The organism is Psychrobacter sp. Arc9 (assembly GCF_041431295.1).
Lineage (GTDB): Bacteria > Pseudomonadota > Gammaproteobacteria > Pseudomonadales > Moraxellaceae > Psychrobacter.
In genome coordinates, this window is the sequence record NZ_JASMRK010000013.1 from 1 (window position 1) to 57,671 (window position 57,671).

Here is a 57,671-nt window from a genome sequence, read left to right on the forward strand (position 1 = left end):
TGGATGGAAAATGACTTATCTAAATTGTTTTATGATATTCATCCAAAACATAACTCTTTTGTAGTGCAGTGACTATAATACAATTTCTGTAAACTTGCTATATAGCTCAGTAAGAGTAGAAGGAATTTCCTTTGGATCATGACTTAATATTTGACCTAACAATATTGCAGTCATAGGTGTTTTTGGCAACATATTGAAGAGTTGTAAATTAGATATATCTGATCTTACATTTTTTCCAGGCTTATAATAAGACTGAACAATAGCCATTATTTGATTGTTTTGTAAAGGACAAATCTTGTACAAATCGAAATATTTATCTAAAAACACATCAAACTCATAATCTTCTATCTCTCTTGTTGTCAAGATAAATTTAAAACTTTGGTATTTTTTTATTATTTCATATAAGCCAATGATAAATTCTTTTCTTTCATCAACCTCTAAGTAATACTCATCAAATCCATCTAAAAAAACTATTAAATTAGGATTTTCTATATCACTTTCTATTCTATCCAATACGCTCGTTATATCGTTATCTAAATTTTTTACTAAATCATTTTGATAGTCAGAGAACTCAATTATTACTGGTATACATTCAGTCTTAGATTCTTTAAAGTCTTCAATAGACTTCAAAACATGATTAGCTACCAAAGCTGACTTACCAGACCCCATCCCTCCTTCTAGAAGGATAAGGTTAGAAATATCCAAAGCTTTACTAAGTGAGTTTACCTTTCTGAGATTAGATAATTTTATTTGCTGATTGTTTATCTCTTTCCTTTTTATCCTTATATCTACGTACTCAGTTGTAGACTGGTACCCTTGAGAGTTACCAATGAGAAGTTTTTCACACTTTTCATTCAAGTCATCGAAATAAAGATTCAATAACACTCTTGAGTCTTTCCAATATTCATCATAATACTTATTTATTAGAGGAACTAATTCTGTTTTACTTATAAAATTAATAGCATTACCTTTGAACTTTGCATGGACAACTTTTTTCGCTTGATTGCTAATAGTTCCATTAGTAACTACTACTATTTTATTTATTAATATTTCTTTTAAACCATTGTTTACATATCTGGGAACAACAAAACATTCTTCTATTTGTCGCGAGATTTCTGGCAAATCTTTTTGTGTTATTTTTCCAACTTTTACTACAACCCCTGTATATTCCTCATCTCCAAAATTTCCTACAGATTCTAAAACAAAATCTGCACCAAATTCCTGATTGCCTTGCGTATAGTCTACTTTAGTGAAGGATTCCATTCTAGTAAATAACTCACGTAGAACAGGGTGAAAATCTTGCACTTCCCTTACTATATCATTTTCCAGTTTTTTAGATTTCTCTTCATAATTCATATTTTCACCTTTTAAGTGTTTGATAATTTTTAAAACTATAACTATCTATGGTCTAAAACTTACATTCTGAGGAAATACTTCATATATTATCTGACAATACTTTTCCTTCCTTATAGTCTAATCCAAATAAAACCGATACAATATTTATAACAATCTTAATTAATGAAATAAACAATGACTTATTCAATAGACTATCGCAAACAGGTACTTTCTAGCATCGCTGATGGCATGACCATACGAGAAGCTGCGCTGTTTTATGGACTTAGCACCAGCACCATTCACAGCTGGCAGCAGAACCTAACTCCTAAAACAACCAGAAATAAAGCACCAACTAAAATACCTGATGACGCATTGATTGAAGACGTAAAAACATATCCAGATGATTATAACTATGAAAGAGCTCGTCGCTTGAACTGTAGTAAGACTGGCATCTTTAATGCTTTAAAGCGTCTTGGTATCAGTCAAAAAAAAGACCTTAGAACATCCAAAAGCGTGTCCGATAAAAAGAGCGGTATTCCAGAATAAGCTTGATAGCTTTACGCAGCAAGGCTACCCCATTGTCTATATATACGCGCGCGGCTTTGAGGCTGAAACCATTCGTTCTCATGGCTATGCACCGATTGGTACACCCTGTATCGATAGCTACAACTGGCAAGCAAAAAAGCGAACCAACGTCATCGGAGCTCTCTATGAAAACATGCTTTTTGCGCTTGATTACTTTGAGCAGAACATCAATGGCACCATATTCTACGACTGGTGCAAACACACTTTAATTCCAAGTCTCAAGACTAAATGCGTGATTGTCATGGATAACGCTCGGTTTCATAAAAGCAAACGTATTCAAAAGCTACTCAACAGACATGGCCATCGTATTCTTTGGCTACCACCGTACAGCCCTGATCTAAACCCTATCGAGAAGAAGTGGGCACAGGCTAAGTTTCTACGCCAAGGGTGGATGGAGAATAATCTACCTAAACTATTTTATGATATGGGCTGTATCGATTTTATAAAGACTTAACTATACTAAGGTATAATCATATTTACCACAAAAAATAAAATATTATAGATAATAGCACACAAATATTTAGTAAAATGGTGGTGCAAAAGATAAGTTAGAGAACTAACCAGTAGGCAATAAAAAACGCCATCACAATTGTGACAGCGCTATTTGTTAGTACAGATATCTAAGTGTGAGTTACAACGCTTTCAACTGCTCCATCTGCCCCGCCATAGTCTTAATCTGACCTTCTAACTCAGCCAGTTTCGTCGTCTCAGCATCGACTACTTCGGCTGGCGCTTTACTGACAAAGCCTTCATTACCGAGCTTACGCGCGATACCGTCGGCTTGCTTTTGTAGCTTTTCATGCGCCTTGCCCAGACGTGCCAGCTCAGCCGTAGGATCGATTAGCCCTTTCATCGGTACGAGTACCCGTAGCTGACCGACCATGCTTGATGACGATAGTGGAATCTTCTGATCAGAGCCGTCACCACTATTTATAATCTCTAGGCTCTCGACTTTGGCAAGCGCTTTGAACTGGTTTTTGATACGGGATAGACGCGCATCTTCGTCGCTAGAGACGTTTTGTAGTAGCACTGGCAGACGTACCGCGTTACCCAGTTTCATCTCACCACGGATGTTACGGACGCTCGCGATGAGCTCCTGTAGCCACGCCATATCCGCCTCTGTCTGCTCACTGATTTGGCTGTCATCGGTCTGTGGATAGTCAGCGACCACGATGCTGTCAGTGTTTTTACGACCCAGTAGCGGCGCGATGGTCTGCCAGATCTGCTCAGTCAGATACGGCATGATTGGATGGGTGAAACGTAGCGCCGTCTCTAGTACGTGCAGTAGCACATAGCGGATTTGCGCTTTACGCTCGTCAGACACCGAGTCATCATTTAGGCTGGCTTTGGCAAGCTCAACGTACCAATCACAGTACTCATTCCAGATGAACTCATAGATATCTTGGCTGACCATATCGAGACGATACTGAGCAAAATGCTGATGAATGTCTTTGACGCTTGAGTTCAGACGACTCATGATCCACTTCTCTGGTAATTCCCAAACGTCAGGGTTCGCCGTTTGGTCGATAGGCTTGGCATTGCTGTCACCATCGACACAGTTCATGAGTACAAAACGGCTGGCGTTCCAGATTTTATTACAGAAGTTACGATAGCCCTCGACACGCTTTAGATCAAAGTTGATATCGCGACCCGTACTGGCTAATGAGGTAAAGGTAAAGCGCAACGCATCGGTACCATAAGCTGGGATGCCTTCTGGGAACTCTTTACGCGTTTGCTTCTCAATCTTGGCCGCATCTTTTGGATTCATCATATTGCTGGTGCGTTTTTCGACCAGCGCTTCTAGCTCAATACCGTCGATGAGATCAATCGGATCTAAGACGTTACCTTTTGATTTTGACATTTTTTGACCATTGCCATCACGTACCAGACCATGCACATAGACGGTCTTAAACGGTACTTGCGGCGTGCCATCTTCGTTTTTCACGAAGTGCATGGTCATCATGATCATGCGGGCAACCCAAAAGAAGATAATGTCAAAACCTGTCACGAGCACGCTGGTTGGATGGAAGGTGTCCATCACGCGTGGATCAGCGTTGACGTCTGCCCAGTCAAGCGTACTGAACGTCCATAGACCTGAGCTGAACCACGTATCGAGCACGTCATCATCTTGGCGCAGTTTTACATCGTCACTTAGGTTGTATTTGCTACGCACTTCGGCCTCATCACGGGCGACATAAATCTCACCTGTCGCATCGTCATACCATGCAGGGATACGATGACCCCACCACAGCTGGCGACTGATGCACCAGTCTTGTAGATCAGTCATCCACGCCATATACATGTTTTTGTACTGTGCAGGGACGAACTCAATGCTGCCGTCTTCTACGGCGTCAATCGCAGGCTTGGCCAGCTCTTTAACAGCGACATACCACTGATCGGTCAACCACGGCTCAACGATCGTACCGCCACGCTCAGCACGTGGTGCTTTTAGCGCGTAGTCCTCGATATCTTCTAGCCAGCCTTGCTCGCCTGCTTGCTCTACAAGGAATTTACGCGCGGCAAAACGCTCAAGTCCTGCATATTCGCTCGGTGTGGTCTCAAGCTCTGGCTCACGCGTCTGCAGATCAGGATAAACTTCCATCGCTGGTAGGATATTGGCGCGCTCATCAAGGATGTTAATCAATGGCAAGCTATGACGACGACCTAGCTCATAATCGTTAAAATCATGCGCTGGAGTGATTTTGACACAACCTGTACCGAAGTCTTTTTCGACATAGTCATCAGCGACGATAGGCACAACGCGACCCGTAATTGGCAAGGTAATAGTTTTGCCAACTAAGTGCGCGTAACGCTCATCACTAGGATTGACGGCAACAGCGGTATCACCAAGGAGTGTTTCAGGACGCGTGGTTGCTACTACTAAATAGTTTTTACCATCTTGAGTCTTTAAGTCTTTATCTGTGAAATGATAGCGGAAATGCCACAGGCTGCCTTTTTCGTCGTGGTTTTCGACTTCTAGGTCAGACAGCGCAGTTTGGAATTTTGGATCCCAGTTCACCAAACGCTTACCACGATAAATCAAACCATCATCAAACAGGCGTACGAACACTTCTTTTACCGCGTTAGACAGACCATCATCCATGGTAAAGCGCTCACGTGACCAGTCAACCGAGCTGCCCAAACGGCGAATTTGACTAGTGATATTGCCACCTGACTCTTCTTTCCATTCCCATACTTTATCGATGAAATCTGCACGCGTCATATCACGGCGCTTGATACCTTGCGCTTCCAGACGACGCTCAACAACCATCTGGGTGGCGATACCCGCATGATCCGTACCTGGTTGCCACAACGTATTGTCGCCATCCATACGGTGATAACGGGTGAGCGCATCCATAATAGCGTTGTTAAAACCGTGACCCATGTGTAGCGAGCCCGTGACGTTTGGCGGTGGCAGCGCAATAGAAAACGACTCGTCTTTGTCAAAAGTCGGCTGAAAATAGCCGCTTTCTTCCCAGCCTTGGTACATACCTGCTTCAACTTCCGCAGGATTATAGGCGCTCTCTAATTGGCTTAGCGCCGCTTGGATCGACTGGGTCAGATTGGTTTTCGCATTGCTATCAATGCTGGTATCGGTATTAGGATTGCTCATAATAGGGTTATCTTATTGTTGATAATGAATGTGGTCAAAATGAGATAGCGCACAACGCTATAAAAACAGGAAAAATAGTTGATAGTGTGATTTTAACGCAGATAGGCAGATTTTGTTAGATGGTAAGACAATTTATAAAGCCTGAAGGCGATTTATTACCTAAATTGTTAATCAATTAACAACAGCAATCCGAAGAATGGGAAATATAATAGAGATTACTTATGCAGCAAAATCATTAGCCTATAACCAGCGAGCCAACCGTGTCCCAAGATACCGAGCATGACCATGATTCTCAGGCTAATCTATCAAACAATGAGCGTGTGAATACGAGCACCACCTCTCCTATACCTGAAGGTAACGATACGCTAGAAAAAAGTAGCAGCCCTTCCAAAGACGATGAGGTAAATAAGGACGTAGACGACACTACAGACAGTCATGCAAACGAAATTTCAGATAGTGACGCAGACGAACCTATCAAAGCCACCGAAGATCTGGATAATGATGACCTACCAGAAGAAATCAGCGACGAAGACAAAGAAACCATCAAAAAGGTCGCCAGTGATGACAATCTAAGCCAAGCGAAAAGCTACGCCAGTATCTTAGTCGAGCAAGTTATCCACGCAAAAGAAACCTTTGAGCGTTCACTTGGCTCGCTATTTACCAGCGCCTTTACAGCTGGTCTAGAGATTGGCATCAGCTTTTTTATGATTTTATCAGCGTTTGCCCTACTTAATGACGTGATACCAAGTCGCTATGCCATGGTACTGTCGTCACTGCTGTATCCGATCGGCTTTATTATCGTGGTGATTGGTCAGTCGTTATTATTCACCGAGCAGACTTCCCTCTTGAGCTTACCTGTCTTAAATAAGATTGAGCCGCTGCACAAACTCCTGCGGCTATGGGGCATTGTCATCGCGGGTAATATCGTTGGCGGCTGTCTATTTGCAGCGTTAATGGTTGGTCTGGGGCTACATATGCATCTGTTTACAGACCATGCCATCGATGTTTATGCCGAGCATATCTTAGGTTTTGAATGGTGGGTTATCTTTGGCAGCGCAGTGTTGGCAGGCTGGATGATGGGCGTGGCTGCATGGCTAGTAACCTCTGCACGAGATACGCTTAGCCGTATCGTACTGGTGACGATTATCACTGGTAGTATTGGGTTTTTAGGTTTGCATCATAGTATTGTGGGTAATATTGAGGTATTTTCAGCGCTGCTATATGGCAATACCGTCAGTCTCTGGCGCTACTTGGTATTTTTAGTCGTGGTACTGGTGGGTAATACGGTGGGCGGTGTGGTATTCGTCGCGGTACTCAAAAACCGTACATTCTTGTTTGAAATTGAAAAAGTCAAAGAGCAAGCTGCCGAGGCAAGAGCGAAAATGGACAGACGAAGATTCTAGACTTGAGCTAAACTGGTTTGAGCTAAACTGGTTTGAGTTAAACTGATTTGAGTTAAAACGAGCACTAAACACAAAAGCCCATAACCTGCTTCATTATACAAAGCGGATTATGGGCTTAATTTATTGCACCATACATTGTTGATTTTTGCCAAGTATTGTCTCAACTGGCGCAACAGTGCGTTACTACGGTTATTTTAAACCTCTTACATTCTACGTGCTGCCAATACACTGTTTTCTATCTCGGTTCTTTTGGCTTTATTATGCTGGGTAGTAAATACTCTGACCATGATACCAGCGGTCAAGAACATGATTAGCGTATAAATGGCTGGCGTCATCGACATCTTATAGTTAGCCAATAGCGTCAGTGCCATAAACATTGAAAGCGTACTGTTTTGTAGGCCGACTTCCATAGTAATCGAGCGTCTTTGTGCAGGATTTAGACCGAACCATTTACTGGTGTAATAACCAAGCGCCATCGTCGATACGTTCAATATCAATGCCACAGGGCCAGTAGCGATTAACGCTTCAACGATAATGTCTCGTTGCACATAACTTAAGAAAAGTACCAAGAAGCTCAAAAATATCACGCCAAAACGAGACACCATTACCTGTCCCTTATCTGCCGCGTTAGGCACATAGCGTTTGATCAACATACCAATACTGACGGGTAAGATAGTCAGAGCAATTAGGCTGATCATGGTCTTGACCACTGGTAACTGAAACTCACTACCCGCACCCATGAAATATACGAGCGAAAAACTAAGGACGATAGGAATGGTAAATACGGTAATGACACTGGCAATAGCGGTCATGGTGACCGAAAGTGCGACGTCACCTTTGGCTAAATAGGTAAATAGATTCGATGTCGTGCCACCAGGACACAGTACTAGCAACATAACCCCAACGGCATACTCTGGCTCGAGAGACATGGTGGTTGCCAAAGCAAAACCTACGAGCGGTAAAAATATTAGCTGATTGGTCAAGCCTATGGCGACTGCTTTAGGGTATTTGACGACTCTCTTAAAATCATTGGTAACTAAGGACAATCCCATCCCCATCATAATCAAAAAGATACTAATGGGAATGACTTTTGCATTTATAAACGTGACTAACTCAACACCTTCCATAACTACATCCTTGTAGATAGAGCCCTTACACGGGCAGGTTTATGACAACCTCGTCATGCTCAATCAGCCAATCCTGCTGATATCTTGGGTAAAAGCCACCGACGTTGTCAGCTCTTTATATGAAACTTTTCCATACAGTCGTATTTTTTAAACCGACAATTTTTGATAAAACTGGTTACTACGAACCGAAATAATAACGGAACGGCAAAATTCAGTATATCGTTGTAAAAGTGTATGGTTTTGATTTTTCTGACTACTTGTCAGTCAATTATAGGTTTTTACACTTGATAAAAAATTAGAAATGATTTAGGCGGGGATTTTGTGATTTACAGCAGATGTGGGTTTAATATGGTCAATACTAATCACTGCCGTACCGTAGGCAATGGCTTCGACCATACTGCCTAATTGGTTGACATTGGTTACCTCAAGACGTAACCCGTAGATATGCGTGTAGCCTTTGGCTTTTGCCTCAGTCCGCATACGAACGATGGCTTCACGGCGCGCACGATCTAGCAAAGTCTCATAGGTGGTTAAATTTTTGCCAAAGACACTTAGTACACGAGCGATAATCATTTTGAAATAATCTTGAGCGATGACGACACTACCAAGCACTAGCTCGCCTTCACTGCCCGCTGCTAACTTGGGACGATATAGACGTTCGCTTGAGACAGTGATATCGCCCAATGCTTGCTCTGCTACTGTTAGCTGTGCCAAATGCTGACGCTCATGGCGTGACCCGAAGAACCAGCCAGCTGCGAATAAGAAGACAAACGGCCCATAGTTGATGAGCATTTGCGTGAGTGAATCATTCATAGCACGTTTCTCATCATAAAAAGCATCGGTGCTTTTAGCATTATAGTTTTTAGCATTGTAGCTTTTAGTATTATAGGACTAACCAAAAGGGTTGAAACGCGGTAAGTCATCAGGTGCGACTTGGGTCTGAGTACTCAAATTTTGACTAGAATGGTTGTAACCATCGCTTGGCGGGTTTTGATACTGCTGCTGTGATATCGGCGCAACTTTAACCGCCGTACCATAGACAAACAGCTCTGAGGCACCTTGGGCGATGCTAGAAGTCGAAAAACGTAGACCAACCACCGCATCAGCACCTAGTGCCTCTGCTTTGACAATCATGCGATCGATTGCTTCTTGGCGTGACTCTTCTAATAGCTCGGTATAAGCCGTCAGCTCACCGCCAACGATGTTTTTTAACCCAGCAAACAAGTCTTTACCGACGTGCTTTGAACGCACGGTACTACCGTACACCACGTCTAGGCGCTCGGTAATTTGATAGTTAGGTAAGTGTTCAAGGTTAGAGAGTTGCACAGTCATAGGATGACCTTATCGGTGACTTATAAAACGTATAGTAAATCAAAGCGCTGCGATACAGCATAGACAAGATAGAAACAGCACCGTTAGAAGCGCTGCTTCTAAGCTTTATTAATCGTTGGTATGGAACAATAAGAACAGCTCAGTTAAATTGCCTTCGATGCTATTGGCCATCTGTACCATTTTGTCTTCGTCTTTACGCATCTCAGATAGCTCTGGATCTTCATCATCGATACCGCTTAGTACGATCATTGGCAAAGTCAATACCGCGACGTCTTCTGCCGTTTCTTGATCTTCAAACCAGTCACTTGCTTCATCACCATACATGGCATCGACAAAACCGATTGACCAAGCAACGATGTCTGACTCGTCAGAGAAATCAACCGCCACTTCTTCGTTACCAGCATCTTCACCAAATGGTAATTCGATCGGCGTCTCGTTTTTTAGCTCAGCCATGATCGAATCGCGCCAGCGTTTGATGCCATCGATGACATTTTCTGGAATCTCACTTACGTGACCTTCGAACAGGGCATCCATCCAGTTAGGCAATGGACGACCGATAACCGTCGCTGTCAAAAAACCATGCGCTGCGACACTATCTAGCACGAACTGGCTTTCTTGATTGTCCAAATAGTCTAGTAATTCATCAAAACTTAGTTGGTTACTCATAATTTGGTTTTCCTTAGCAGATAGATGTCATCAATCGCAGTGGGCGATCGGTTAAATAAAAGAGGACGAGTACTTCAGTAGAGACTAAAGGCTGCTTAATTAATCAAACTCAAGCAACCTCTATCGGGTAAGTATTATCGAGATGAACTGGTTGCGATCAAGCCTAGAAAAGTAGCAAACAGAAGGCAACCAACTTGACTGGTTAAATGATTTTAGTCATTAAAATAGCCACTATCATAAAAGTAGCTACTAAAGCACTTTAGTCCACTGAAACGACTGATGCCGACAAATTAAAAATCGTCATCATCCCAATCGTCACCGTCTTCATCGAAGTTGTCTATGTCGTCTAGGTCGTCTTTTAACTCTTTAGCCAAACGCTTTTCTTCTAGCAAATTATCGATTAGCCGACGTTTTTCAAGACTACTTAAACGTGTACGTACGCTCGTCTCAGCTTCTTCAACCATCTTTGCATCATCATCGTCGACAAAATCATCATCAAAATCGTCGTCAATATCAGCGTCACTCATGACAAACTCCTATCATTTTTAGGCAAGGGTATTAAGAATACATCAATATATATATGCCTTATAAAGTCTCTATTGAATGTTGTCAATCCTTTTTCGCAATATGGTACATTTCAACTCTACGATTAAGATAGTCCAGTAGGCTATATAACAGACAATTGTAATATAAATGACCAAATACAGTCGGCATTAAATGTCTAGCTCACCCTCATCTTCAATCATTAGAACTGCGTTGCGCACATCGGCCAAACGCTGAATCAATGAGTCGTTAGCACCGTCAAATATCGCACACTCGCGCTCATAGACAGTGGTTGGGCGCATGATGTTATGTACTTGTACGTGATTACTGATTTGCTTGAGACCGGCATTTGGCAATAGTATCAATAGCTGCTCTTTTTTGCCGATACTCTGGAGCAAGTGAGTCATTGGCTCTGACTGCGCATCATCACTCACGCCCGCTTTCGCTGGCAAAGCAAAGCGCGACAGCTCAATGTGCTTGTCGTGGATAATTTTGTTGAGCATTAAATATAGCTTGGCAAGCATCACGCCTGCGAGCGCTACTTTTGCGTGGCTATTATCAGCCTTTAGTACCACACTTGCACCATTGTCTTCAAAGTGCGCTTCATTCATCGCACTCACGCCCAGTAGCAATGGTTGTCTTAGTAGCTCAGTCACGGCCTGATTGAGCAGCTGGGTGCAGAGTGCTAGATACGGAAGACGCTGCGCAGGTGCAAGGCGTTCAAGCATATTGAACTCATCATGGAATACGACTTGAACTTTGACGCTATCAACAGACCGTGTGGCAGACAGTTTAGACGTATGACTGGCAACTTGAGAAGCAACACCGTCTGTATCCGCTATTTCGCTACCTTCACCCGCACTCACTAGATTGTCAGTATCACTACCTGTTTCTTGGTTTTGCTGAGTTCTAAGGTACTCGTTCACTTCATTATGTACATTAAACTTGCGGGCATTAGTCACTTCGTCATCTGTGGTGTTTGCCGTATTATCAGTCGCTACTTGACTGTCTGCTAAATGAGACGCTGACTGACCCGTTGACTGGCGCTCAAGTTCACGGTCATAGCCGCGTTGATCGACTGGTCTATATTGGTCACGATACAGCTCTTGGATATCTCGACTCAATGCATTGATTTGCTCTTTGGTCGGACGAGCGAGGTAACCGTAAATCAACCACAGTAGTAAATGTAACAGCATGGTGCCGATAACAAACGGCCATTGCATGGCGATAATTTCGCCTTTGCTAACGTCTTTTAGAGTCAGTGCAACGCTACCGATGACTGCATCGCCATTGGTAGCGATTTGACGAATGGTGTCGCCTTGCTGCATCGGCGCATTGCCTACTGGCACCAAGATATCATCGTTGTTGTCCTTAATCAGTATCCGTGTGACGTCTTGCTCGCTGGTATAGCGGTTGGCAATAACGCTTAAGCTCACACGGTCTTTGTTTTCTAAAGACAACCTTGCTTCATCAATCAGCTGGGCGACCATCTGCTCGCCTTTTAACGCACGACTATTGCTAAGCTGTTGGTCAGTACTAATGACCAATAACAGCGTCTGCAAACAAAAACTAACCAGAAGAATAATGGCAAACAACCCTTGCCGCGGCGCTAAATACGTCATGATATGTTAAACTTTTTTGGAGAGAAGAAATTAAAAAACGAGGCTATTGCTCATTTTTTGGCTAATTTTTAAACAATTGTGATGTGCGCCAATGGTAGTGCGCACATATTGATAAAGCAGTACTGCTTATTAATGACTATCAACACCATCAATTTTGCCTTGCTATCTTTTGCGAATGCATCGTTAGTAAGAAAGCATCGTCAATCAACAGTCAGCTTATCTCATCTACTATATCACCATAATAACCCTTATAGCGTGAGCGCTTTATAAATTTATCATAATAACTTTATTGCATTTTCTATGGCTTCTTACGCCATAAAATCTGTTTTTTAGCATCATTGTTACTTTGCGCGTCATCTATAGGCGCTGCCCAGTAAAACTGTTATTATTCCTAATCTTATATGAGCATACAAGGGACAATTGAGCCATGCCAAAAAATACATCTTATTCGTTACCAAAAGACAGCAAAGCATGGCAACAAGCCGTTGATTCTATTGCGGCATTATTACCCGAAGATACCAATTTGCAAGACTTTGATGCGCTACAGTCGCTACCTGTTTTTGCGCTCATCGTAGTACTGCCGACTCAAGTATCTGCGTTAGATATTCATCAGTACGTTCAGTCGTGGGTCGATGAACAGCCAAGCTGGCATCTAGTAACGGTTGCCGAAGATACTGACGCTAGCTTCGTCAATATCACGGTATCTGATACAGAACCTACAGCGGCAGACGCACAGCGCCTACCCTTTACCCATACTCAGGTCTACCGTTATCTACTAGTACCAGTCACTGACACGCTGATGCACCCTGGCAAAAAAACCGCAGCCGCTCACATCATTGATGATCAGCTGACCACTCGCCTGCGTCGTGACCTAACTGAAGAATATAACAATACACGCAGTGCAGATAGCACAGGCAACATAAACGTCGTAGACTGTCATATCTTGTCTGTCGGTCATATGCTACGGACGCACAAACTTGCCTGCTTTGACATGGATTCGACCTTGATCGAGCAAGAAGTCATCGTAGAGCTAGCAAAAACGGCTGGGATTGGTGAAGAAGTTGAAGCCATTACTGAAGCAGCAATGCGCGGTGAGATTGATTTTGATGAATCGTTTGCTCAGCGTGTGGCCTTGCTAAAAGGCACTTCTATTGATGTGCTGGATGATATCTGTAGTCGCTTAACGTTATCGACTGGTGCACGCACGACGATCAGTGCGCTAAAAGCATTGGGTTATCATACGGTGCTAGTATCAGGCGGCTTTACTTATTTTGCCCGTTATATCGCGGAGCAGCTGGGTATCGATGAAGTGCATGCCAATGCTCTAGATATCGAGGAAGGTGAAGTGACTGGTCATGTACAGTGGCCCATTGTCAATGGTGCCAAAAAAGCTGCTATCGTTGAGCATACCGCTGAGCGCTTAGGCATTGAGATGTCACAAGTGGTCTGTGTCGGTGACGGTGCTAATGACTTACCGATGATGGCATTGGCCGATCTGGGTGTGGCCTATCATGCCAAACCAATCGTTCAAGCACGTGCTGATGCAGCTATCAACGTGACAGGGCTTGAAGGTACTTTGTACGCTCTTGGCTATCCTGCACTGGCGCCTACTGAGTAATTACAGGACGCTTTATGCCATTTCATAAGCTAGGTTAATGTTTTGTCATTAATCTGGCTTTTATGCTTTAGGGCGTGGCTTAAACAAGAAAAGTAGCGTAGATAGTACCGATATATTAACTAGCCATTTGACGATATCTGGTAAAATTTGGCCATTTTTAGTTCAGTTAAACGACTATCAAATGCATTAAAGACATGCCTTAGTACGTGATGATAATTAATAAAATCTGCTATGCAGACTGATGTTTAGCTAACGCTTATTTTAGTTATTACTCATTTTTAGATGCTACTTATTTTTAGCTAATGCTTACTTTCAAATAACACTTATTTTTAGATGATAGAGGAATGCTCATGACGGCACCACAATTTCCACGGCCAACTCAGCCGTCAGCGCCAACGCCACTAGAACAAGATACGGTACCTATACGTACTGATAGCCCTAAGCAGCTGGTAGGTATCTATGTCAAAGGTATGGCCATGGGCGCAGCTGATATCGTACCTGGCGTCTCTGGCGGCACTATTGCGCTGATTGCAGGGATTTACGAGCGCTTGATTAACGCACTTGGCAGTATCGGCCCCAATCTTTGGACGATATTTCGACAAGAAGGTGGCATCAAAGGATTCGCTGCGATTTGGCGACAAGTAGACGCGACATTTCTATTATGTTTGCTACTGGGTATTGCCACTAGCTTTGCGACCTTAGCTGGTATCATTAAGCATTTATTGGACAACCAACCTTTGCTTATTTGGTCGTTCTTTTTTGGATTGGTTGTCGCAACGGTATTTATCTTGCTTAGTGAGATTAAGCGATGGAATATAGGACGTGTCGCACTGTTTGCGACTGGGCTTATTGCCGCCGTAGTTATCAGTAGTATGCCATTGCTTACAACCACGCCCAGCTTGCCGTATCTGTTTTTTGCAGGGGCAATTGCTATTTGTGCCATGATCTTACCGGGTATATCAGGGTCGTTTATTTTGCTATTGCTAGGCGCTTACGATGCAGTATTAGAAGCAGTCGATACGATGAATCTGAGTGCCATTTTCACAGTCATTGCGGGTATGGCGACTGGGCTATTGCTATTCACGCGCGCACTTAAGTGGCTACTCTCGCATTATTACCAAGCTACTTTGGCATTGCTGACAGGCTTTATCGCAGGCTCTCTAATAAAAGTATGGCCATGGAAAGTAGATGCGCTAGGCTCGCTAAATACTGAAGCTGTCCATAATGTCATGCCATGGCAATACCCTACTGGCGCACAGTGGTCAACGACAGTAGGACTTATGCTACTCGGTGCTATCCTAGTTTCGTTATTATCGTGGTGGGGTAATCGTACCAATCGAGGCTAAGTATTTAGCAAACTGTCAATCCTGCTTTCTAGTTTGGCCTGGTTTGCTAGCTAATAAACGTCGTCCTAGACTAGAAAAACCATTTCCGTATTCCTCAAAATAAGCGCCTGACCTTACGGCGCTTAGCCTAAAACCTAGCCAACAAATATCGCAAAAACAAGCCAAAAACAAGCCAAAAACCAAACGTCAACGGTTGTCGCAAAGTCGCCTGCACCCTCTTCAGCTTTACTCAATAACCTCTCATAATAGTCTTATTGGAATTCACCTTATGAATAGCGAGATGAATGATGTTAATGACTATATTTTCTTTTATCGGTGTAGAGGCATGGAGCGGCGCGGCATGGCTGGGTTATGGACTCCTAGCCAGTTTAGTAGTGGTGCTCGCCTTGTCGTCATATCGTTGGCTACTGCTATATCTGTTTGGCGGTATGGCCTATTGGTTCACCGTTGAGTTGATTCAAAATATATTAGCCGGTCGTCCTATGTTGATGGAGCTATCATCATGGCATCGCTATATCATCGCTATGGGCATCAGTTGGTTACCGTTGGCAGCTTGGGTACTGTATCGGGCATTACGCTATGATGATGTGAGTCAGACCGTTAGCCAGCAACGTGAGCTAGAAGCCGCACGCTATATCGAACACACTCCTGTCTACGATGATAACTATCAGCCACGTTTCCGTTAAAACTGTCCTATTTATACCTCTGCTTGTCTATATCAATACCTTACTTACGTCAGTGACATCGAATGTTACAAGATACTTAACGCTCTCTACTTAACTCCTAAAGAGTTGACACCCTGTGATAGTTTATAATCCAGTTATATATTTGTCATAAAAACTGGTATAAAGTACGCTTTATTTTTATGCCTCATTTCTTTAGGAGTTCTGCTATGTTTACTGTTCCTGTATTAGATATCAAATCTGATCCATTAGATGCTTTATTGGCTGTTGTTGGCTATCGTTTGTCTATGTTAGCTGATAGCGATAACGAATACGTCAAAGCGTTGTTCGCTGATCGTCAAGTTACGATTGAGTTTGCTAGTACTGAGTCTGATATTGCCCGTTCTTTTAGCTTTGACAATGGACAATTCAGTCAACAAAGCGGCCATGCAAAAGAAGCCGATTTGACCATCACTTTCAAAGACTCTATGACTGGCGTTAGACTGCTAACCAAAGGTAGCTTGCCTGCCTTTATGACTGCTGTACAAGAAGGTAACTTGAGCATCGAAGGCGACTATAGCCTAATGATGTGGTTTAACAAACTTGCCAAGCATATCGTTCCAGCTATCCCAGAAGAGTGCAAACCATATATTCAAAAAGCCAAACCTTACGCTTATAAAGCCCAGAAATTTGCTGAGCATTGGGTTGGTATTGCTAAGCACAAACTTGGTAAATAAAAAGAATGGTGCACTGAGCGGTAGTCATTGGTAGAATGGATGATATAGAACTAGATAGCCAAACGTATAGTTACTATTTATGTGCGCTACTGTGACAATTATACATACTGTCTAGCAGTGTTCTGATTTTCTAAAAAGGTTGCGGTATACTATACGGCAACCTTTTTTGTTACCTTATAAATGACAATAGATAAAAACATTGGTTTTATTTAATAACATTTAATTCTTATAAAAGGACTTACCTTATGGCAGGATTGCTTAGCATCTCCGAACCTGACGCCACCCAGCCAACTGATCTAGCCACTCAGCCAGATGCGACCAACAGTGATTTTTTGGCCAATCTAGCCACAGACGCGACTCAAACTGATAGTAAAGTTGCCACCACGTATAGCCGTGAAGAAATCGCGCAACTGTTTGACTTACCTTTAATGGACTTGCTGTTACAAGCACAAACCATCCATAGAAAGCATTTTACTGCTAATGAAGTACAGATCAGCACGCTACTCTCTATCAAAACGGGCAACTGCCCTGAAGATTGCGGCTACTGCTCACAATCAGGCCATCATCGCGACACCACCAAACTACAAGCAGAAAAACGTATAGAAGTTGACAAAGTCATCGCTGCGGCCAAACGCGCCAAAAACAGTGGCTCATCGCGCTTCTGTATGGGTGCCGCGTGGAAACATCCAAGTGCCAAAGACATGCCTTATGTGGTTGAGCTGATTAAAGAAGTAAAAGCACTAGGTCTTGAGACTTGTATGACACTGGGTATGCTTGATACCAATCAAGCAACGCAGTTGGCCGATGCAGGATTAGATTACTACAACCATAACCTAGATACTTCGCGCAGCTACTACGAGCAAGTCGTCAGCACGCGTAGCTATGATGAGCGTTTAGATACGATAGAAAACGTGCGTAACTCTGGCATTAATGTCTGTAGTGGCAATATCGTTGGTATGGGTGAAAGCCGTGATGACCGTATCGACTGGGTACTTGAGCTGCTAAAAATGCCAAAAGCGCCTGAATCAATTCCAGTCAACTTACTGGTGCCTATTGCAGGTACACCGATTGGGGACAAAGTACTGGCCGAAGGACAGCTGTCTGTACTTGAATGGATTCGTACTATTGCGGTCGCCCGTATTTGCTGCCCGACTAGCTACGTGCGTCTATCTGCTGGCCGCGAAAGTCTTTCAGATTCTGAGCAGGCATTAGCCTTTATGGCAGGTGCTAACTCATTCTTTTATGGTGACAAGCTTCTTACCACTGGTAATGCAAGTCAATCAGGCGACGACAGACTCATGCGTGAGCTTGGCCTAACCAAACAGTTTGCTGCACCAAGAGCGCCTAAAGTACTGCCTGTATTGGATGCGATGAATGGTCATCAAACACAAGTTGTATTGGCAGATTAAGCCCACGCTAAAAAATATAAGCTAAGCAAGAGAAACTATGATGGCAGATTATTTTAACTGGATTAAAGCGGCACACATTATTTCGATGGTCTGCTGGTTTGCGGCGATATTTTATTTGCCGCGCCTGTTCGTTTATCATGCGATGAGCGACGATAGTATCAGTCATGAGCGCTTTGCCATTATGGAGCGCAAGCTATATCGCGGCATTATGACCCCGTCGATGATAGCGACATGGATCTTTGGTCTATGGATGTTGGGACTAGGCTGGGAGGTCTATAAAACCCAAGGCTGGCTACATGTTAAATTGCTATTAGTAGTGCTACTGTCAGGCTATCATGGTGCTTGCGGCTTTTATCGTAAAAAGCTAATTGATAATCCACATTATAAAACGCATAAATTCTGGCGCTGGTTTAATGAAGTGCCGGTCTTTGCCTTAGTGATTATCGTCATTCTAGTCGTGGTAAAACCGTTTTAACATCAAAAATATTACGGATAGCTGCACACCAAAAGCGTCCGCAACTTCAATGAGTTGCGGACGCTTTTTTTATCACATTATATAGTGCTGATGATGCCTAGACGCTAGGGCGCATAATTTGATAAACATTGCTTAAATCATAAACGCGATAACGAGCTGGTTCACGGCGATTTTCGCCAGCATAGCTCAGTATCAATGCCTGCTTAGCACGCTCATCGACCCAACCGACGAACAGTCCGCTATGCTCAACGCCATTGTAGCCATGATTGATATAATAGAGCCAGTCGCCTGCTTCAATCTCACTGCTACTAGCATAAGGCCCTTGCGCATAAGTGCCTTTGTGTATGGTATTACGCGATACCCCTGCCCGATTGAATACCGCATTTAAATAGTCCCAGCAGCCACCTTGAATAATCGTGCGCTCGTTAAGTGCCATTTTGCGGGCGGTACTGACCACCTCACGTGCTGCCATACTACTCTGCGTCTCGGCATTGCTCAATAGCGGTAGATACTCGCTATCGACATTGTCATAGTTGCCTGATAAAAACGCTGGTAAGACTGTAGGTGCTGAACGCTGTACCTCAGGATAACGATAGGACGTATTCATCGTTGGTTGAATAGATTTTTGGGCGATAAGCATACTCATACTATCTGCATGGGCTTGCCCTACCATGCCGCAGGTAAATAGTAATAAACCGCACGACACGGCAACTGACGGTATAGACAAACGCAGCATGACTAACTCCTTGTCAACTAGATCCCAATGACAGTATCAATAATAAGAAGGATAAATTTTATAATCCTACTTATAAACCATTTGCGCACAAATCTGCAAGCACTATTCGCCTGCGATAGGTGATAGACGGTATAAATATACTGATGGATGACGATACTGGGAAAACGCGCGTCGAGTGAAATTTAAAGTGATATTTGAGTTAGGAATTTAGATAATACAAAGATAATAGCTATGCTTTCGTAAAGTACGAAATTGAGAACATGCCCTAATTACTCTTCATTTTAATATTTACATGACGTTTCGTTAGCGCTTGCCCTTCTAAGATAGCTTTAGCAGCTTTTGCTTCTTGAGCACTCTCGAAACCAGTAATATGATATTTGCGAACGTCACTGCTATCGACAATCTGTAATTGCTCGCCAATCAGCGTTATCTTATCACCATCCGTTAAATGAATATGCTCACGCTTACCTAGATTGTCATGTACCAACTCGCCAGCCCTTACCCATAATGTGCCACTGCTAATCATACCGCTCATGGCTTTCTTGTGCTGTTGGCGCTTTTTATTAAAAATAAAGCTACCAATAATAAGCAGTGCAAGCGCACCAATGGCTAGACGCTCAGGCAATAAGCTCATCGCCATGGCGACTGCGACAGCCCCTACCAATAATGCAGAACCAAACCAAAACATGCCATTATCAGCAGCATTTGATTGCCCTTGTAAGGTGATTTTGGCGCCATCATCTGTCAGCTTGAGCATGTGTTGTTACCTATTACGTAATGTACGAATATTTTCTATTAAAAAACTGCCTATTAGCAGCTAACAGGCAGTTATTGACACCAAAAACAAAGACAAAGACAAAGACAAAGACAAAGACAAAGACAAAGACAAAGACAGTATGTTGAATCTAAACGCTAGTCTACCAACCAAGCGCTGTCTGTTGCATTTTAATCAATTCAGCGATGCCTTTTTCAGCTAATGACAGCATAGCATCTGCTTGAGCACGAGTGAACGGCTTTTCTTCAGCAGTACCTTGTAGCTCAATGTACTCGCCTTTTTGGGTCATTACAACGTTCAAGTCGGTATCGCAGCTAGAGTCTTCTTCATAGTTCAGATCAAGATACGCTTCGCCATCTTTCATACCAACAGAAACCGCAGCAACCAATCCGATTAGTGGATCTGTTTTGAGTTTTTTGGCCTTTTGGATACTCTCTAGCGCATCGATGAGTGCAATTGCAGCGCCAGTGATACTAGCCGTACGAGTACCACCATCCGCTTGCAGCACATCGCAATCAAGATAAATAGTGTTTTCACCAAGTTTACTCAGATCAATCATGGCACGTAAGCTACGACCGATCAAACGCTGAATCTCTTGCGTACGACCTGACTGCTTACCGCGAGCCGCTTCACGCTGATTACGCGTGTTGGTCGCACGTGGCAACATACCATACTCGGCTGTGATCCAACCTTTGCCTTTACCCTTGAGCCAGCGCGGCACACCAGATTCTACACTGGCAGTACATAGTACTTTGGTATCGCCAAAACTTACCAATACTGACCCTTCAGCATGCTTCGTATAATGGCGCTCAAAGCTGATCGAGCGAAGTTGGTCAAGCTCACGATTGTCAATACGCATAAAAATTCCTAGTACAATGTTATAAAAGCAGTGTCATAAAAATACCTATCAGTTGTCAGTAAACACATTGATAGGTATGTAGTCGACTAAAATCTTAAGATATCCTAACGTGACAACGGCGCAATAGCAAGATTCGCTCCTGCCATTACGCCACCGTTATCAACAGAATGTCAGATATAAACTATTCTAACCCTTCCATCTTACGCAATTCCTTACGTAGGATTTTGCCAACGTTCGACTTTGGTAATTCGTCAACGAACTGTATATGACGTGGGCGCTTATAGCCAGTCAGTTGTTTCTTGCCATATTCTAGTAGCTCTTTTTCAGTCACGTTGCCTTTTTTGACCACAAACAGCTTTGGCTCTTCGCCGCGATCATCGTTTGGAACACCAATAGCACCGCATTCTACGACTGCTGGATGCTCACTCATCGCCTCTTCAATTTCGTTTGGATAGACGTTGAAACCAGAGACTAAAATCATGTCTTTTTTGCGATCGACAATTTTGATAAAGCCTTTTTCGTCCATGATTCCAATATCGCCAGTTTTTAAGTAACCGCTAGCCGTAAAGGATTCAGCAGTTTCTTTCGGACGATTCTGATAACCAATCATGACCTGTGGGCCTTTTACACAGATTTCACCGCGATCGCCCATGGCTACTATATTTTCGTCATCATCAATGAGTACGATATCGGTGCTAGGCGCAGGAATACCGATTTTTCCGGTAAATTCTGCAATAGTCATCGGATTGAAAGCCACCACGGGTGAAGTCTCAGATAGACCATAACCTTCAACGATAGGCAGGCCTGTGATTTTATGCCACTCTTTCGCTACGCTAGGCAATACTGACATACCGCCGCCGATAGATGCTTTTAGATTAGAAAAGTCCAAATTAGCAAAGTTATCTTTGTGTACTAAGCCATTGAACAAGGTATTTACAGCAGGAATAAACGCTGGCTTGTACTTAGCCATCTCTTTGATAAGCCCATCAAGATCGCGCGGATTCGGAATGAGTAGCGAGGCATAGCCTTGATACATACTACACATACCGCAGACCATAAATGAGAATACGTGATATAGCGGCAGTGCGGTCAAAATCACATCTCTACCATCTATATCATCATCAAATGCACTGTTCATCAGTGCGCTGACCTGTAACATGTTGGCGACTAGATTGCCGTGAGACAGCATCGCGCCTTTCGCTACTCCTGTCGTACCACCGGTATATTGCAGCAAAGCCACATCGCTTAAGTTTAACTCAGGGCGCTGGTACTTACTGGCTGACTCAGCATTTAAGGCATGCTTGAAGCTCACGCTATTCGGTATACTATAAGCAGGAATCATCTTTTTGACATGACGAGCCACGAGGTTGACCACAGCTCCTTTAATCGTACCTAGCATATCACCAATGGTACACACGACTACATGCTCTACCTGACCTTTGTCTTCAGCATCTTGATACGTCTTAGCAAAGTTTTCAACGATAAATAGCGCTTTCGCACCACTGTCATGCAACTGATGTGATAGCTCACGGCTGGTGTATAGAGGGTTTACATTGACCAACACCATCCCTGCACGAATGATACCCAAAGCGACCACTGGATACTGCAAGACGTTGGGCATCATTACCCCAACTTTATCGCCTGCGACCAGTCCTATTGACTGCAAATAGCTAGCAATCTGTCGGCTATATAGATCTAATTGCTTAAAAGTAATCGATGCACCCATGCAGATATAGGCAGGTTTTTGGCCATAACGGCTAAAATTACGCTCGAACACATCCAGTAAAGAGGTATTGTCTTCTGGCATCTCGATAGTAGCATCGATGCTATAGCGCTCATAAGCGCTCAGCCACGGACTATCGCTATCGATGGTCGGCATAGTAGGAAACGCATTGCTTTGATAAACGTCGTTAGTAGTATTGGCTTTATCATCAGTTGCAGCGCTATTATCTGTCGTTTTTTTATTAATATTATCCGTCATAATTTTCCCTAAATGTTACTGTTAAAAATATTGAATATGCTAATGGAAACACCATTTTTTATGATTATTGCTGACAGCAGAAGCTTATGAATAAGAAATAGATAAGTATGATCGGGTTTATCATTCATAAGCTTTGCAATTAAAGGACGACACTAAGTCCATGATAAATAATACTAACACTTAGCACGACCAAGTCGAAAATGATATTTACTACTATGATTTCACTAGTTGTCTTAAGTAAAACCAGTACGGTTTTTTGGACAAAAACAAAAATACGTCGATGGGCACTATAGCAGTTTTAATAGATATTCTCTATTAATAGTAGCTGTCATCCGCAAATGTCAAAAGCGATAAAGACAAAAAAATGATAAGACAGCATGGTTGCAGCCTTATCATTTTTGGTTACTACTTTAGTTACTACAGCATCTAATCGTGCGTTACTTTCACATGTATCTTTGGTTAATACACGCATCTATCAAACAACTCTTTAGGTGCGTGTATCAGCAAATTAACCGTGGTTTTTTTCTTCAAGTACGCGTAGATCTTTACGCAAAATCTTACCAACATTCGATTTTGGTAGCTCATCAATAAATTCAACACGACGAGGACGCTTATAACCTGTTAAGTTCTCTTTGCCGTACTCAAGAACTTCGTCAGTGGTCAGACTTGGGTCGTTACGGACAACATAAATCTTAGGAATCTCACCACTTTTCTCGTCTTCGATACCGATGACGCCACATTCTAAAATCTTAGGATGGCCAGCCATAACTTCTTCGACTTCATTCGGATAAACGTTAAAACCAGACACCAAAATCATGTCTTTTTTGCGGTCAACGATGGTCACATATCCGTTGTCAGCCATGATACCGATATCACCAGTACGGAAGAATCCATCTGCTGTCATGACTTCGGCAGTAGCATCTTCGCGGTTCCAGTAACCTTTCATGACCTGTGGACCACGAACACTAATCTCACCGCGCTCACCAAGTGCCACTTCATTACCAGCATCATCCAAAATCGCCACATCTGTTGCTGGCATCGGTACACCAATGGTACCTGTGAATGTTTTGCTGTTGCTAGGGTTAGCGGTCGCGACTGGTGATGTTTCAGACAAGCCATAACCTTGAATAATAATATTACCTGTCACTTGGCGCCATTTTTCGGCTGTTGGGCTCAGTACCGCCATGCCACCACCCATCGACTGACGCAGCTTGCTATGATCCATCGCTATAAATTCTTCGTTGTTGGCAAGCGCGTTGAACAACGTGTTTACCGCTGGGAAGAACGCTGGTGGGTTGGCTTTATATGCTTTTAACAAGCTATCAAGATCACGTGGGTTTGGTACTAATAGCACCACACAACCGCGATACAGACCGAACATGCCACATACGGTAAATGAGAAAATATGATACATCGGCAATGCCGTCATAATCACAGGTTGCTCACCTCTTTGATCTAAATCATCAAAAGCGGTGCCCAAAAAGGTATTAGACTGAATTAAGTTTGCCACCAAGTTTTTGTGCGTTAGCATCGCACCTTTTGCCACACCCGTTGTACCACCGGTATACTGTAGGACGGCGATATCATCAAGTGTGATATTGGTTGGGCGCTTATATTTGCTAGCAGTGACTTGCTTTAGTGCTGTTTTGAAGCTGATGCTATTAGAAATACTATAGTCTGGCACCATTTTTTTGACATGGCGGACGACCGTATTAACCATAAAGCCTTTGAGCGTACCCATCAAATCGCCCATACCCGTAATCACGACTTTATCGACCACATTGCGACCGATGTCTTGATAGGTTTTGGCAAAATTTTCGACCATGATTAGCACTTTGGCTTCTGAATCAGTCAACTGATGCTCAAGCTCTCTGGTAGTGTACAGAGGGTTGACGTTAACTAAGGTAAAGCCTGCACGTAGTACAGCGATGACAGAGATTGGTAACTGCAAAATGTTGGGCATCATGACCGCAACTTTATCGCCTTTGACCAATCCTAATGACTGTAGATAAGCGGCCATTTGACGGCTGTATAAATCTACTTCTTGGAAGCTTAACGATGAACCCATGCAGATATAGGCAGTTTTATCAGCATTTTCAGCGAAGCTTTTTTCGAAAATATCGATAAGTGACGTATTGTCGGCTGGCAATTCAATGTCATACTCCAGACCAAGTTCTTCATACGTTTTTAGCCAAACTTTATCGTCACGACGGGTTAAGTTTCCTTGATTTTCCATAATCTTTTCTCTCCTAGTAATAATACATTACCGTCAACCCACGCCAATCACAGTGTGATAAATATACAAAACGTCAGAGTCTTGCCTATCGTTATGATAAAAAGCAAGGCTGCGACATATTTGTATAGTGCTGAGCGAACAATATAGCGGTAAATAGCCCTTTGTTCATTAACATACACACTTTATACATAGTACTCAATACAAAAGATTGCTACACCAGTTCTCAAATAGGCTTGACGCTAAATATCTCCATATATATCAATACATTAGATTAAAAATCTCAGTCATACCATTAGAAAATATGACTCTTGACTTTTGCTACCTAATGACCATGCCGACACGATAACTGTTCACTATCGACTATTTTTTAGTGCACTCGCCAGCTCAGTTAACGTCACAAAGTTGCGACGAGTACCATCAGTATCGCTACTTGGTCTATCTGCGATACTACTTTTGGCAAGCTTAGTGCTATCACTGTACTGCCAATCATTAATATAATCGCTTTGAGTCAAGCGTTGACCGAACCCTGCTACTGCCATCGCAAACTGAGTATCGATACTGGCTTTGTTTAAAGCGTGGCTAGCTTTATTAATCGGTTGGCTAATCAGTTTGGAGCTACCACCTGTCGGTGCTTTATAACGAATCTTTAGATAGCCAAGCTCATTAGAATTCTGTTTACTACTCGAACTAGTACTAGCATTGCTGTCAGCATAACGGCGATCGCTATATAACCCTTTTTGTCCTTTTGGAGTTACCTCAAACAAAGCGATAACTGCCTTACCTGCCCCAAGCTCACCTGCATCAACTTTGTCATTATTGAAGTCTTCTTCAGCCAGTACGCGATTTTCATAACCAATCAAGCGCCACTCACTCACCACATCAGGATTAAAATCAACTTGGACTTTTACATCTTTAGCGACGGTGTTAAATGTCGCAGCTAACTCATCCCCAAAGACTTTTTTTGCTTCAGTTAAGCTGTCAATATAGCTGTAATTTCCATTGCCGTTGTCCGCCATCTGTTCCATCATGTGATCATTCAGATTACCACGACCGAAGCCAACGGTAGACAAAGAGATACCGCGATCGCGATTGGCTTTGACCAAATCAAGCATCTCATCGACATCAGTAATACCAACGTTAAAATCGCCATCCGTTAACATCATGATTCGATTGATACCATTCTTCTTTAGACCCTGCTCAGCTTGCCTGTAGGCCAATTTAAGAGCATCTTCCCCATTGGTCGAGCCTGAGGCATTTAATCCCTCGATTGCAGCCAATATTTTTGCTTTTTGGTCACCATTAGTCACAGGCAATGCCACACTAGTACTACCTGAATAGGTCACGATGCTGATACTGTCTTGGGCGCGCATTTGCTCTGTCAACAGCTTAAGCGATGACTGTGCCAATGGCAGTTTATCGCGCGACGACATAGAGCCTGACACATCTACTAAAAACACAAGGTTGGCAGGAGGCATAGACTGCTTATCCGTTTTTTGCGACCAGCTACTATCAACGGCCTTGATACCAACTTTGACGATTTTATTATCCTGATCTGCTCTATCCCAAGGTGAGTCTACTACTTCAGTTGACACAATAAACGGGGCGCTACCTAAGCGTTTGCCATCATCAAATTGATAGTTAAAATAATTAATCAATTCCTCTACCCGTACGGCATCAACAGGTGGTAGTTGACCCTCGTTTAAATAGCGGCGCACATTGGCGTAGCTGCCCGTATCGGTATCGATAGACAGGGTGGATACCGCCATATCCGTAGTTCGATGTACAGGATTGGCTGCGTTTTTTTGATAGTTGTCTTTTGCCTCTGGCGTGACTATGATGCTCGGTGATGGGCGTACGATACCTGTCTGTGCCGCAGAACGTATCATCATCTGTTGGCTGATGACTGATGGCCTCACACTGGGTGACGCCATGATAGACTCTGACATCACTGCTGCATCTTGATTGACTGTACTGCTTGTCTCGGTTGGTAGCGTTTTGCTCATTTGTGAAGAGCTACAGGCTGTCAATCCTAGACTGGCTATAGCAGTAATCAACAGCACATTTCTAGTAACGTTTTTCCCTAGGTGCTTACTTTCGTTTTTTAGAATTGTAGAGGCAGAAACTTGAGATAAAGGGTCAAATGACATAACAGAAATTCCTTATTGTAAGATAATTCAGTAGCGACTTGTCCATGTCAATATATGGTTAATGCTATTTAAATAGGCAAAGCAGACGCCTTATTTAGTCTATTAGCTGTCATACTTTCAGTTATTAATTTTGCATTAAAACTATTCTGTACCTACTGTTTTTGGATTGATGATAGACAAAATATCTTAAATAAAAAGGATTCAACCTTAAAACATCTATTAACCATATAAAAAACAAATATTAGATTTACTATACTTAATTTAATCTATAAAAGCTATGAATCACCACAGTAGAAAAAACTCCTATAAGCGCTTGTTTTAAGCACGTCACGAGATGTCGTATATTCTGACATACGTCTTTTTAATTGGTGCAATATCCTTTACGATAGCACTATCCTATTTGTATGCTTGAACCAATTATCTATACCTATTAAAACTGATAAGTGAATCCTATTTTATGTCTGATGTTATTGATCATACGATCGCCCCAATTATCCCCAATGAGCCGATGGATACTCGTTCAGTCGCAGAGTTCACTGAACAAGCCTATCTCAACTATGCCATGTACGTCATCATGGATCGGGCGCTACCAAATATCGCCGATGGTCTAAAACCTGTCCAGCGTCGCATCGTCTATGCCATGAGCGAGCTTGGGCTAAAGTCCTCTGCCAAGGCGAAGAAATCCGCGCGTACGGTCGGTGACGTATTGGGTAAATACCATCCGCATGGTGATAGCGCTTGTTATGAAGCTATGGTACTGATGGCACAGCCGTTCAGCTATCGCTATCCGCTTATCACTGGTCAAGGTAACTGGGGTAGCCCAGATGATCCGAAATCCTTTGCGGCAATGCGTTATACCGAAGCTAAAATGTCGGCTTATGCCAATACGTTGCTCGCAGAATTGGGACAAGGCACGGTCGATTGGCAAGATAACTTCGATGGTACGATGCAAGAGCCAACTACCCTACCTGCCCGCCTGCCTAATATCTTATTAAACGGTACGACAGGTATCGCGGTTGGCATGGCAACAGATATTCCACCGCATAACCTTAATGAAGTGGTACGCGCGGCTATTCGATTGCTCAAAAACCCAGAGCTGTCGGTTAAGCAGCTTACCCAATCGATACCTGCGCCTGACCTGCCAACGCCAGCGGAAATCATCACCAGCAAAAAAGATTTGCAAGCGATGTACGAGACTGGACGTGGCAGTTATAAGATGCGCGCCACCTTTCATGTTGACCCTAAAGAAAAAAACCTCGTCATCATTGATGCGCTTCCTTACCAAGTGTCAGGCAACAAAATCCAAGAGCAAATTGCTAAGCTTATGACCGATAAAAAGCTGCCTTGGGTGACGGATATTCATGATGAATCAGATCACGAAAACGCTTGTCGTATCGTCCTTGAGTTGCGCTCAACGCGAGTCGATGTCGATCGTGTCATGAGTCATCTATTTGCCAGTACTGACCTAGAAAGCAATTACCGCGTCAATATGAATATGATTGGCTTAAATGGTAAGCCGCAGGTGAAAAACTTAAAAGAAGTCTTGGAAGAATGGTTAATCTGTCGCCGCTCGGTGGTCACACGCCGTTTGCAATATCGCCTAGATAAAATTGATAAACGCTTGCATATCTTGGCGGGCTTGCTGATTGCTTATCTGAATATTGATGAAGTGATTCGCATTATTCGTGAAGAGGATGATCCAAAAGCAACCTTGATGCAGGATTATGACCTGACTGACATTCAAGCCAATGCTATCTTGGATATTCGTTTGCGTCAGTTGGCAAAATTAGAAGAGATTGAGCTGCGCCGCGAGCAGGATGAACTGGCTGCCGAACGTGCCATCATTCAAGAATACTTAGACAATCCAGACAGTCTAACCAATCTGATGATTGACGAGCTTGCTGCCGATATGAAAGAACATGGCAATGAGCGTGTATCACCATTGGCAGAACGCGAAGAAGCGCAGGCATTAAAAGAGTCAGATCTCGTACCAAGTGAGCCGGTCACTGCTATCTTATCAAAGGCAGGTTGGATTCGTGCCGCTAAGGGCCATGATGTCGATGCTGCTGGTATGAGTTACCGCTCAGGTGACAGCTATCAAGCGCACGTGCGCGGCAAATCAAACGAAAGGATTTACGTACTCGATAGTACGGGACGCAGCTATAGTATCGATGCGCACAACTTAGCGTCTGCGCGTGGTCAAGGTGATCCATTGACCAGTGTATTAAAGCCGCCAGCAGGCGCTAGCTTTGAGCAGCTACTAACGGGTGATAACGAGCAACGCATTATCCTTGCCAGCTCAGCAGGTTATGGTTTTATCAATACCATTGGTAATCTCGATAGCAACCAAAAAGCTGGTAAAAACGTTATTAACTTAGCAACTGATAGTCGCTTGCTCCCTGTTGCACGTATCGACGTACCAGTAGAGACGGCCGCCAATGCCGAAGGTGAAAATAGCAATATACGCGTGACACCTGATCATGTTGCCGTTGCAACCAATGCAGGGTATCTACTGATATTTGCCCTCGATGATTTGCCTGAACAAGCTCGCGGTAAAGGGAACAAACTTATTAAATTAAAAGACGGTGAAGAAGTGCTCGCAATCACACCACTTAGTCAGCAGGACAGCCTTGTCATTACTGCTGGCAAACGCCATGTGACACTCAAGCCAAATGATTTGGCTAACTATACGGGTGTTCGCGGTAATCGTGGTGGACAGCTGCCAAGAGGCTTTCAGAACGTGACGAGTGTTGAGATTGGCTAGTTTGACTAGTTAAATTTTGGAAACCCTAGTTCAAAATCTAGCTAATAAAATTAAACAGCTTAAAAAGCCGCCTACACAAACGTATAGGCGGCTTTTTTACGCTAATCAGAATCAAGAACTTATTTAAGACTTATTAGATACAGCATCCTCAAAGATCACTTTCAGGAAGCTTGTAATCTGAGTGCTTTTCATTAGATACGGATTAAAGTCAGCACCTGCCGAGAAGCTTTTTAGGGTATATGCTTCGTCTTCTGCACTTGATGTTAAATATTTTATTAAAAACCCATCCCACCTACGTTCTTCTATTTCCTCAATTTCACTGAGGTGGGGTACTAGGTAAGAGTACTCACTGATTAATTTTACTAGTATTTCATTGATAAGAGGTCTTGGACCTTCAATATTTTGAATAAAGTAATTGTCATTCACGACAAGCGCTGAGGTTACACCAATTTTTTCATTATTCCTTCGCCATTGCTCAAGCAGACGAGCCAACCCTATCCCATGATTACTGTCACTATTTCTGCCAATATACGTTAGGCTGAGAATGATATGCTCGCCATGTCTTTTTCTATTTTCTAAAGGTTGGCTGGTAGTGATATGCATAAGAAACCTTATTTATAAAAAATTATCTAAATCAAAAGATACTTTATAGACGGCTTTTTTACGCCAATTAAAATAGATGACTCTTATGATATGTAAATGCTACTCACTTAAAACCTATCGGATTCAGCCCCTTCAAATATCGCTGTCAAAAAGCTTTCAATCTGAGTACTTTTCATTAGATAAGGATTGTAGTCAGAGCCTGCTGAAAAGTTCTTTAGGGCATGCTCTTCGTCTTCAACACTTGAGGTTAGATGTTTAACTAAAAACCCATTCCATTGGCGCGATTCTATTTCCTCTATATTCACAATATTAGGGACAATAGTGGAATGCTCGTCAAGTATCTTTTCCAAGGCAGTATTGATAGCAGGTCTTGTTCCTTGGAAACTTTGAACGAAATAACCTTCGCTAATGACTAAAGCTGAAACGATATCGTTTTCTTCAAAATATCTGCGCCAGTACTCAAGTGCGCGAGTCAGCTCAATCCCCGAATCTAGATCGACATTTTTGGCGATATATGTCATGTGGATAAGAATATGTTCGCCATGCCTTTTTCTATCTTCTGAAGGTTGGCTTGCCGTTATGTTCATAAGAAACCTTATTTATAAAAAATTCATTCAAATCAAGGTATACTTTAAGATAAAGTATAATTAATAACGTTTTTTACCATTTGCTATGATTTTTTTAGATTTATAACATAGAAGTTTCAATGATATAGCATACCAATATTCATAGTAGTAAAATTATACTACAAAGTTGTCACGTTCAGTATCTTGGCATTATTCCAATAGTTAACAAGCCTAATCTATATTTTCCTATAGCCCTGCCTCAACGCACTTATACGACTAAGTCATGTTTACTTATAGACTAAACTCTACAAGGATTCATCAGGGTCTGTCATGTTTATTAAGTTAGCGTATTTATAGGTATATAAAACATAACCTACCCTCAATAAACAGCCGTCTACGCTATATATAAACAGTTTTGTATAAACGACTTTATTGCATACTAATTGAATAGCTAACGTATCAATACCGACCCATCTCAACTGTTGTCTCAGCAAGTACCGAATCACTTTGCCATGCTTGTACATCTACCGTATACAGATGGTTCTTGCCGCCAGAACAAGGTGGCTTATATGCACCGCCCGCCTCGCCTTTACGACTGCGGTATTCTGCAACCATCTCAATACCTACTGGTACTTCGTAAGTGTGACCAAATACTCGTGGCACTTCTGCGTTCGTAGCACCCTCTGGTAGTACAAACTCGACGATACCATGGCCACCATTCTGCATACGTTTGTTGCTTACATCGTTATAGACGAATACCAGGCTTTCCGCGCCTGCCGGAATGTTTGAAACAGTCATGCTAGGCGTGGCTGGACTTTTGCCACCATAGTTTAGACATTGCTGCCCCTCAGGTATTTTTTTGCCATCCCAAACAGCATCATTAAATTCAACATCCATTGCAAAAGTATTGGCAGATAAAGCCACTGTTGCCAAAACTGTAACCGATTTTAAGGTAAAGAATTTCATACTTATTCCTTTAGGTAGCTGATGCATTAATAACGAGAGTCCATCTTATTTGGTAGATTGTTTTTGATAATTGAATATAACTTTATAATACATAGACACGGTTAAGTTAATCATATCGTTTAGCATTTTTGTTAATCCTCTGGACAAGCAATGAGCGGTTCTACAGGCTACATCCAAATACTGTCTCAATAAGCATACTTGCAGCATCATAGGTTACTCGATAGGTATTTATCTGATTGGGTATGTTGTAGTAGTATCTGAATCATTGTATCTACACGACTAAAAATAATAGGATCATCATGTTTATTGAAGATAAGATTGCCAAAGAAAGTATGACTACTAAAATCTCGATCCCAAAAATCATCTTTTTTGACATCGATGATACCTTGAGCCGTAACGGCATTATCGCTGAACACAATAAAGCGACGCTTGAGCAGCTTGCAGATACCGATATTAAACTAGTGATTTCGACTGGCCGCTCTAAAGCCATATTGCCTGAAGACATTCTAGCGTTGCTTGATGCAGATATATTGGACGCCATTATTTGTATGAATGGACAATACAGTTTTGATAAAAGCGGCCGAATCAGCCACTACCCTTTAACTGCTGAACAGACAGATAAAATCGTACGCCTGTGCCAACAGAGTGATTTGATTCATAAGTTTGACTCTGCCACTCATATCGCGTGGTCAGGTGAAAATGAACGTTTACGCGAGTTCAATGCGGTCACGCCCAACTCGATCCTTGACCCTGAGTACTACAAATCAAATACCGTCTATCAATGCTCGGTATTCTTTAATAATCAGCAAGAAAAGATGCAAGACATCGATTTTGCCCAGTATGATTTAAAGCTGGTACATTGGCATCAGATTGGTGCCGATATATTGCCAGCAGAGGCATCAAAAGCTCGCGGCATCAAAGATGTATGCGAGTACTATGCGGTAGATGCAAGCGAGTGTATGGCATTCGGTGATGGTATGAATGACTTAGAAATGTTCGACTTGGTTGGATTTGCTGTGGCCATGGGAGATGCACAGCCAGCTTTAATAGAACGCGCTGACTTTGTCACTGGGACGATTGAAGAGTATGGTATTCAAACCGTGCTTAATCAGTTAGCAATGAAGTCGTAAGACTGTTCAGGCACATAAAGCCATTAATGTTCATTTAATTAACGTTCATTTTAAAAAAGCCCTTACTAATCGATTAGTAAGGGCTTTTTATTATGGTCTAATTTTATATAGAAAATACAAATGAAAGCTGGAGCGGTGATGACTCCAATACCTTATCGAGTATTCATTTCATCCCTTCTACCAATCCAATAGAGCGTTAAGGCCTCAGTTAAGGCCTCAGTTAAGGCATAGTCAATCCACCATCGACGGCGATAGATTGTCCAGTAATAGCCATGCTCAAATCAGACGCCATGAGCAATACTGAATTGGCAAAATCAGCTACCGAGGTTGCTTGGCGCAGCGGTGTTGTAGTCGCAATATAATCAAATACCTCTTCAGTGGTTAAGCTACTTGCGTCGGTAGTTTTTAATAATCCACCTGCCAGCAAATTAACCCGAATACCATATTGACCAAGTTCGCTCGCGAGATTGCGTGTTAGCCCAATCAACGCTGATTTAGCCGTGGTATAATCATAATAGGTCACCACTGGGTTGTAGACAAGATTGGTTGAGATATTAATAATTTTACCTACTTGCTGCGCTTTCATTTGCGGAAGCACTGCTTGCACCGTATTGACTGCGCCTTTAACAATACCGTCCATTTGTTGTGAAAAATGCGACCACTTTACTGTTTCAATACTGGTGTACGCAGCGCTTGGATTGAACTGATAATTCGGCAAAGCATTATTGACCAGTATATCGATACGTCCATGACGAGTGATGACTTCAGCTGCCATGGCTTGTACTTGCTCAAGCTCGGTGACATCCGCCTGATAAGCAAATGCTTGACCGCCTGTCGCGATGATATCAGCCACTACTGCCTCAGCAGCCTCTTTACTATTGAGGTAGTTGACGCAAACGATAGCGCCTGCGGCTGCCATTTGCTGTGCAATCTGTGCACCAAGCCCCCGACTGGCACCAGTGACTATGGCAACTTTATCCGTAAGCAATGCCGGTATAACTGAGTGGCTTTTATTGAAGGCGTTTTGAGTTGAGGTACTTTCGGTCATTGCGCTGTATCCTTTATTATTATGGTATGGTTGGTGTCTTAGAACCAAAGGCTGATATCTGCTTAAATGATGTTCGTCATACTTCGGCCTGCGCCAATCATAGCATGGTTATATACTATGTTTTTTCGATTCGAGGTTAGCAGCTCGCTAGCAATTCTACTCAGAATTAGCTGTCACTAAGTTAGTTTACTACCCATCTCATTAGCCCAACTGGCTATTTTTATTAGTATTATTGAGCATTGCCTTAATAATAACCCTTTAAATTGTATAAATTAATGACCATAATAGTTTTATTGGCCTTATTAGGCTTTTATCTTTTTGGCTTTTTTATTGAATTTTTCTGATTTGCATTATCTTTATTTAGGAGAGATATTTTGACCCATTTATCATCGTCCCATCCAACTACTCACACTTCGGCTAGTGTCAGTCGCATAGTGCCAAAAGCATTGTTAGCAGCGGCTGTCGGCTTGGTACTTGCCAGTTGTAGCAACTCTGACGATGCAGCGGATGGCAGCGCTGCGGCGAGCAATGAGACGCTGAACCTTTACAACTGGTCAGAATATATGCCGCAAGAAATTTTAGATGGCTTTGAAGAAGAGACTGGCATCTCAGTTAATTACACCACATTTGACTCTAACGAAGCGATGTATGCCAAGCTCAAACTACTCGATGATTCTAGTCAGTATGACTTAGCGATTCCATCGACTTATTACGTCGAAAAAATGGCGAAAGAAGGACTGTTGCAAGAACTAGACAAGTCTAAATTGAGCAATTTTAAAAACCTTGATACCTCATTTACCAATACCAAAGTCGATCCTGACAATAAGTACTCTATCCCTTATATGTGGGGCAGCACCGGTCTAGCCATTAACGGTGACAGTGTCGATCCGAAAACTGTCAATAGCTGGAATGACCTATGGGATCCTAAGTATAAAGGTCAGGTGATGCTGACTAACGACGTGCGTGAAGTCTTTGGTATGGCACTGCTGACTCTCGGCTACTCAGGTAATAGTAGCAATCCTGACGAAATCGAAGCCGCTTACGATAAGCTCACCACGTTGATGCCAAACGTCAAAACTTTTAACTCTGATGCAACACGTATGCCATATATCGAAGGTGAGACTGCGCTTGGTATGACATGGAATGGTGAAGCAGTCATGGCCAATGACGAAGGTTTGGCTAGCTTGGTTTATAAGTATCCAACTGAAGGCGCTATCTTATGGATGGACAATTTTGTCATTCCAAAAAATGCCAAGCAAGTTGATGCAGCACATAAATTTATTGATTACTTATTGCGTCCTGAAAATGCAAAAATCGTGAGTGAAGAGATCGGCTACGCATCACCAAACATAGCAGCGCGTGAGCTGATGGATGAGAGCGTCCAAAACAATCCAACGATTTATCCTTCTAAAGAAGTATTAGCAAAAGCTGAGTTCCAAGAAGATGTGGGCGACGAGGCATTGCAAGTGTATCAACAGTACTGGGACAAGCTAAAGACTGGTCGTTAATAGTTTTGATGTAGCACTTTAAAATAACGTAGTCTTTTAAAATAAAAACGCTGATCCTAAATGGTCAGCGTTTTTTTGCGCTATAAATGTAAATCTGTCTCGCCGCCCTGCTCTTTCATCCGGCGCTGCTCACGGCGCTGATAGCCCAAACCAGATGCAGCAAACCAATGCGGTTTCGATGTTTGTAATAAATCACTCAGCTGCTGCAACTGAGTCTGCAAGGTTTGGGTCAACCAAAAATAGCCCTGCCACTCAAATGCTAGGTGCTGTACGCTTGGATACTCCGAGACAGCAATACGAGTAATGGGTCGAAATACTTCATCGCTTGGACTACGTAATACCGCTGCTATATGCTGCATCGCTTGGGTTAGCTCATGCTGATAATGTACCAATAAAACATGGTTTTCTTCATCAATTTCGATATTTGCCAAACGCGGTGCCGCACTTAACAGTAAATCAATCGTCCCAATGATATTACGGTGGGTACGTTGAATCGTCTCTAGCGTTTCTTTTTCGATACCTGACTCACTTGCTGTCGCCGCAATATGTGGTCGCACAGCCAGCAGACGTTTATTGATCTGCTGTAACGCTGTGACCAACGCTCTATCAACGGGTACTTCCTTAACAGGAAAAGCTACTGGGTTTAACTTTTGAACAGAATCGTCCACTACTCCATCCGTTGCGTCAATATGATGACCTACGCCTGCATAGAGACTACTACACGCGTCAAGGTTACTACTCAATAAGAACCGCCACATCAACGTTGATTTGAGCGGCAAAATCAGCGTCACTGCTACCGAAACGCCTGTCCCCAGTAAGATATTTAATGCGCGGTAGATACCATCTTGACCAATGCTATTATTGCCTAAATCAGAGACAATCATCAACATAGTGATACCCGTTAGCAGCCCTGTATACCCAAGCTGCCTGACGGCTAGATAGCCAATGATGCCGCTGAGCAGACCAATGAGCGCATAGTCCACCCACAACCATGCGCCTGCGTTCTGATTAAACCATAACACCCCAAGCGCAGTACCAATACCTAACAAAGTACCAATCACGCGCTCTTTCGCCTTAGTATAAATAGCGCCTTGGTATTGTAATAACCCTAGAATGATAAATACGGTAATAGTCGTCCATTCACCGTGCGGAAGGTTGGTGATTTTATTTACCAATAAAGCCAGTATCACAGCCGTACCTAGGCGGGTGGCATGTAGGATATCTGCATGTTGGTAGCGAACATAGGGTTCGACAAATGGAGCAATAATACGCTGATAAAGGGTGGGTTTCACGCAAGGCTACTCTTTTTGGGTGGAATATTTAAGTGAGATATTTTGATAAAAAATTATTAAAAAATATCACTAACTAGCGGTAAGTATAAGTTGATATTCTATCAGCAAAATGACGGACAAAAAATAACGCCTTTTACCTATTATTCACAGGTAAAAGGCGTTATAAAAAATATCCTAGCACACTATATTGAAATCTACGCTATTGAAGATTATTCACCAAATGACTCATCGAATTACTTATCAAGATCTGCGTCAGTGTTAGTGTTAGTGTTAGTGTTAGTGAATAATAGTCTATTACGCTAGCGTATTACACTTCTAGGTAGTCTAGAATACCTTCCGCAGCTTCACGGCCTTCCCAAATCGCTGTCACAACCAAATCAGAACCACGCACCATATCGCCACCAGCGAAGATTTTAGGATTTTGGGTCTGGAATTTGAAGATTTGCTTTTCGGCTGCTAGTACGCGACCAGAGCTGTCCATCCCCACTTGTTGAGACTCAAACCAATCAGCAGGACTTGGTCTAAAACCAAAGGCCATGATGACTGCATCACATGGGATGATCTCTTCAGAATTAGGGATTGGCTCAGGGCGTTGACGACCACGGTTGTCTGGTGCACCCAGCTGAGTAGTAACGACTTTTACGCCGTTAACTTTACCGTTTAAGCCAATGATTTCGGTTGGCTGACGATTGAATAAGAACTCAACGCCTTCCTCGCGAGCATTGACCACTTCACGGCGTGAACCAGGCATGTTTTCCTCGTCACGGCGATAGGCACAAACTACTTTTTCGGCGCCTTGACGGATACTGGTACGGTTACAGTCCATTGCGGTATCACCGCCACCGAGTACCACCACCTTTTTACCTTTAAAGTCGATGTACTCTTCAGCGTCTTTTTCCCAGTCATTGCAACGGTTCACGTTCGCAATCAGGTAATCTAGTGCATCGTAGACGCCTGTCAGCTCTTCACCAGCAAAGCCGCCGCGCATATAGGTGTATGTACCCATACCCATAAATACCGCGTCATAGTCAGCCAATAGCTCATCAATCGTGACGTCTGTACCAATCTCTGTCTCTAAACGGAATTCGATACCCATGTCTTCAAAGATCACGCGGCGATTGCGCATGACATCTTTTTCCATTTTGAACTCAGGGATGCCAAATGTTAGTAAGCCGCCAATCTCAGGGCGCTTATCAAAGACAACTGGTTTGACACCATTTCTGACCAAGATATCTGCGCAACCTAAACCTGCTGGTCCTGCGCCAATGATAGCGACTTTTTTGTCTGTCCAAACGACTTCAGACATATCTGGACGCCAGCCAAGTGCAAACGCGGTATCGTTGATATATTTTTCGACATTACCAATGGTCACTGCACCAAAACCATCATTTAACGTACAAGCGCCTTCACACAGACGATCTTGTGGGCAAACTCGTCCGCACACTTCAGGCAAGGTATTAGTACGGTGGCACAATTCAGCTGCCTGAAATATCTGGCCTTCTGTGGCCAGTTTTAGCCAGTTAGGGATATAGTTGTGTACTGGACATTTCCATTCGCAGTACGGGTTACCACACTCAAGACAACGATGCGCTTGCTGAGCAACAGCTTCGTTTTCGAAAGGTTTATAAATTTCAACAAACTCTGTTGAACGTGTTGCAATGTCTTTTTTGGTTGGATCAAATCTTGGTATATCTAAAAACTGGAAGTTATTTTCTAAGCGTTTTGCCATGGTGCTATCTCTTTTATATAAGGCTCTTTTGCAGTGGGTGGCGACAGTCAGCGATGTTTTGTTTGTCTAAAATTTAAGACATATACCGCTGCTGTCACTTACCTGCTGAAAACCTGTGAGTTAAAACGTCTCTAAAAACGGAACGCTGGCTAACCTAATCAAAGCGAATGCCGATCCATCAATACAATCCATCAATACATTCTATCAATGCAATCCATTGATACGATAGGCAGTTACGTATCGGCTATTGTGGGTCGGCCATGGTAGTTTTAAGAAGGCTTGCAATGTTCGCCGCTTTTGGCTTAACCAAATAGAATTTACGAACATAGTGCTCAAAGTCGTTCAGAATTGTCTGACCCCATGCACTGCCTGTTTTATCTACATGAGCTTCAATCACTTGTTGCAAATGAATGCGATGCTCTTCTGTTTGCTCGCTTGAAATACGGTTTAGATCGATTAGCTCATGGTTGCAACGGTCAAAGAAGTCGCCTTCCATATCGAGTACATACGCAAAACCACCCGTCATACCAGCACCGAAGTTAAGTCCAGTACGGCCCAAAATCGTGACGATACCGCCAGTCATATATTCACAGCAATGGTCGCCTGTGCCTTCGATAACTGCGTGTGCGCCAGAGTTACGGACGCCAAAACGCTCACCTGCAGTACCAGCAGCATATAGCTTACCGCCAGTTGCACCATAGAGACAGGTATTACCGATGATGGCCGTTTCTTGTGCTATAAAGTTTGAGTCTTTTGGCGGATAAATAACAATCTCACCGCCTGCCATACCTTTGCCCACATAGTCATTGGCATCACCTTCAAGCTCGATATTTAAACCGCCAGCATTCCACACACCCAAACTTTGTCCTGCAGTACCAGTTAAACGAAGTTTGATTGGCATATCGCTCATGCCAAGGTTGCCCCAGACTTGCGCAATCTCACCAGAAATACGAGCACCGATAGAGCGGTCACAGTTACCAACGAAATAGCTATAATCGCCGCCTGCCCCTTTGCGAATGTTCACAAGCATATCGCTAATCATCTGCTCAGCAAGCAAACCTTTATCAAACGGCTCATTACGCTCAACCTGACAAGTTTGTGCTTTGCCTACGCTGGCTGGGTGACTAAATAGCAATGGCGTTAAATCAAGATGACGCTGCTTATCCGTATTACCTTCTAAGATATCAAGCAAGTCAGTACGACCAACCAGCTCTTCCATACTACGAACACCTAGCGCTGCCAACCATTCACGTGTTTCGGTCGCGACAAACTTAAAGAAGTTAATCAGCATTTCTGCTTCGCCAATGAAATGCTCATCACGCAGCTTGGCTTTTTGAGTAGCAACACCTGTCGGACAGTTGTTTAAATGGCAAATACGTAGGTACTTACAACCAACTGCAATCATCGGTGTGGTACCAAAGCCAAAGCTCTCTGCACCCAAGATAGCAGCTTTTACTACATCCAGTCCTGTTTTTAGACCACCGTCAGTCTGGACACGTACCTTATCACGTAACCCATTCACTCGTAGAGACTGGTGAGTCTCAGCCAAACCTAGCTCCCATGGCGAGCCTGCATGATGGATAGACGATAGCGGAGACGCTGCCGTACCACCGTCATAGCCCGAGATAGTAATCAAATCGGCATAGGCTTTTGCAACGCCTGTCGCGATCGTACCAACACCTGGACGTGAGACCAATTTAACCGATACCAATGCATCTGGATTGACTTGTTTTAAATCAAAAATCAGCTGTGCCAAATCTTCGATAGAATAAATATCGTGATGCGGCGGCGGTGAAATCAAGGTCACACCTGGCACTGAATAACGCAAACGTGCAATCAGCGCGTTGACTTTACCACCAGGTAGCTGTCCACCTTCACCAGGCTTGGCACCTTGGGCTACTTTAATCTGCATGACTTCAGCGGAGCGAAGATAAGCAGGCGTTACCCCAAAACGACCAGAAGCAACTTGCTTAATTTTTGAGTTACGCAATGTGCCATAACGTGCAGGATCTTCACCGCCCTCACCAGAGTTTGAGCGACCACCGATGGTATTCATAGCCATCGCAATCGACTCATGCGCTTCAGGAGATAGCGCGCCTAAAGACATGCCAGCTGAGTCAAAACGCGTCAAGATTTCAGAGATATCTTCCACTTCATTGACATCGATACTGTTGTCAGTTTTCAGTTGCAACAAATCACGTAAAGTAGCAACCGGACGGCTATTAACTAGATCCGCATAATTACGGTAATTATCGTAATCACCAGTACGTACTGCAGTATGCAGGCTGTTAATCACATCAGGATTAAAGGCATGGTACTCTTTGTTGAAGACAAATTTGAGCAAACCACCCTGATCTAGAGGAGCGCGTCGCTTAAACGCATTGGCAGCCAATTGTGCTTGATCAGCAGCAAGGTCTGCAAAGGTAGCGCCTTTAATACGGCTTTGTACGCCTTTAAAGCATAAATTGACGACTTCTTCTGAAAGACCGACTGCTTCAAACAACTGCGCGCCGCGATACGACACAATGGTAGAGATACCCATTTTTGATAAGATTTTTAGCAAACCTTTATCCAAGCCTTTGCGGAAATTAACACGGGCTTGAATCGGATCACCAAGTAGCTCACCAGTAGCAACCAAATCATCAATGACATCATATGCTAGATATGGATATACACAAGTTGCACCAAAGCCGATCAATACCGCTATTTGATGCGAGTCACGAGCAAGACCTGTCTCAATGATTAAATTAGCATCGGTACGGATACCTTGCGCGATTAGATAATGATGCACAGCACCAGTAACCATAATGGCATTGGCGGGTACTTTGTCTGCATCGATATCTTTATCAGACAAGACAATCAACGTATTACCTGAGCGAATGTTATCTGCCACTTGCTCACAAATAGCCACGATAGCATCAGATAGCTCTAAAGTACGGTCATAGTTCAGATCAATACGAGCCATCTTGAATGCTGGATCATCCAAAGTTTCAAGCTGCTGCATCTTGCTGGCTGACAATACTGGCGATGACAAAATAATACGATGAGCGTCTCTTGCAGATGGCGCAAATACGTTAGTCTCAGCGCCTAAACAGGTCTGCAACGACATTACGATTGATTCACGTAATGGATCGATTGGCGGATTGGTCACCTGTGCAAACTGTTGACGGAAGAAATCACCGACATGGCGAATTTGCTGCGACAGTACAGCCATTGGCGTATCGTCACCCATTGAGCCGACTGGTTCTTGACCATTTTCAGCATTAGGGCGAATGATTTCTGTGCGCTCTTCATTGGTGATGTGATACATCTTTTGTAGCGCTTTTAGCTTATCACCGCGGCACGCTTGCGTTGCCAACGTCTCTTCTAGACGTTCATCATCACGAACACGCGTTGCTTCTTCACGCAACCATTTGCGATATGGATGCGCCGTTTTTAGTAAAGTTGCAATAGCTGTCGTATCTAGAATTTGACCAGTCAACGTGTCAATGACCAGCATTTGACCAGGTCCAACGCGACCTTTTGCCAGTACATCTTGTGGCTCATAATCCCAAACACCCACTTCTGACGCAACAGTGATATAGCCGTTCTTGGTGGTTACCCAACGTGACGGGCGCAAACCGTTTCTATCGAGCATACAGACCGCATAGCGTCCATCCTGAATAACTAGACCTGCTGGACCGTCCCACGCTTCCATATGCTGTGAGTAAAACTCATAAAACGCACGCAGATCCATATCCATGCTATCAACGTTCTGCCACGCTGGGGGTACCAAGATAGACATTGCATGGAATAGGTTCATACCGCCAGACATAAGCACTTCGAGCATGTTATCTAAGCTTGATGAATCTGAACCGGTACTATTTACAAGTGGTGTCAACTCATTCAAGTTAGGCAGTTTGTCTGATTTCAGCTTGGGCGTACGGGCTTTAGACCAGTTGCGGTTACCTGTAATGGTATTTAACTCACCATTGTGCGCAAGATAACGGAATGGCTGTGCCAGTGGCCAGCGCGGCAAGGTATTGGTTGAGAAACGCTGATGGAATACTACGATATGTGACGCCAAACGCTCATCTTGCAAATCCAAGAAAAACGCTGGTAAGTCTGAAGGCATTACCAAGCCTTTGTAAATAATAGTCTGACAACTCAATGAACATACATAGAATAGCTCATCATCCGTCAAACGCTGCTCTGCTTTTTTGCGTGCAACAAATAACTTACGGTTGAAATCATCAGCAGCCAAGTCATCTGGCGCATTAACGAACACTTGCTTAAAGTCTGGCAATGTCTCACGACCAATCTCACCAACAATACTCAAGTCGAGTGGTACATCACGCCAGCCAGCCACTTCTAATCCTTGGGCGGTAATCTCATCGCTCAATACTTGTTGGCTATGCTTGGCTTTATCGCTATCTAAATTAACGAACACCATACCGACAGCAAAGTTGTCCGTAATGGCAAATTGCTGCTCGTCAGCAATCTGTTTAAAGAAATCGGTAGGCGTCGCTAATAGCAAGCCACAACCATCACCAGTTCTACCGTCAGCAGCAACACCGCCGCGATGTGTCATACAACTTAAACTATGAATGGCAGTTTTTACCAAATCATGGCTCGCTTCACCCTCAATATGGGCAATTAGGCCAAAACCGCAATTATCAGAAAAATCATCTGGCGTGGCCAGGTGTGTTTGTGAGGAAATCATTGACATAGCTTGTCCTTTTAAGTAGACGGGCAACTTACATTTCCAATGCGGAGTATAAGTTGGTACCCGTAAGCAGAACGGGCTGATAGTGGATATTCGTGTGTTCGAATTGGCAAATAGCGCAATGCTCGATAGACATCATACTCTAAGAGAAAGTAAAACCCTTGACCCTCCTGGTCATTAGCTGATGTCTTGACATGTGGTCCGTGTATCAAAAGATAGTAAGTAGCAGCCCTTGGCAACGGGAGAATCTACGCCCTTAAATGCCAGTTACTCAATCAGTGATATCTAATGCCATTCATTTAAGCATCATTTGTTATGTTGTCATGTCTAGCATTTAAAGCTAAGCATACAATAACTTAATAACAGTGCACTTGTTTATCTTGAATATCTGACGCTCTGTATTCAAGCACTTTGTTTACCCTAAAAAGAGTGACAATAAGAGAGGTTGCGTCACTTACGATAACCTAATTATGGATAGTAAGTAACCGCGCTTGAGACAATAATATTTAGTAAAGAACTCTAAAAACTAAGAAAAAACCACTAAATAGTTGTTAAATAGACATTTTTTACGATAACTATACAGAACGTCGCCCACAGTTATATTAGTTAATGATTGTCGAAAAATCTAGTCTTTTCTATCGATTCATTAGCCATAAATTGTAAGAGGACTTATTACTATTGGTTATAAGACAAATAAAACTGCTATTAAAATTTTAATGTAAACCATATAAACGACATTTAGCAAAAGGCCTTGATAATACTTAACAGTAGTAGCTTGCCGCTTATTGTGACGATAAAACTATTTTGTATAGTGCTAAAAAAACCCACTAACCAAATCGCTAGTGGGTTAAATTAATCAGACAAAAACTAATTACTCTTATCTTCTATTAGCGCTTTTATACTGTCGCTATTATTTTTGGGAGGATTTGCGTTAGCACTTTTGCCATTAGCATTTGAATTATTATTTGTGCTACTAGGGGGCTTAGGCGTTGGCACGACTGGGGGCTTCTTACTGGTACTGCTCTCCGCCGGTGCCGCAGGCTTTTTGTTTTCTGGCGCAGGCTTACTTGCGTTATTTTCGTCTTTTGACGATGCTTCAGATATTGTCTGCGTCTCACCACCAACCGTACGCTCTTCGCTAACAGATAATGTGGCAGAGGTATCTACCGACTGACGAATACTCTCTTGAGCGGTGCTACTATTAGCGCTTTCTTGGTTACCTCGATTACTGTTAGCATTAGCTGCTTGAGCAGCGGCGTCATCAGCTTCTTCTTGCAAACGAGCAGGCACTTCACGCTTGGTAGGTTTTAAATCGACGGCACGTGTACGTTTTGTACTTAGATCTTTTACTGGATCAGGACGCTCATAGTTATCAATGATACTGACATATCGATTAATCTCTTCTGGCAGTACACGTACGTTTGTAGGTAACTTAAAGTCTATTAACTTTGCGGCTCCTACTGCTTCTTGCGGGCTACTCATAATCCCATAAGTCAGCATATAACGGACTTGCTTTTCATCATCCAGATAACGGAAGTAAGCAAATTTATCGCGATCTTGACGGCCTTCTAAGTAGCTAACAATCACATCGTTTTCAGCGACATTCATTACTTGAACAGTCCACTTGCCTTTATTAGCCAGCAGATAACGCTTGTCTTTAAACTCATCAGGATAATCGCGCAAATCCCGAATCGTTGCATCAAAGTTAATCGGTTGTACATCCGTATCTAGCTCATGCAGCGATTCGACTTTTAGTGGTTGTTCAAACTCTTCATTCAAAATCTCTGGCGCTGATATCGGTGCATTTTCAATTTTGGCACCCATGGCTGGCGTTTGACTAAACATCCATACTAACGCTGTGACCACCCCTAAAAGTAGGGTCACTATTAGCCAAATCAGTGCTTGACGACTGTATGATTGGCTAGCAGTACGCGTTTTTGTTTTTGATGTTGCCATGAGGCGGTCCTTGGTAAACACATGTTTTACAGCATAATATAAATGCTTATTCAAACAGAGGTACAGCTAACCAGTTGGCTATAAGTACGAGATTTTAGTATAAATATATAAACGATAATTCTTGAGACGTTACGCGCTATGTTTTGACAAAACTTCATGCAATAGCTCGCTGTCAAACTCATTAGTCATTACCGCATCGCCAATTGATTTTAACAAAATTAGGCGGATTTGTCCGTGTTTCACTTTTTTATCGTGTCCCATTAAATCTAAAGCAGTGTCTACATCGATAGCTGGTGGCGTAATAGGTAAGCTTGCCAATTCTAAAACACGCTTAATACGTACAACTTCATCATCAGTTAGCCAACCAATTTTTTGCGATAGCTCAGCTGCTTGTACCATACCAGCCGCCACTGCTTCGCCATGTAACCAATTGCCATAGCCTTCATGTGTTTCAATCACATGACCAAAAGTATGTCCAAAGTTCAATAGCGCGCGCACACCGGACTCTCTTTCGTCTTGTGCTACTACATCAGCCTTGTACTGACAGCAGCGCTTTACAGCTTCACCAAGTACTGCTAAATCAAGCGACATCATTGCAGGCAAGTTTGCTTCAAGCCACGTTAAAAATGCCTCATCCATGATAAGGGCATATTTGATAATCTCGGCCACTCCAGCCGATAGCTCACGTGCAGGCAGTGTCTTAAGCGTACTCATATCGGCAAGCACCATTTGCGGCTGCCAAAAAGCACCAATCATATTTTTACCTTGCGGATGATTGATACCTGTTTTACCACCAACACTAGAATCTACTTGTGACAATAGCGTCGTTGGAATTTGAATAAAATTGACACCACGCATAAAGCTAGCAGCAGCAAAACCAGTCATATCTCCAATTACACCACCGCCAAGGGCAACAAGTGTCACATCGCGATTGAAATGTTCTGTCATTAGCGCATCATAAATCTGATCAATACTTGCCTGATTTTTGTATTGTTCACCATCTGGCAGTACGCACACCTTTACCGTAAACTGCTCTGCTAACTCATCTTCTAATGCTTTTAAGTATAAAGGTGCCACAGTGTCATTAGTGACAATCAAAACCTGACGGCCACTGATATAAGGCGTGATTTGCTTCGCCATACTGCTATGTTCAGTCTTAGATTGTTCAGTAATGACAATAGGATAATCATGACTTTGCGTCTGAACTATTAGGCCATCATGAAACGGCATTACCATGTGATACTCCTAAAGCATTTTCGATGAGGTAAAAGTAATTGAGTCTGCATATCAATCGTAGTTGCCAGTCTATTACTAATCTTCTTGGTGCGCTGATGCGTCGGTAGTGCAGTCGACGAATGATTCTAGCTGTTGCATCAATTGATTGACCATATGGCGTGGATACGTGTGACCAGTAGGCATAATAATATGGGCGACTTGGCGATAGAGTGGATCGCGAGCACTGTACAAATCTTGCAATATTTTTCTAGGATTAGGCTGCTGCAATAACGGTCGAGACTTGTCTTTAGAGGTGCGTGCCAGCTGTACCTCGACAGGTGCATTAAGATAGACGACGATGCCACGCTGTTTTAGGAACTCTCGGTTTTCAGCACACATGACTGCACCGCCACCGGTCGCTAATACGATTTGAGAGTTTTGGGTCAATTCATCAATGGCACGCGTTTCACGCTCACGGAAACCTGCCTCACCTTCTTTGGCAAATATCCAAGCAATGTCAGCACCTGTCTGCGATTCAATATACCAATCACTGTCTACAAAAGTGCGACCCAACTGCTTGGCAAGCAGTTTTCCAATTGTCGTCTTCCCTGCTCCCATCGGACCCACTAAAAACACCGACGGTAATTCCTGCCCCATAATACTTACTCAGCTAAATTAGGTATGATACAACGTCATTGTTATTCTGGCTAGTAATGAGCCGTGATTATTGTGAGTAAAATTTAGAGCACACTATTCATCAGTACATACATAAATACTGCAGCTCGAAAACCACGAATTTCGCGCATAAAAAAAGCAAGCACTATGGCTTACTTTTTTTAGCAATTATCTAACCACTTTAGGACTAGTTCAGACGACTCGTACCATCATTAATAAGCTTTGGAGTTACGAAAATAAGTAGCTCTTCTTTGTCGTTGCTTCGTACATCTTTACGGAAGGCACGACCGATATAAGGTAAATCACCTAAGAAAGGGACCTTAGTTACGCCATTACTAGTGCGATTTTTAAAAACACCGCCCAGTACGACTGTCTGACCATCTTCAATAATAACATTGGTTGATATAGAGTCTTCAGAGATAGCAACCTGATTATTGATGATTGTCGGCGTGCCGTTAGTAATGACCAATTGCAGACCAATTTTACCATCAGGTGTAATATTCGGTGTGGCTTCTAAGCTAAGTGCTGCTTCTTTAAAGCTGGTCGTTGTGGCACCACTGGCTGATGCTTCTTGATACGGAATCTGCGTACCGGACGAGACTTTTGCTGTTTGCTTATCTGCTGTCAAAATCTTTGGTGTAGAAATAACTTCACCACGGTTATCCGCCTGCAGTGCTGATAATTCAAGATCAAGCATTACGTCAGACATACTGAGCAAACCAAAGGCAATACTACCAGCTGGGTTAGAAACGCCTAAATCAACGTTTAGGTTATCAGGACTAGTAATGTCATAAGAAGGATAAGAAACGGTTTGACCATTTACGGTCGTCGTCTCTATATCAAAGTCCTTAAGATCAGCTAGTGTTTGGTTGCTACCACCGACCAATAAGCTACGGTTATTAGCTGCACCATTTGATAGGATGCCCCAGCGAACGCCAATTTCTTTACTAAAGCTATCCGTGGCACTAACGATACGCGCTTCAATCATGACCTGACGAACGGGGATATCAATTTTGCTGATTAATTTGTGAATATTTTCGATACTCTCAGCCACGTCTTTAATGATCAAAGTATTGGTACGATCATCAACGGTCACCGTGCCACGATTAGACAACAACGTATTGTTATCATCGGCTCGGTTTGAGGTGCCACCGCCAGATGAACCACTACCTTGAGAGATAAGCGTCAATACATCTTGCGCTATAGCATAGCTCAAACGGATATACTCAGTCCGTAATGGTGCATAAGACTTCACGGCTTGCTGTGCTTCAAGCTCCTTTGCTTCTTGCTCAGCAAGCTCTGTAGCAGGCGCAACCAAAATCACATTACCATTTTCACGCTTGCCTAAGTTTTTGCTTTTCAAAATAATATCGAGGGCTTGGTCCCAAGGAACATTGATTAAACGCAGGGTGATGTTGCCAGCAACAGAGTCACTTGCCACGATATTCATCTCAGTAAACTGCGCCAAAATATCTAAGACACTACGAACCTCAACATCTTGGAATTCCATAGATAGCGGTTCGCCACTATAGACTCTTTCTTCCAGCGTCGGCTCACGTAACAACTCAGGCTTTTTAATACCAATATTTAACTGATTACCTGATTGGTAGGCTTGATACTCATAATCGTCATTCATGTTAATGGTGACGACGCCATTCTGACCTTGGTTTTTGGTATCAATACTACCAACAAGACCACTGTTAATATTCAATCGGCGTAGTAAGTTTCTCGGAACCGTACTACCAGTCAAACGTACGACAAGTTTATTACCTTGACGCTGCACATCTACTGGAATAGCTTCGTTGGCAAGTACCATACTGACGTTACCGCCACCATCGTTACCTGCTGAAAAATTGACTGCGCTTAGCCCATCATAGCTATACTGCTTGCTTACTTGCGAAGCAGCCAATTGAGGATTCAAAAGCGGATTGACTCTGACCACCATCGTATCAGCTGGCACTTCGTTCTTCACGACAACCTTGCTCGTAGTACGTACAGGTGCCACTGGTACGGTAGAGCTCTCAACAATAGGCGTAACGACAGCGGTCGTTGTCATACTATTATTGTTATTGAGAACATCTTGAATCGGGTCGCTGGTAATGACAGGACGATTAGGATCAGTGATGGTCAGCAATAAATCATTGCCTTCAATCGCTGTCGTATAATTTCCTGACTCTTTCAAACCAACAATGAGGCGCGTGGTACTGTCACTACTTAGCGTAGTAACGTCATTAATCGCACCGATGTTATATTCATTAAAGCGGCTAGCAAGCCCATTCTGTACTTGTTCGAAATCTAGGACTAAGCGACTAGGATCATCAAGCTGATAGGCTGCAGGCAATACTGGCAATCCTGTAAACCCCAAACGCATTTGCGTCACTGCAGGTGCGGTCTGTACTACAGAGACATTATCGATGCGCTGTGCAGCATGAGCACTATTGGTCACAGCCACCATACTGACTGCCAGTGCTGAAATGGCAAAAGCAGAAGACATGCGGTTGCTCATCATCATTACCTTGTTATTGCGTACTGTCATTATTTATTCCTCAAAAAATCTGCCGACTTAGCTTATAGGGGATACCAGCGACTGGGGTTTTTCTACAAACCCTGCGCGGCTATCTGGCACAATTTCAATCAAGTTAACCTGGGTCGGCGTGATTTCAACAATACGGCCGTCATTCAATCCAAGATAATCGCCTACTTTAACACTCGCAACCGAACCATCAGGACGTTGTATCAATGCATATCGCTGACCTTCGGGCGAAATCACCACACCTCGGAAGACCAATTGCGACAGTTCATACTGCTCAAGCGGTTCTTTGATTCTGTTGATATCTGGTCGTACACCATCTATAGGAGTGGTCGGGCCTTGTACATTGACTAAACTCGGTGGTAAAAATGGACTACGCTGCGAGCTAGCGCTATATACAAAATCCTCTACCAGCTCGGCTTTAGGCGGCGGCTCAATAGGCTGCGCAGGCTGGTTGCGGATATCGGTCATTGCCTGCTCTGCCATACCTATGCGGTCACTACACCCTGTCATAGATAAAACAGCGACACTTAAAACCAATAGCATGGGCATTCTTTGGATATTCATTAGTTGCCTCCTGCATTTGTATCAGTAGCGGCGGCGGTATCACCTTCAGGAGCCGCTTCTTTAGAGCGATAAGTCTTAGTTTGCAAGACTAAGTTAAGCTCTGGCAAAACATCCAATGTAGGCTGTGGATTGCTGACTTCAAAATCATGCATCGTAATAATTCGAGGAAGTGCAGCAAGACCACTGATAAAGCTACCAAACTGATGGTACTCACCCAAAGCCGCGATACGTATTGGCTGCTCAATAAAGAATTCATTTTCAATTTCAGGCTCTACTGAAATATCCTGAAAACGGATATTACTACCAACGCCTGTCATGTTTATGCCTTCTACCAATTCTGACACACGCGTATCTTTCGGCAACTGATCCAACAAAGTATTAAATTCAGTTTCCATTTGGACAACTTGCGCCTGATACGCTTTTAAATGACGTGCGCGCGACTCTTTTTCGCGGTAACTATCGAGCAAGGTCTGCTGCTGGCTTTCAGCCGCATTAATCTCGTCAATTTTGCTACTGATGGGTAATGCCCATGACAATGCTGCGATGAAGGTAATGATAAGTCCAATCACTGTCACTTTTACAGGTAGTGGCCAACTGCCATAATTTTCTGAATCTAGCGACTCAAAACTACGGCGAAACTCATTTAAATCGAATTGCTTTTTTGGCTTTAAAGCAGATTTTTTGGTTTTAGAGAGGCTCTTTTTGCGGATAAGCTTCATAACGCACCTCCTAGACCAGTATCGGTATCAGCAGCAGTCGGAGTTTCAGATTGTACTCTAGTCGTTACTACAAACTGTACGTAACTATCTTCAGGATAAACAGGGCGCGCTTGCTCACCAGTATTAACCGTGTTGTTGAGGGCTGGAGCAGCCTCATAAGCGCTAATATTCTGTTGAATATTACTTACTGCTGAGTTGCCCATCCATTTACTGTTATCAAGATTACGAATCAGGCTAGACACAATATTTGGATTATCCGCTAAGCCTGTCAAAGTTAGCGTATCGCCTTCACGTTTGAGGTTATTTAGATAAAGTGCTGGTGGAATAGCTTTAGCGAGATCGTCCCATAAACGTACAGGCACAGGACGTCGTCCCTGCAAGTCTTGAATGACTTGCATGCGTGAAATAATGTCTTCACGGCGCTGTTCTAAACTGTCAATTTCGGTCAATGCAGTGTCTAAGCGAGTGTTTTCTTGTTCGATCAATGCGTTGGCATCAAGCTGCTCATCAAGTTCATTATTAAAATAACTCCATGAAGCGAAGGCTGCTAATAGTGTCAGTAATGTCACCGCCACTATCAATGTCATAAACTCTTTGTTACGACGTTCACGCTCTTCTTGTCGCCAAGGTAAAAGGTTAATACGAGCCATTAGTCAAAGCTCCTTAACGCAAGACCGCATGCAGCCATTAAGCTTGGCGCATCAACCGCCAATTGCTCATTATCGATATTTGGTGCAATAGTCATATTGGTAAAAGGGTTGGCAACACTGACAGTTACACCCAGCTTTTGTTGTGCCATACCAGCGAGACCTGCAATAGAACTGCTGCCCCCTGCAAGCACCACATGATCGATACTGCTATATTGACTTGATGAGAAATAAAACTGTAAAGAGCGAGTGATCTGTTGAATGGTATTTTCTATAAAAGGGGTCAGTACTTCAGGATAATAATCATCAGGTAAGGTACGTTCGCGTTTACTCAATGTCGCTTCTTCTGCTGATAGGCCATAGCGATTTTGTATTGCCTCGGTCAGCTGAGCACCGCCAAACAACTGCTCACGACTATAAATAAACTCGCCATTCTTAGCGATATATAATGTGGTCTGATTATGGCCAATATCTACCAACGCTACTAGTTCTGGTACATTCGGTAGGCTATCTACCATCAATCCAAACGCGCGCTCGATTGCATGAGACTCGATATCCATAATTTTCGTTTGCAAGCCACCAAAGGCCAAAGCATCGACACGTTGGTCGACGTTCTCTGAGCGAGAGGCAGCAAGCAACACCTGAACCATATCTTCACTAACCAAAGACGGTCCTAATACTTCAAAATCTAGATTGACGTCTTCTAATGGATAAGGCACATACTGGTCAGCATCCAAACGTATTTGCGCCTCACGCTCAACATCGCTGAGTGTCATATCCATATCAATGATTTTAGTAATCACCGCAGAGCCAGAAACAGCGGTCGCAGCATTGCTACCCGCGACTTGGCAGCGTCGTGCCAAGACCGTTATAATATTACCAGCAGCTTCTGTATCTACTAGAATCTTATCAACCACGATACCTTCCGGTAGTCTTTCAATACCATAAGATTTTAGGTGGAACATGCCTTGCTGACGCTGTATGTCAACCAACTTTACTGAAGTGGCACAAATATCCACGCCAATCAAATGTCGACTTTTGGAAGTAAATAGCCTCACTAGCTCTATACCTTATATTAAGTGTACAATCTGGTAGTTATTTGTAATATATTCAATACAATACTTTACTTAATTGATAGATTCAAGCATTTAAAAATATATTAAGGCCAACTTACACATTTATTATGACCTGCCTATTTTGTTCAATGTATAATAATATTGTCTGCTACAAATTCTAACTAATAAGTCTTATTATGGCCAAAACAAATGCTACCGCTCGTCTCATTCGCTTTTTGGTGGGACTTTTTATCGCTTGCCTAGCATTGGCAGTTGTTCTAGCACTTGCTGTACCTATTGGTTTTTATGGGATGGCCATGTATCTATCGCCGACCCTACCTAGTACGCAAGAAATTAAAACAGCCAAATTAGAAATGCCATTACAGATTTATAGTAGTGATGATAAATTAATCGGCCAATACGGCAATCGTTTATCATTACCAGTTAGTTTTGATGAGATTCCTGAAGATTTAACCCATGCCTTTTTGGCAGCCGAAGATGCTTCTTTCTTTCAGCATAGTGGAATTAGCATTAAAGGTCTTGGTCGCGCTGTCACCGAAGCAGTCACTGATGACGATGGTCAGACCGGTGGCTCTACCATTACGATGCAGGTCGCTAAAAACTATTTCTTAAGTCCAGAACGTACTTTAAACCGTAAACTAACAGAGTTGTTTTTGGCGCGGAAGATAGAAGACGAACTGAGCAAAAATGATATTTTGACGTTATATGTCAATAAAATCTATCTAGGCGAAGGCGCCTATGGCATCCGCGCTGCGGCCAAAAAATATTATAGTAAGTCATTAGACAACCTAACTATTGCTGAAATGGCCATGTTAGCAGGTCTACCAAAAGCCCCTTCAAAGTATAATCCTGTTGCCAATCCTAGCCGTGCACTGACTCGCCGTAACTGGATCGTTGGACGCATGCATGAGCTTGGCTATATTACCAAAGCTCAGTATGATGAAGCGGTCAACTCCCCTATAGGTATCAACCTATATAAAGAAAAGCTCGATGTAAATATGCCTTATTTGGCAGAAATGACGCGCGCTTCTTTAGTCGAACGTTACGGTGATCAAGTCATGCACGGTGGTTGGCGCGTACGTCTCACAGTAGACAGTAAAGCGCAAACAGATGCAGAAGCAGCAGTAGTAACAGGATTGATTGCCTACGAGCATCGCCATGGTTGGCGCGGGGCTGAAGCAAATGATGAGCCTCTCGAGAACTTCCAACGCTACAGCAATATGTCTCCTGCCAAAGTGACCAAAGTCAATTCTCGTAGTTTTAATGCAGTCCTACAATCTGGTGAAGAAGTGACCGTTAATTGGTCTGGTATGAAATGGGCACGTAAATATATTTCTGCTGACCGTATTGGTTATTATCCTAGTAATGCCAGTCAAGTTGTTAAGAAAAACGATATCGTTCGTGTGATACCTACTACGAATGGCAACTGGCAACTAGGTCAAATACCTAAAATTCAAGGCAGTTTGGTCTCGTTAAATCCAGAGACTGGTGCTGTCAATGCATTGGTTGGTGGCTTTGATTTTAACCACAGTAAATTCAACCGCGCCTTACAAGGCTGGCGTCAACCTGGCTCAACCATTAAGCCACTTGTTTATACCGCTGCTTTAGAAAAAGGTTATCGTCCAGATACCATCGTTTCTGACCGAGCTATTCAAGTAGGTGACTGGAAACCGAAAAACTCTGATGAACGTTTCTTAGGTGATATCACTTTACGTCGTGGTTTATATTTATCCCGTAACCTCGTATCTATTCGCTTGTTACAAGCTATCGGTATCTCAAGTACGCGCAACCTATTAGATGAATTCGGTCTTGATAAAGAAAAGCTACCAACAACCTTGTCATTAGCACTTGGAGCAGGACAAGCCACACCATTACAAATGGCCACGGCTTACTCAACCTTCGCCAATGGTGGTCATCGTGTCCAACCTTACTTTATTGAACAAATTTACAATTATAAAAACGAGCTGTTGTTTCAGGCCAATCCACGTCAAGCATGTGCACTATGCTTTAACGAAAAGCTTGAAAAGGTTAATAGCAACTTAGTTGAAGAGTATGAGAAGTCAATTGAAGCGCTTGATGATAGCAGTAATGAAATAACTGCCGATAATACATCATCAGAAAGCAATGATGGTAGCGAAACAACAGATAAAGAGCTTGATTTAACGGTATATAACGCAGGTCCACAGTCAGACCGCCTAAAAGCGCCTGCCGTACAATATGTAAGGGCCAAACAAGCACCGCGCATACTGCAACCTAGAGTCGCTTTTGAGATGGCCGATATACTACGCGATGTAGTCCAACGCGGTACAGCGGTAAGAGCAAAGGCATTAGGTCGCAATGATATCGGTGGCAAAACTGGTACCACCAATCAGGCCAAAGACGCATGGTTTGCAGGATTTCATCCTACCAATGCGACAGTAGTATGGATGGGATTCGATCAACCATCTACTATGGGCCGCCGTGAATATGGTGGTGTGGCAGCGCTGCCAGTATGGATGGACTTTATGAAAGCTCAGCTGAAAGACACGCCAAGCCAATGGGTATCTATCAATAATCGCTCAAAATCCAGAAAGCAACAGCAAAGTATCATAGAGATGACTGATGATGGTATCCTAGTTAACGACGCCTCCAATAAATCAGCAAAACCAGTCAAGACTCAAACCCAGCAGCGTAAGCCTTCGGTTACAGAGCCTACTGAGGAGACGAGCACTCCACCATCAACGAAACCAAGTAGCAATCGCAGTGGTGACAGCGTACCGGAAAATCCATTAACGGTGACACCTGTTGAAAGTATGCCACCGATGCCTGAGTGATAAGTAAGAGCATTCTTAATTAATAAGAAAAAGGCTTATTCAGCAATGACTGAATAAGCCTTTTTTATGCGCTGTAGACTATGGCCTACCCTACTTAATCATACTTTAAAATGGTTCAATAAATAGCGGTCAAAGAATAAATTTGCTAGTTTACTTCCTATTAGAATTCAACCATACCTGCACGCAGTTGTTCAATCAACTCTAAAAGCTGATTACGCCATTCCCGTATCGTTGTTTCATCAGGTAGCCATTGGTTAGATAAAGTGACAACATTGACAATCAAGTCTGGCGACGCTGAATGACTGCTTGGCGCTTCATCGACGATAGTATCTGGCGGTACTGCATAAAGACAACGCTGATAAGCACGTTCTATATTGGCGATAAAACCTTGCTGCTGTAATTGCTGCAAACGCTGAATCTCAGGAGATACTTGGGTACGCTCGCTCAGTGTTTGCTCAATATCGAGCAAAGTTGGCGCCGTCATATTTAGGCTGTAGAAATGACCGAGCTCCTGAATAAATGCCAATAAAGCACCATGCAAGTGAAAAATAGCAGTCTCACAGTGTGCTTGGTATAACTGCTTATCATTGGTACTTCCTGCAGATTGGCAAGATAAACGACAGAAATATAACTTTTGATTGGTTCGATCTGCTTGATATTTGGCGACGCGAGTTTTACCTGCCATTTGCTAATTATCCTTCTATAAGTAGTGAATTAGAGCCTATTTCCAGTGTACTATTTTTTTAGATAATAGCACCATGCCTTTCTCAGTTTTTTATACGCACAAAAAAGCCAGCAACTTAGGCTGGCTTTTTTATCAAATTAAGAATGAATCAAAATACTTAATACGATTAATTATCTTGATTTAATTCTTGAGCAAATGCTTCGTCGAAGCTTGCAAAATCTTTGCTATCAGTGCTTGCAGTCATATCAAACGCTGCATTCAAATCTTTATCTTGTAGCTTCTGATCTGCTTTTTCTTTGCGTGCTTTATGATAAGCAAGACCAGTACCTGCAGGGATCAAGCGACCAACAACCACGTTTTCTTTCAAACCACGTAGCTCATCCACTTTACCAGTCACAGCAGCCGCAGTTAGTACACGGGTGGTTTCCTGGAAAGAAGCCGCTGAGATAAAGCTTTCAGTTGCTAGACTTGCTTTGGTGATACCTAGTAATTGACGCTCAAACTGTACTGGGAATTTATCTTCCGCTTCTAGCTTCGCATTCAATGCTTTGATATCTGCATACTCGACCTGATCACCTTTGAAGTGACTTGAATCGCCGCCGTCAGTGATTTCAACTTTACGCAGCATCTGACGAATGATAACTTCGATGTGCTTGTCGTTGATTTTTACACCCTGCAAGCGATAAACGTCCTGTACTTCGTTGACGATATAATCAGCAAGTGCCGTCTGACCTTTCAAACGCAAGATATCATGTGGGTTCTGTGGACCATCAGCGATCACTTCACCACGTGCTACCGTCTCATTTTCAAAGACGTTGATTTGACGCCATTTCGGGATTAGCTCTTCATGTACTTCACCATCTTCATTAGTAATAATGAAGCGGTTCTTACCTTTAGTCTCTTTACCAAAGCTTACGACACCAGTCATTTCTGCCATGATGGCGTGATCTTTTGGACGACGTGCTTCGAATAGATCAGCAACACGTGGTAGACCACCGGTAATATCTTTTGTACCAGAAGATGCTTGTGGTACACGGCCTAGAATCGAACCTGCTGCAACTTTCTCACCATCGCTCACGCGGATGATGGTTTCAGCTGGTAAGAAGTAAACCACTTCTTTGCCTTCGTCAGTGTTCAAGATAATCGCAGGACGTAAGTCTTTTGCTGAGCTTGAACGGTCACGCGTGGCTAGAATCTCAAATGAGCTCATACCAGTCGCATCATCAACTTTCACTGTGGCAGTCATACCGTCAGTGATGTCACTGAAGCG

Annotated in this window: 44 protein-coding genes (1 of these 44 running past the window's edge); 13 read left to right on the forward strand and 31 right to left on the reverse strand. The window is 43.0% G+C overall.

The window, feature by feature from the left end:
* Positions 1–72: 72 nt before the first annotated feature.
* Entirely contained in the window at positions 73–1,356 is a 1,284-nt protein-coding gene (locus tag QO187_RS08550; protein WP_371548016.1) for an NACHT domain-containing NTPase, read from the reverse strand.
* 174 nt (positions 1,357–1,530) lie between these two features.
* Here QO187_RS08550 and QO187_RS08555 point away from each other — a divergent pair, with 174 nt between their 5' ends.
* A complete protein-coding gene (locus tag QO187_RS08555; protein ID WP_102093161.1) occupies positions 1,531–1,881 on the forward strand; it encodes an IS630 transposase-related protein in 351 nt (116 codons plus the stop codon).
* Positions 1,808–2,374, forward strand: a complete 567-nt coding sequence (locus QO187_RS08560) for an IS630 family transposase (RefSeq protein ID WP_228153173.1) — start codon at positions 1,808–1,810, stop codon at positions 2,372–2,374. The genes QO187_RS08555 and QO187_RS08560 overlap by 74 nt, the downstream gene beginning before the upstream one ends.
* 177 nt (positions 2,375–2,551) lie before the next feature.
* On the opposite strand, the gene QO187_RS08565 is transcribed toward QO187_RS08560, so the two are convergent.
* Positions 2,552–5,533 (reverse strand): valine--tRNA ligase, encoded by a 2,982-nt coding sequence (locus tag QO187_RS08565; protein WP_102093162.1) that lies wholly within the window; start codon positions 5,531–5,533, stop codon positions 2,552–2,554.
* A 260-nt stretch (positions 5,534–5,793) separates the two neighbouring features.
* Between QO187_RS08565 and QO187_RS08570 the strand changes: the two genes are divergently transcribed.
* Positions 5,794–6,936: a formate/nitrite transporter family protein gene (locus tag QO187_RS08570; protein WP_371548018.1), complete on the forward strand. Its 1,143-nt coding sequence runs from the start codon at positions 5,794–5,796 to the stop codon at positions 6,934–6,936.
* A gap of 203 nt (positions 6,937–7,139) precedes the next feature.
* Here QO187_RS08570 and QO187_RS08575 read toward each other — a convergent pair whose 3' ends face one another.
* From QO187_RS08575 to QO187_RS08600, 6 genes are all read right to left on the reverse strand, one after another.
* Entirely contained in the window at positions 7,140–8,063 is a 924-nt protein-coding gene (locus tag QO187_RS08575; RefSeq protein WP_102093164.1) for a bile acid:sodium symporter family protein, read from the reverse strand.
* Positions 8,064–8,369: 306 nt separating this feature from the next.
* Positions 8,370–8,876 carry a YbjQ family protein gene (locus QO187_RS08580; RefSeq protein ID WP_371548020.1) on the reverse strand — a complete coding sequence of 169 codons (507 nt, stop codon included), beginning with the start codon at positions 8,874–8,876 and terminating at the stop codon, positions 8,370–8,372.
* Positions 8,877–8,954: 78 nt separating this feature from the next.
* Complete coding sequence (locus QO187_RS08585; protein WP_371548021.1) at positions 8,955–9,395, reverse strand: YbjQ family protein; 441 nt, start codon at positions 9,393–9,395, stop codon at positions 8,955–8,957.
* Positions 9,396–9,503: 108 nt separating this feature from the next.
* Complete coding sequence (locus QO187_RS08590) at positions 9,504–10,061, reverse strand: YecA family protein (RefSeq protein ID WP_057761653.1); 558 nt, start codon at positions 10,059–10,061, stop codon at positions 9,504–9,506.
* A gap of 290 nt (positions 10,062–10,351) precedes the next feature.
* Positions 10,352–10,588 (reverse strand): PA3496 family putative envelope integrity protein, encoded by a 237-nt coding sequence (locus QO187_RS08595; protein ID WP_057761656.1) that lies wholly within the window; start codon positions 10,586–10,588, stop codon positions 10,352–10,354.
* Between the two features lie 186 nt (positions 10,589–10,774).
* Entirely contained in the window at positions 10,775–12,226 is a 1,452-nt protein-coding gene (locus QO187_RS08600; protein WP_371548024.1) for a hypothetical protein, read from the reverse strand.
* A 427-nt stretch (positions 12,227–12,653) separates the two neighbouring features.
* Here QO187_RS08600 and serB point away from each other — a divergent pair, with 427 nt between their 5' ends.
* From serB to hemJ, 6 genes are all read left to right on the forward strand, one after another.
* The gene (serB, locus tag QO187_RS08605) at positions 12,654–13,844 is read left to right on the forward strand and encodes a phosphoserine phosphatase SerB (protein WP_371548026.1); all 1,191 of its coding nucleotides are present in this window, start codon (positions 12,654–12,656) and stop codon (positions 13,842–13,844) included.
* Between the two features lie 350 nt (positions 13,845–14,194).
* Positions 14,195–15,190 (forward strand): DUF368 domain-containing protein, encoded by a 996-nt coding sequence (locus tag QO187_RS08610; RefSeq protein ID WP_371548028.1) that lies wholly within the window; start codon positions 14,195–14,197, stop codon positions 15,188–15,190.
* A gap of 293 nt (positions 15,191–15,483) precedes the next feature.
* Entirely contained in the window at positions 15,484–15,876 is a 393-nt protein-coding gene (gene aciT / locus QO187_RS08615) for an AciT family ciprofloxacin tolerance protein (protein ID WP_224737784.1), read from the forward strand.
* 206 nt (positions 15,877–16,082) lie between these two features.
* Positions 16,083–16,589, forward strand: a complete 507-nt coding sequence (locus tag QO187_RS08620) for an SCP2 sterol-binding domain-containing protein (RefSeq protein WP_371548030.1) — start codon at positions 16,083–16,085, stop codon at positions 16,587–16,589.
* A 245-nt stretch (positions 16,590–16,834) separates the two neighbouring features.
* On the forward strand, positions 16,835–17,998 hold the full coding sequence (gene bioB / locus QO187_RS08625) for a biotin synthase BioB (RefSeq protein WP_371548032.1): 1,164 nt from the start codon (positions 16,835–16,837) through the stop codon (positions 17,996–17,998).
* A 40-nt stretch (positions 17,999–18,038) separates the two neighbouring features.
* Positions 18,039–18,473: a protoporphyrinogen oxidase HemJ gene (gene hemJ, locus QO187_RS08630; protein WP_160023579.1), complete on the forward strand. Its 435-nt coding sequence runs from the start codon at positions 18,039–18,041 to the stop codon at positions 18,471–18,473.
* 97 nt (positions 18,474–18,570) lie between these two features.
* Here hemJ and QO187_RS08635 read toward each other — a convergent pair whose 3' ends face one another.
* From QO187_RS08635 to QO187_RS08660, 6 genes are all read right to left on the reverse strand, one after another.
* Entirely contained in the window at positions 18,571–19,209 is a 639-nt protein-coding gene (locus tag QO187_RS08635; protein WP_371548033.1) for a hypothetical protein, read from the reverse strand.
* A 265-nt stretch (positions 19,210–19,474) separates the two neighbouring features.
* Positions 19,475–19,966, reverse strand: coding sequence for a hypothetical protein (locus QO187_RS08640; protein ID WP_101206065.1), 492 nt, complete (start codon positions 19,964–19,966; stop codon positions 19,475–19,477).
* Between the two features lie 160 nt (positions 19,967–20,126).
* Complete coding sequence (gene rph, locus QO187_RS08645) at positions 20,127–20,843, reverse strand: ribonuclease PH (RefSeq protein ID WP_371548035.1); 717 nt, start codon at positions 20,841–20,843, stop codon at positions 20,127–20,129.
* A 181-nt stretch (positions 20,844–21,024) separates the two neighbouring features.
* Positions 21,025–22,824, reverse strand: coding sequence for an AMP-binding protein (locus QO187_RS08650; protein ID WP_371548037.1), 1,800 nt, complete (start codon positions 22,822–22,824; stop codon positions 21,025–21,027).
* Positions 22,825–23,332: 508 nt separating this feature from the next.
* A complete protein-coding gene (locus QO187_RS08655) occupies positions 23,333–25,060 on the reverse strand; it encodes an AMP-binding protein (RefSeq protein WP_201605936.1) in 1,728 nt (575 codons plus the stop codon).
* A 353-nt stretch (positions 25,061–25,413) separates the two neighbouring features.
* On the reverse strand, positions 25,414–27,207 hold the full coding sequence (locus QO187_RS08660; protein ID WP_371548038.1) for a von Willebrand factor type A domain-containing protein: 1,794 nt from the start codon (positions 27,205–27,207) through the stop codon (positions 25,414–25,416).
* Between the two features lie 457 nt (positions 27,208–27,664).
* Here QO187_RS08660 and parC point away from each other — a divergent pair, with 457 nt between their 5' ends.
* Entirely contained in the window at positions 27,665–29,971 is a 2,307-nt protein-coding gene (gene parC / locus QO187_RS08665) for a DNA topoisomerase IV subunit A (RefSeq protein WP_371548040.1), read from the forward strand.
* A 123-nt stretch (positions 29,972–30,094) separates the two neighbouring features.
* On the opposite strand, the gene QO187_RS08670 is transcribed toward parC, so the two are convergent.
* From QO187_RS08670 to QO187_RS08680, 3 genes are all read right to left on the reverse strand, one after another.
* Complete coding sequence (locus QO187_RS08670) at positions 30,095–30,574, reverse strand: BLUF domain-containing protein (RefSeq protein WP_371548042.1); 480 nt, start codon at positions 30,572–30,574, stop codon at positions 30,095–30,097.
* 107 nt (positions 30,575–30,681) lie between these two features.
* Entirely contained in the window at positions 30,682–31,161 is a 480-nt protein-coding gene (locus QO187_RS08675) for a BLUF domain-containing protein (RefSeq protein WP_371548043.1), read from the reverse strand.
* Between the two features lie 438 nt (positions 31,162–31,599).
* Positions 31,600–32,106, reverse strand: a complete 507-nt coding sequence (locus QO187_RS08680; RefSeq protein ID WP_102093180.1) for a hypothetical protein — start codon at positions 32,104–32,106, stop codon at positions 31,600–31,602.
* A 299-nt stretch (positions 32,107–32,405) separates the two neighbouring features.
* On the opposite strand from QO187_RS08680, the gene QO187_RS08685 reads away from it, so the two are divergent.
* Positions 32,406–33,236: a Cof-type HAD-IIB family hydrolase gene (locus QO187_RS08685; RefSeq protein WP_102093181.1), complete on the forward strand. Its 831-nt coding sequence runs from the start codon at positions 32,406–32,408 to the stop codon at positions 33,234–33,236.
* Between the two features lie 220 nt (positions 33,237–33,456).
* Here the strand turns inward: QO187_RS08685 and QO187_RS08690 are convergent, their stop codons facing one another.
* Complete coding sequence (locus QO187_RS08690; RefSeq protein ID WP_371548045.1) at positions 33,457–34,284, reverse strand: 3-oxoacyl-ACP reductase; 828 nt, start codon at positions 34,282–34,284, stop codon at positions 33,457–33,459.
* Between the two features lie 374 nt (positions 34,285–34,658).
* Here QO187_RS08690 and QO187_RS08695 point away from each other — a divergent pair, with 374 nt between their 5' ends.
* A complete protein-coding gene (locus QO187_RS08695; RefSeq protein ID WP_371548046.1) occupies positions 34,659–35,792 on the forward strand; it encodes a PotD/PotF family extracellular solute-binding protein in 1,134 nt (377 codons plus the stop codon).
* A gap of 80 nt (positions 35,793–35,872) precedes the next feature.
* Here the strand turns inward: QO187_RS08695 and QO187_RS08700 are convergent, their stop codons facing one another.
* From QO187_RS08700 to pilM, 11 genes are all read right to left on the reverse strand, one after another.
* Complete coding sequence (locus tag QO187_RS08700; protein WP_371548048.1) at positions 35,873–37,084, reverse strand: FUSC family protein; 1,212 nt, start codon at positions 37,082–37,084, stop codon at positions 35,873–35,875.
* 307 nt (positions 37,085–37,391) lie between these two features.
* The gene (locus QO187_RS08705) at positions 37,392–38,813 is read right to left on the reverse strand and encodes a glutamate synthase subunit beta (protein WP_102093184.1); all 1,422 of its coding nucleotides are present in this window, start codon (positions 38,811–38,813) and stop codon (positions 37,392–37,394) included.
* Positions 38,814–39,057: 244 nt separating this feature from the next.
* A complete protein-coding gene (gene gltB, locus QO187_RS08710) occupies positions 39,058–43,521 on the reverse strand; it encodes a glutamate synthase large subunit (RefSeq protein ID WP_102093185.1) in 4,464 nt (1,487 codons plus the stop codon).
* Between the two features lie 864 nt (positions 43,522–44,385).
* Complete coding sequence (locus QO187_RS08715) at positions 44,386–45,474, reverse strand: hypothetical protein (protein ID WP_102093186.1); 1,089 nt, start codon at positions 45,472–45,474, stop codon at positions 44,386–44,388.
* A gap of 129 nt (positions 45,475–45,603) precedes the next feature.
* Positions 45,604–46,710 carry a 3-dehydroquinate synthase gene (aroB, locus tag QO187_RS08720; protein WP_102093187.1) on the reverse strand — a complete coding sequence of 369 codons (1,107 nt, stop codon included), beginning with the start codon at positions 46,708–46,710 and terminating at the stop codon, positions 45,604–45,606.
* A gap of 75 nt (positions 46,711–46,785) precedes the next feature.
* Complete coding sequence (gene aroK, locus QO187_RS08725; protein ID WP_102093188.1) at positions 46,786–47,346, reverse strand: shikimate kinase AroK; 561 nt, start codon at positions 47,344–47,346, stop codon at positions 46,786–46,788.
* 205 nt (positions 47,347–47,551) lie between these two features.
* A complete protein-coding gene (gene pilQ, locus QO187_RS08730; RefSeq protein ID WP_371548051.1) occupies positions 47,552–49,900 on the reverse strand; it encodes a type IV pilus secretin PilQ in 2,349 nt (782 codons plus the stop codon).
* A 27-nt stretch (positions 49,901–49,927) separates the two neighbouring features.
* Positions 49,928–50,461 carry a pilus assembly protein PilP gene (locus tag QO187_RS08735; protein WP_057761705.1) on the reverse strand — a complete coding sequence of 178 codons (534 nt, stop codon included), beginning with the start codon at positions 50,459–50,461 and terminating at the stop codon, positions 49,928–49,930.
* The gene (locus QO187_RS08740; protein ID WP_102093192.1) at positions 50,461–51,180 is read right to left on the reverse strand and encodes a type 4a pilus biogenesis protein PilO; all 720 of its coding nucleotides are present in this window, start codon (positions 51,178–51,180) and stop codon (positions 50,461–50,463) included. Before QO187_RS08740 ends, QO187_RS08735 begins: the two co-directional genes overlap by 1 nt.
* Complete coding sequence (locus QO187_RS08745) at positions 51,177–51,830, reverse strand: PilN domain-containing protein (protein ID WP_165598122.1); 654 nt, start codon at positions 51,828–51,830, stop codon at positions 51,177–51,179. The genes QO187_RS08740 and QO187_RS08745 overlap by 4 nt, the downstream gene beginning before the upstream one ends.
* Positions 51,830–52,885 (reverse strand): type IV pilus assembly protein PilM, encoded by a 1,056-nt coding sequence (pilM, locus tag QO187_RS08750; RefSeq protein ID WP_102090385.1) that lies wholly within the window; start codon positions 52,883–52,885, stop codon positions 51,830–51,832. The genes QO187_RS08745 and pilM overlap by 1 nt, the downstream gene beginning before the upstream one ends.
* A 194-nt stretch (positions 52,886–53,079) precedes the next feature.
* Here pilM and QO187_RS08755 point away from each other — a divergent pair, with 194 nt between their 5' ends.
* Positions 53,080–55,716: a penicillin-binding protein 1A gene (locus tag QO187_RS08755; RefSeq protein WP_371548053.1), complete on the forward strand. Its 2,637-nt coding sequence runs from the start codon at positions 53,080–53,082 to the stop codon at positions 55,714–55,716.
* Positions 55,717–55,876: 160 nt separating this feature from the next.
* On the opposite strand, the gene QO187_RS08760 is transcribed toward QO187_RS08755, so the two are convergent.
* On the reverse strand, positions 55,877–56,401 hold the full coding sequence (locus QO187_RS08760; RefSeq protein WP_102093196.1) for a DUF6586 family protein: 525 nt from the start codon (positions 56,399–56,401) through the stop codon (positions 55,877–55,879).
* 166 nt (positions 56,402–56,567) lie between these two features.
* Positions 56,568–57,671: the final stretch of a DNA-directed RNA polymerase subunit beta' gene (rpoC, locus tag QO187_RS08765; protein WP_114701647.1), read on the reverse strand. The gene runs 3,114 nt beyond the window's last position; the window shows 1,104 of its 4,218 coding nt (coding positions 3,115–4,218); its start codon lies beyond the right edge, outside the window; the stop codon is at positions 56,568–56,570.

Excerpts from the sequence above, each read along its gene's own strand:
- hemJ (WP_160023579.1), top strand. The coding sequence starts at position 18,039 with ATGGCAGATTATTTTAACTGGATTAAAGCGGCACACATTATTTCGATG.
- QO187_RS08675 (WP_371548043.1), bottom strand. The coding sequence starts at position 31,161 with ATGAACATAACGGCAAGCCAACCTTCAGAAGATAGAAAAAGGCATGGC.
- bioB (WP_371548032.1), top strand. The coding sequence starts at position 16,835 with ATGGCAGGATTGCTTAGCATCTCCGAACCTGACGCCACCCAGCCAACT.
- QO187_RS08735 (WP_057761705.1), bottom strand. The coding sequence starts at position 50,461 with ATGAATATCCAAAGAATGCCCATGCTATTGGTTTTAAGTGTCGCTGTT.
- aciT (WP_224737784.1), top strand. The coding sequence starts at position 15,484 with ATGACTATATTTTCTTTTATCGGTGTAGAGGCATGGAGCGGCGCGGCA.
- QO187_RS08745 (WP_165598122.1), bottom strand. The coding sequence starts at position 51,830 with ATGGCTCGTATTAACCTTTTACCTTGGCGACAAGAAGAGCGTGAACGT.
- QO187_RS08620 (WP_371548030.1), top strand. The coding sequence starts at position 16,083 with ATGTTTACTGTTCCTGTATTAGATATCAAATCTGATCCATTAGATGCT.
- QO187_RS08580 (WP_371548020.1), bottom strand. The coding sequence starts at position 8,876 with ATGAATGATTCACTCACGCAAATGCTCATCAACTATGGGCCGTTTGTC.
- QO187_RS08565 (WP_102093162.1), bottom strand. The coding sequence starts at position 5,533 with ATGAGCAATCCTAATACCGATACCAGCATTGATAGCAATGCGAAAACC.
- QO187_RS08740 (WP_102093192.1), bottom strand. The coding sequence starts at position 51,180 with ATGAAGCTTATCCGCAAAAAGAGCCTCTCTAAAACCAAAAAATCTGCT.
- aroK (WP_102093188.1), bottom strand. The coding sequence starts at position 47,346 with ATGGGGCAGGAATTACCGTCGGTGTTTTTAGTGGGTCCGATGGGAGCA.
- parC (WP_371548040.1), top strand. The coding sequence starts at position 27,665 with ATGTCTGATGTTATTGATCATACGATCGCCCCAATTATCCCCAATGAG.
- QO187_RS08655 (WP_201605936.1), bottom strand. The coding sequence starts at position 25,060 with ATGGAAAATCAAGGAAACTTAACCCGTCGTGACGATAAAGTTTGGCTA.
- QO187_RS08585 (WP_371548021.1), bottom strand. The coding sequence starts at position 9,395 with ATGACTGTGCAACTCTCTAACCTTGAACACTTACCTAACTATCAAATT.
- QO187_RS08610 (WP_371548028.1), top strand. The coding sequence starts at position 14,195 with ATGACGGCACCACAATTTCCACGGCCAACTCAGCCGTCAGCGCCAACG.
- QO187_RS08590 (WP_057761653.1), bottom strand. The coding sequence starts at position 10,061 with ATGAGTAACCAACTAAGTTTTGATGAATTACTAGACTATTTGGACAAT.
- QO187_RS08555 (WP_102093161.1), top strand. The coding sequence starts at position 1,531 with ATGACTTATTCAATAGACTATCGCAAACAGGTACTTTCTAGCATCGCT.
- QO187_RS08705 (WP_102093184.1), bottom strand. The coding sequence starts at position 38,813 with ATGGCAAAACGCTTAGAAAATAACTTCCAGTTTTTAGATATACCAAGA.
- QO187_RS08685 (WP_102093181.1), top strand. The coding sequence starts at position 32,406 with ATGTTTATTGAAGATAAGATTGCCAAAGAAAGTATGACTACTAAAATC.
- QO187_RS08660 (WP_371548038.1), bottom strand. The coding sequence starts at position 27,207 with ATGTCATTTGACCCTTTATCTCAAGTTTCTGCCTCTACAATTCTAAAA.
- QO187_RS08690 (WP_371548045.1), bottom strand. The coding sequence starts at position 34,284 with ATGACCGAAAGTACCTCAACTCAAAACGCCTTCAATAAAAGCCACTCA.
- QO187_RS08755 (WP_371548053.1), top strand. The coding sequence starts at position 53,080 with ATGGCCAAAACAAATGCTACCGCTCGTCTCATTCGCTTTTTGGTGGGA.
- pilQ (WP_371548051.1), bottom strand. The coding sequence starts at position 49,900 with ATGACAGTACGCAATAACAAGGTAATGATGATGAGCAACCGCATGTCT.
- QO187_RS08680 (WP_102093180.1), bottom strand. The coding sequence starts at position 32,106 with ATGAAATTCTTTACCTTAAAATCGGTTACAGTTTTGGCAACAGTGGCT.
- QO187_RS08550 (WP_371548016.1), bottom strand. The coding sequence starts at position 1,356 with ATGAATTATGAAGAGAAATCTAAAAAACTGGAAAATGATATAGTAAGG.
- serB (WP_371548026.1), top strand. The coding sequence starts at position 12,654 with ATGCCAAAAAATACATCTTATTCGTTACCAAAAGACAGCAAAGCATGG.
- QO187_RS08595 (WP_057761656.1), bottom strand. The coding sequence starts at position 10,588 with ATGAGTGACGCTGATATTGACGACGATTTTGATGATGATTTTGTCGAC.
- QO187_RS08670 (WP_371548042.1), bottom strand. The coding sequence starts at position 30,574 with ATGCATATCACTACCAGCCAACCTTTAGAAAATAGAAAAAGACATGGC.
- gltB (WP_102093185.1), bottom strand. The coding sequence starts at position 43,521 with ATGTCAATGATTTCCTCACAAACACACCTGGCCACGCCAGATGATTTT.
- rph (WP_371548035.1), bottom strand. The coding sequence starts at position 20,843 with ATGCGTATTGACAATCGTGAGCTTGACCAACTTCGCTCGATCAGCTTT.
- QO187_RS08650 (WP_371548037.1), bottom strand. The coding sequence starts at position 22,824 with ATGACGGATAATATTAATAAAAAAACGACAGATAATAGCGCTGCAACT.
- aroB (WP_102093187.1), bottom strand. The coding sequence starts at position 46,710 with ATGGTAATGCCGTTTCATGATGGCCTAATAGTTCAGACGCAAAGTCAT.
- QO187_RS08575 (WP_102093164.1), bottom strand. The coding sequence starts at position 8,063 with ATGGAAGGTGTTGAGTTAGTCACGTTTATAAATGCAAAAGTCATTCCC.
- QO187_RS08600 (WP_371548024.1), bottom strand. The coding sequence starts at position 12,226 with ATGACGTATTTAGCGCCGCGGCAAGGGTTGTTTGCCATTATTCTTCTG.
- QO187_RS08715 (WP_102093186.1), bottom strand. The coding sequence starts at position 45,474 with ATGGCAACATCAAAAACAAAAACGCGTACTGCTAGCCAATCATACAGT.
- QO187_RS08635 (WP_371548033.1), bottom strand. The coding sequence starts at position 19,209 with ATGCTGCGTTTGTCTATACCGTCAGTTGCCGTGTCGTGCGGTTTATTA.
- QO187_RS08640 (WP_101206065.1), bottom strand. The coding sequence starts at position 19,966 with ATGCTCAAGCTGACAGATGATGGCGCCAAAATCACCTTACAAGGGCAA.
- QO187_RS08760 (WP_102093196.1), bottom strand. The coding sequence starts at position 56,401 with ATGGCAGGTAAAACTCGCGTCGCCAAATATCAAGCAGATCGAACCAAT.